General features: G+C 70.2%; 56 protein-coding genes and 1 pseudogene (1 of these 57 cut by a window edge). 29 read left to right on the top strand and 28 right to left on the bottom strand.

What is annotated here, in order from left to right; all coding sequences use genetic code 11:
• The 7 genes and pseudogenes from BUB97_RS25505 to BUB97_RS14330 form a co-directional block, all read left to right on the top strand.
• A pseudogene (locus BUB97_RS25505) lies at positions 1-534 on the top strand (ABC transporter ATP-binding protein) (its annotated part extends 444 nt beyond the left edge of the window); the annotation flags it as partial.
• A gap of 73 nt (positions 535-607) precedes the next feature.
• Positions 608-1444: an ABC transporter permease gene (locus tag BUB97_RS14355; RefSeq protein ID WP_073135893.1), complete on the top strand. Its 837-nt coding sequence runs from the start codon at positions 608-610 to the stop codon at positions 1442-1444.
• The gene (locus BUB97_RS14350) at positions 1444-2229 is read left to right on the top strand and encodes an ABC transporter permease subunit (protein WP_073136007.1); all 786 of its coding nucleotides are present in this window, start codon (positions 1444-1446) and stop codon (positions 2227-2229) included. The genes BUB97_RS14355 and BUB97_RS14350 overlap by 1 nt, the downstream gene beginning before the upstream one ends.
• Before the next feature lie 78 nt (positions 2230-2307).
• On the top strand, positions 2308-3510 hold the full coding sequence (locus tag BUB97_RS14345) for a pyridoxal phosphate-dependent aminotransferase (RefSeq protein WP_073135891.1): 1203 nt from the start codon (positions 2308-2310) through the stop codon (positions 3508-3510).
• Positions 3511-3575: 65 nt separating this feature from the next.
• Positions 3576-3983 (top strand): GNAT family N-acetyltransferase, encoded by a 408-nt coding sequence (locus BUB97_RS14340; protein ID WP_175562637.1) that lies wholly within the window; start codon positions 3576-3578, stop codon positions 3981-3983.
• A gap of 41 nt (positions 3984-4024) precedes the next feature.
• Entirely contained in the window at positions 4025-5227 is a 1203-nt protein-coding gene (locus BUB97_RS14335; RefSeq protein WP_073135887.1) for a pyridoxal phosphate-dependent aminotransferase, read from the top strand.
• A complete protein-coding gene (locus tag BUB97_RS14330) occupies positions 5224-6222 on the top strand; it encodes a GNAT family N-acetyltransferase (protein ID WP_073135885.1) in 999 nt (332 codons plus the stop codon). The genes BUB97_RS14335 and BUB97_RS14330 overlap by 4 nt, the downstream gene beginning before the upstream one ends.
• Here BUB97_RS14330 and BUB97_RS14325 read toward each other — a convergent pair.
• The 7 genes from BUB97_RS14325 to BUB97_RS14295 form a co-directional block, all read right to left on the bottom strand.
• Positions 6219-6605, bottom strand: coding sequence for a VOC family protein (locus BUB97_RS14325; RefSeq protein ID WP_073135884.1), 387 nt, complete (start codon positions 6603-6605; stop codon positions 6219-6221). The genes BUB97_RS14330 and BUB97_RS14325 overlap by 4 nt on opposite strands.
• A 179-nt stretch (positions 6606-6784) precedes the next feature.
• Positions 6785-7846, bottom strand: coding sequence for an ABC transporter ATP-binding protein (locus BUB97_RS14320; protein WP_175562636.1), 1062 nt, complete (start codon positions 7844-7846; stop codon positions 6785-6787).
• Positions 7843-8853, bottom strand: coding sequence for an ABC transporter ATP-binding protein (locus BUB97_RS14315; RefSeq protein WP_086062200.1), 1011 nt, complete (start codon positions 8851-8853; stop codon positions 7843-7845). Before BUB97_RS14315 ends, BUB97_RS14320 begins: the two co-directional genes overlap by 4 nt.
• A 1-nt stretch (position 8854) precedes the next feature.
• Positions 8855-9778 (bottom strand): ABC transporter permease, encoded by a 924-nt coding sequence (locus BUB97_RS14310; protein ID WP_073135882.1) that lies wholly within the window; start codon positions 9776-9778, stop codon positions 8855-8857.
• The gene (locus BUB97_RS14305; RefSeq protein WP_073135881.1) at positions 9778-10749 is read right to left on the bottom strand and encodes an ABC transporter permease; all 972 of its coding nucleotides are present in this window, start codon (positions 10747-10749) and stop codon (positions 9778-9780) included. Before BUB97_RS14305 ends, BUB97_RS14310 begins: the two co-directional genes overlap by 1 nt.
• 37 nt (positions 10750-10786) lie before the next feature.
• On the bottom strand, positions 10787-12364 hold the full coding sequence (locus BUB97_RS14300) for an ABC transporter substrate-binding protein (protein ID WP_073135880.1): 1578 nt from the start codon (positions 12362-12364) through the stop codon (positions 10787-10789).
• Positions 12365-12455: 91 nt separating this feature from the next.
• Entirely contained in the window at positions 12456-14033 is a 1578-nt protein-coding gene (locus BUB97_RS14295) for an ABC transporter substrate-binding protein (protein ID WP_073135879.1), read from the bottom strand.
• Between the two features lie 107 nt (positions 14034-14140).
• Here BUB97_RS14295 and BUB97_RS14290 point away from each other — a divergent pair, with 107 nt between their 5' ends.
• Positions 14141-15763 (top strand): ABC transporter substrate-binding protein, encoded by a 1623-nt coding sequence (locus BUB97_RS14290; RefSeq protein ID WP_338141783.1) that lies wholly within the window; start codon positions 14141-14143, stop codon positions 15761-15763.
• 86 nt (positions 15764-15849) lie between these two features.
• Here the strand turns inward: BUB97_RS14290 and BUB97_RS14285 are convergent, their stop codons facing one another.
• The 4 genes from BUB97_RS14285 to BUB97_RS14270 form a co-directional block, all read right to left on the bottom strand.
• Positions 15850-16314, bottom strand: coding sequence for an Lrp/AsnC family transcriptional regulator (locus BUB97_RS14285; RefSeq protein WP_073135877.1), 465 nt, complete (start codon positions 16312-16314; stop codon positions 15850-15852).
• Between the two features lie 187 nt (positions 16315-16501).
• Positions 16502-17071, bottom strand: a complete 570-nt coding sequence (locus BUB97_RS14280; RefSeq protein ID WP_073135875.1) for a DedA family protein — start codon at positions 17069-17071, stop codon at positions 16502-16504.
• A gap of 152 nt (positions 17072-17223) precedes the next feature.
• The gene (locus BUB97_RS14275; RefSeq protein ID WP_073135873.1) at positions 17224-18354 is read right to left on the bottom strand and encodes a type III PLP-dependent enzyme; all 1131 of its coding nucleotides are present in this window, start codon (positions 18352-18354) and stop codon (positions 17224-17226) included.
• Between the two features lie 335 nt (positions 18355-18689).
• Positions 18690-19343, bottom strand: a complete 654-nt coding sequence (locus tag BUB97_RS14270) for a TetR/AcrR family transcriptional regulator (RefSeq protein WP_073135872.1) — start codon at positions 19341-19343, stop codon at positions 18690-18692.
• 131 nt (positions 19344-19474) lie between these two features.
• Between BUB97_RS14270 and BUB97_RS14265 the strand changes: the two genes are divergently transcribed.
• From BUB97_RS14265 to BUB97_RS14250, 4 genes are all read left to right on the top strand, one after another.
• Positions 19475-20623, top strand: coding sequence for an HlyD family secretion protein (locus BUB97_RS14265; RefSeq protein WP_073135871.1), 1149 nt, complete (start codon positions 19475-19477; stop codon positions 20621-20623).
• Positions 20624-20670: 47 nt separating this feature from the next.
• A complete protein-coding gene (locus BUB97_RS14260) occupies positions 20671-22263 on the top strand; it encodes a DHA2 family efflux MFS transporter permease subunit (RefSeq protein WP_073135869.1) in 1593 nt (530 codons plus the stop codon).
• Between the two features lie 70 nt (positions 22264-22333).
• Complete coding sequence (locus BUB97_RS14255; protein ID WP_073135868.1) at positions 22334-23617, top strand: leucine-rich repeat-containing protein kinase family protein; 1284 nt, start codon at positions 22334-22336, stop codon at positions 23615-23617.
• A gap of 84 nt (positions 23618-23701) precedes the next feature.
• Positions 23702-24097, top strand: a complete 396-nt coding sequence (locus BUB97_RS14250; protein WP_073135867.1) for a hypothetical protein — start codon at positions 23702-23704, stop codon at positions 24095-24097.
• Positions 24098-24421: 324 nt separating this feature from the next.
• Here BUB97_RS14250 and BUB97_RS14245 read toward each other — a convergent pair whose 3' ends face one another.
• Positions 24422-25216, bottom strand: coding sequence for a thiazole synthase (locus BUB97_RS14245; RefSeq protein ID WP_073135866.1), 795 nt, complete (start codon positions 25214-25216; stop codon positions 24422-24424).
• Between the two features lie 4 nt (positions 25217-25220).
• Complete coding sequence (gene thiS / locus BUB97_RS14240; RefSeq protein ID WP_086062209.1) at positions 25221-25433, bottom strand: sulfur carrier protein ThiS; 213 nt, start codon at positions 25431-25433, stop codon at positions 25221-25223.
• A gap of 170 nt (positions 25434-25603) precedes the next feature.
• Between thiS and aroQ the strand changes: the two genes are divergently transcribed.
• From aroQ to aat, 4 genes are all read left to right on the top strand, one after another.
• Positions 25604-26059 (top strand): type II 3-dehydroquinate dehydratase, encoded by a 456-nt coding sequence (gene aroQ, locus BUB97_RS14235; RefSeq protein WP_073135864.1) that lies wholly within the window; start codon positions 25604-25606, stop codon positions 26057-26059.
• A complete protein-coding gene (accB, locus tag BUB97_RS14230; protein ID WP_073135863.1) occupies positions 26056-26532 on the top strand; it encodes an acetyl-CoA carboxylase biotin carboxyl carrier protein in 477 nt (158 codons plus the stop codon). The genes aroQ and accB overlap by 4 nt, the downstream gene beginning before the upstream one ends.
• A gap of 7 nt (positions 26533-26539) precedes the next feature.
• Positions 26540-27898: an acetyl-CoA carboxylase biotin carboxylase subunit gene (gene accC / locus BUB97_RS14225; protein ID WP_073135862.1), complete on the top strand. Its 1359-nt coding sequence runs from the start codon at positions 26540-26542 to the stop codon at positions 27896-27898.
• A gap of 367 nt (positions 27899-28265) precedes the next feature.
• The gene (gene aat / locus BUB97_RS14220) at positions 28266-28934 is read left to right on the top strand and encodes a leucyl/phenylalanyl-tRNA--protein transferase (protein WP_073135861.1); all 669 of its coding nucleotides are present in this window, start codon (positions 28266-28268) and stop codon (positions 28932-28934) included.
• Here the strand turns inward: aat and BUB97_RS14215 are convergent.
• The 6 genes from BUB97_RS14215 to BUB97_RS14190 all read right to left on the bottom strand — a co-directional run bounded on the left by BUB97_RS14215 (position 28820) and on the right by BUB97_RS14190 (position 32943).
• Complete coding sequence (locus tag BUB97_RS14215; protein ID WP_245818308.1) at positions 28820-30352, bottom strand: alpha,alpha-trehalose-phosphate synthase (UDP-forming); 1533 nt, start codon at positions 30350-30352, stop codon at positions 28820-28822. The genes aat and BUB97_RS14215 overlap by 115 nt on opposite strands.
• A 233-nt stretch (positions 30353-30585) precedes the next feature.
• On the bottom strand, positions 30586-31341 hold the full coding sequence (gene otsB / locus BUB97_RS14210; protein ID WP_073135857.1) for a trehalose-phosphatase: 756 nt from the start codon (positions 31339-31341) through the stop codon (positions 30586-30588).
• Positions 31342-31396: 55 nt separating this feature from the next.
• A complete protein-coding gene (locus tag BUB97_RS14205; protein WP_073135855.1) occupies positions 31397-31810 on the bottom strand; it encodes a DUF2155 domain-containing protein in 414 nt (137 codons plus the stop codon).
• A complete protein-coding gene (locus BUB97_RS14200; protein WP_073135853.1) occupies positions 31807-32034 on the bottom strand; it encodes a hypothetical protein in 228 nt (75 codons plus the stop codon). The genes BUB97_RS14205 and BUB97_RS14200 overlap by 4 nt, the downstream gene beginning before the upstream one ends.
• The gene (mlaD, locus tag BUB97_RS14195) at positions 32031-32561 is read right to left on the bottom strand and encodes an outer membrane lipid asymmetry maintenance protein MlaD (RefSeq protein ID WP_073135851.1); all 531 of its coding nucleotides are present in this window, start codon (positions 32559-32561) and stop codon (positions 32031-32033) included. The genes BUB97_RS14200 and mlaD overlap by 4 nt, the downstream gene beginning before the upstream one ends.
• A 28-nt stretch (positions 32562-32589) precedes the next feature.
• Positions 32590-32943, bottom strand: coding sequence for an NADH:ubiquinone oxidoreductase subunit NDUFA12 (locus BUB97_RS14190; protein ID WP_073135849.1), 354 nt, complete (start codon positions 32941-32943; stop codon positions 32590-32592).
• A gap of 200 nt (positions 32944-33143) precedes the next feature.
• Here BUB97_RS14190 and BUB97_RS14185 point away from each other — a divergent pair, with 200 nt between their 5' ends.
• The 12 genes from BUB97_RS14185 (at position 33144) to BUB97_RS14130 (ending at position 46923) form a co-directional block, all read left to right on the top strand.
• Positions 33144-34673, top strand: coding sequence for a TSCPD domain-containing protein (locus tag BUB97_RS14185; protein ID WP_139281348.1), 1530 nt, complete (start codon positions 33144-33146; stop codon positions 34671-34673).
• Between the two features lie 3 nt (positions 34674-34676).
• Positions 34677-35153, top strand: coding sequence for a RidA family protein (locus BUB97_RS14180; protein ID WP_073135845.1), 477 nt, complete (start codon positions 34677-34679; stop codon positions 35151-35153).
• Complete coding sequence (locus BUB97_RS14175; protein WP_073135843.1) at positions 35150-35524, top strand: nuclear transport factor 2 family protein; 375 nt, start codon at positions 35150-35152, stop codon at positions 35522-35524. The genes BUB97_RS14180 and BUB97_RS14175 overlap by 4 nt, the downstream gene beginning before the upstream one ends.
• A 45-nt stretch (positions 35525-35569) precedes the next feature.
• A complete protein-coding gene (locus tag BUB97_RS14170) occupies positions 35570-36727 on the top strand; it encodes a GNAT family N-acetyltransferase (protein ID WP_073135841.1) in 1158 nt (385 codons plus the stop codon).
• 7 nt (positions 36728-36734) lie between these two features.
• Positions 36735-37610 (top strand): DMT family transporter, encoded by an 876-nt coding sequence (locus BUB97_RS14165; RefSeq protein WP_073135839.1) that lies wholly within the window; start codon positions 36735-36737, stop codon positions 37608-37610.
• 20 nt (positions 37611-37630) lie between these two features.
• A complete protein-coding gene (locus BUB97_RS14160) occupies positions 37631-39616 on the top strand; it encodes a DUF2075 domain-containing protein (RefSeq protein WP_245818307.1) in 1986 nt (661 codons plus the stop codon).
• 200 nt (positions 39617-39816) lie between these two features.
• Positions 39817-40659 (top strand): endonuclease/exonuclease/phosphatase family protein, encoded by an 843-nt coding sequence (locus tag BUB97_RS14155; protein WP_073135837.1) that lies wholly within the window; start codon positions 39817-39819, stop codon positions 40657-40659.
• Positions 40660-40705: 46 nt separating this feature from the next.
• Positions 40706-41590, top strand: coding sequence for a PPK2 family polyphosphate kinase (locus tag BUB97_RS14150; RefSeq protein ID WP_073135836.1), 885 nt, complete (start codon positions 40706-40708; stop codon positions 41588-41590).
• 185 nt (positions 41591-41775) lie between these two features.
• Positions 41776-42525 carry a gluconate 2-dehydrogenase subunit 3 family protein gene (locus tag BUB97_RS14145; protein WP_073135995.1) on the top strand — a complete coding sequence of 250 codons (750 nt, stop codon included), beginning with the start codon at positions 41776-41778 and terminating at the stop codon, positions 42523-42525.
• On the top strand, positions 42525-44291 hold the full coding sequence (locus BUB97_RS14140) for a GMC family oxidoreductase (RefSeq protein WP_086062198.1): 1767 nt from the start codon (positions 42525-42527) through the stop codon (positions 44289-44291). The genes BUB97_RS14145 and BUB97_RS14140 overlap by 1 nt, the downstream gene beginning before the upstream one ends.
• On the top strand, positions 44291-45544 hold the full coding sequence (locus BUB97_RS14135) for a c-type cytochrome (protein WP_073135832.1): 1254 nt from the start codon (positions 44291-44293) through the stop codon (positions 45542-45544). Before BUB97_RS14140 ends, BUB97_RS14135 begins: the two co-directional genes overlap by 1 nt.
• Before the next feature lie 59 nt (positions 45545-45603).
• Entirely contained in the window at positions 45604-46923 is a 1320-nt protein-coding gene (locus BUB97_RS14130) for an alpha/beta hydrolase (RefSeq protein WP_073135830.1), read from the top strand.
• Between the two features lie 82 nt (positions 46924-47005).
• Here the strand turns inward: BUB97_RS14130 and clpA are convergent, their stop codons facing one another.
• The 4 genes from clpA to BUB97_RS25870 all read right to left on the bottom strand — a co-directional run bounded on the left by clpA (position 47006) and on the right by BUB97_RS25870 (position 51101).
• The gene (gene clpA, locus BUB97_RS14125; protein WP_073135828.1) at positions 47006-49396 is read right to left on the bottom strand and encodes an ATP-dependent Clp protease ATP-binding subunit ClpA; all 2391 of its coding nucleotides are present in this window, start codon (positions 49394-49396) and stop codon (positions 47006-47008) included.
• A gap of 192 nt (positions 49397-49588) precedes the next feature.
• Positions 49589-49981, bottom strand: a complete 393-nt coding sequence (clpS, locus tag BUB97_RS14120) for an ATP-dependent Clp protease adapter ClpS (protein WP_245818306.1) — start codon at positions 49979-49981, stop codon at positions 49589-49591.
• Positions 49982-50314: 333 nt separating this feature from the next.
• Entirely contained in the window at positions 50315-50845 is a 531-nt protein-coding gene (locus tag BUB97_RS14115) for a phasin family protein (RefSeq protein WP_073135824.1), read from the bottom strand.
• Positions 50835-51101 (bottom strand): hypothetical protein, encoded by a 267-nt coding sequence (locus tag BUB97_RS25870; RefSeq protein WP_139281347.1) that lies wholly within the window; start codon positions 51099-51101, stop codon positions 50835-50837. Before BUB97_RS25870 ends, BUB97_RS14115 begins: the two co-directional genes overlap by 11 nt.
• A gap of 63 nt (positions 51102-51164) precedes the next feature.
• Here BUB97_RS25870 and BUB97_RS14110 point away from each other — a divergent pair, with 63 nt between their 5' ends.
• Positions 51165-52412, top strand: coding sequence for a D-alanyl-D-alanine carboxypeptidase family protein (locus BUB97_RS14110; protein WP_073135823.1), 1248 nt, complete (start codon positions 51165-51167; stop codon positions 52410-52412).
• A gap of 58 nt (positions 52413-52470) precedes the next feature.
• On the opposite strand, the gene BUB97_RS14105 is transcribed toward BUB97_RS14110, so the two are convergent.
• The 5 genes from BUB97_RS14105 to BUB97_RS14085 all read right to left on the bottom strand — a co-directional run.
• Positions 52471-53577 carry a DSD1 family PLP-dependent enzyme gene (locus BUB97_RS14105; RefSeq protein WP_073135821.1) on the bottom strand — a complete coding sequence of 369 codons (1107 nt, stop codon included), beginning with the start codon at positions 53575-53577 and terminating at the stop codon, positions 52471-52473.
• Positions 53578-53639: 62 nt separating this feature from the next.
• Complete coding sequence (locus BUB97_RS14100; protein WP_073135819.1) at positions 53640-54236, bottom strand: histidine phosphatase family protein; 597 nt, start codon at positions 54234-54236, stop codon at positions 53640-53642.
• A gap of 48 nt (positions 54237-54284) precedes the next feature.
• Complete coding sequence (locus tag BUB97_RS26240; protein WP_277614033.1) at positions 54285-54611, bottom strand: gamma-glutamylcyclotransferase family protein; 327 nt, start codon at positions 54609-54611, stop codon at positions 54285-54287.
• Positions 54611-56023 carry a phosphoglucomutase/phosphomannomutase PgmG gene (pgmG, locus tag BUB97_RS14090; protein WP_073135815.1) on the bottom strand — a complete coding sequence of 471 codons (1413 nt, stop codon included), beginning with the start codon at positions 56021-56023 and terminating at the stop codon, positions 54611-54613. Before pgmG ends, BUB97_RS26240 begins: the two co-directional genes overlap by 1 nt.
• Positions 56024-56059: 36 nt before the next feature.
• On the bottom strand, positions 56060-56407 hold a 348-nt coding region (locus BUB97_RS14085; protein ID WP_245818305.1), incomplete at its 5' end, for a UDP binding domain-containing protein.

Genomic DNA, 56407 nt, shown 5'->3' with positions numbered 1-56407 from the left:
GCCCTGGTGAAGCGCCCCCGCCTCCTGCTGCTGGACGAACCCCTCGGCGCGCTCGATGCGAACCTGCGGGAGCGCACGGGCTTCGAGCTGCGGGCCATCCAGCGCGAGAGCGGTGCCGCCTTCGTCATGGTCACGCATGACCAGGCCGAGGCCCTCGCCCTGGCCGACCGCATCGCCGTGATGGATCGCGGCCGCCTCATCCAGGTGGCCCCGCCGCGTGAGATCTATGACCGCCCCGCCACGCGCTTCGTCGCGGAGTTCCTGGGCGCGGCCAATGTGCTCACCGGCACGCGCACCGGGGATGGCGCGCTCGAAAGCCCGGATGCCGGTTGCACCCTGCGCGCCGCGGCCGCCCTGCCGCCGGGCGTCATCGCCGTCGCCCTCCGGCCCGAGCGCATCCGCATCGGCCCCGCGCTCGGCGACAACACCGCGGCCGGCACGGTGGAGGAAGCCGCCTTCCGCGGGGAGAGCAGCCTCATCCTCGTCCGGCTTGCCGGCGGCGCCCTCCTCCGCGTCTCCCATGCCGAGGAGGACGGTGCCCCGCCGCCGCGCGGCAGCGCCGTGCGCGTGAGCTGGGACGCGGACTCGGTCGTGCCGTTGCGCAGGGATGAGGATCGCGCTCCGCCTCCTCCCCGGCCTCTGGCTCGCGCTGCTCGTCGCGGCGCCGCTGGTCCTGGTCGGCATCATGGCCCTGTCCTGGCAGGCCGAAGGCGTGCCCCCCTACGCGCCGCCCTGGGCGGGGGAGGGGATCAACCCCGAGAACCTGCGCCTCCTGACCGAGGACCCGCATTACCGGGACGCCCTGGCCCAGTCCCTGGTGACGGCCGGCGGCACGGCGCTTCTCTGCCTGCTGCTCGCCGCCCCCATGGGCATCGCCATCGCCCGCGCGGGCCGCTGGCGGGAGGCCCTGCTGGGCGCCGTCCTGCTGCCTTTCTGGACCGGCTTCCTCATCCGCATCGGCGCCTGGATCGGCCTGCTGCGCGACGAGGGCTGGATCAACACCCTCCTCCGCGGCCTGGGCCTGACCGACCATCCCCTCCCACTCCTCTACTCCGACGGCGCCATGCTCCTTGGCATGGTCCACGCCTATCTTCCCTTCGCGGTCCTGCCGGTCTTCGCGGCCGCCACCCGGCTGGACCCCGTGCTGGAGCAGGCCGCCGCCGATCTCGGCGCCACGCCGGGCCGGGCCTTCCTCACCGTCACCCTGCCACAGCTCCTGCCCTCCCTCGCGGCGGCCTTCCTCCTCGTCTTCATCCCGGCGGCCGGAGAATATGTCATCCCCGAGCTGCTCGGCCCGCCCGATGCCACGCTGGTCGGCCGCGTGCTCTTCCAGGAGTTCTTCCAGAACCGCGACTGGCCCGTGGCCGCGGCCCTGGCCGTGGCGCTGCTGGCCCTGCTGATCCTGCCCATCATCCTCTTCCAGCGCCTGGGGCAGGATCCGTGATGCCCCGCTGGGTCCGCGCCGCCCTCTGGGCCGGCCTCGCCTTCCTCTGGCTGCCCGTGGCGCTGCTCGTCGCCTATGCCTTCTCCGGCGATTCCGTGCCCTTCCGCTGGGGGGGATTCTCCCTGCGCTGGTTCCTGGCCCTGGCCGCCAACGACCGGCTGCTGGAAGCCGCCTGGCTCTCGCTCCGCGTCGCCGCCGGCGCGGCCAGCCTTGCCGTGCTGCTCGGCGGCGCCACGGGCTGGGTGCTGGCCCGGCATGGGCCCTTCGCCGGCCGCGCCGTGCTCGGCGCCCTGGCCGGCGCCCCCCTCGTCCTGCCGGAGGTGGTGACCGGCCTCTCCCTCCTCCTGTTCTTCGTCGCCCTCGAATCCGCCTTCGGCTGGCCCGCCGGGCGCGGCGCGCTGACGGTGCTGCTGGCCCATGCCACCCTCGGCAGCGCCTATGTGGCCGTGGTCGTCCAGTCCCGCCTGGCGTCCCGCGACCGGGATCTGGAGGAGGCCGCCCTCGATCTCGGGGCCACCCCGGCCACGGCCTTCCTCACCATCACCCTGCCCCTGATGGCGCCCTCCCTGGTCGCCGGCTGGCTCCTCGCCTTTACCCTGTCGCTGGACGACGTGGTCCTGGCTTCCTTCACCTCCGGCCCGGCGGGCACCACCCTGCCGGTGGCGCTCTTCTCCATGCTGCGCCTGGGCATGACGCCGGAGGTGAACGCCCTGGCCACCCTCATGCTCGGCGCCGCGGCCCTCACGCTGGCTGCGGTGGGCCTCTTGTTGCGCCGGCGGGCCTGAAATGCGCATTCCGGCGGTTCCGCCGCGCGCCGAGCGGGGCTAGGGTCCCGCCGCCTTTAACCACGAAGTCCTGGAACGATGTCCCTCACCGCCGAGCGCCTGAACAAGATCTCTCCCTCCCAGACCATCGCCATCTCCACCAAGGCGCGTGAGATGAAGGCGGCGGGGCGGGACATCATCAGCCTCTCCGCCGGCGAGCCGGACTTTCCCACCCCGCGCAACATCAAGGACGCCGCGATCAAGGCGATCCAGGAGGGGCAGACCCTCTACACCGACGTCGCCGGCACGCCCGCGCTGCGCAAGGCCGCCGCCGCCAAGTTCGCGCGCGACAACCACCTGGACTACAAGCCGGAGGAGATCATCGTCTCCACCGGCGGCAAGCAGGTGATCTTCAACGCGATGGTCGCCACCCTGGACAAGGGTGACGAGGTCATCATCCCCGCCCCCTGCTGGGTTTCCTACCCCGACATCGTCTCCCTGGCCGACGGCACGCCGGTGACCATCCCGGCCGGCCCGAACCAGGGCTTCAAGATCACGGCCGAACAGCTCGAGGCCGCCATCACGCCCAAGACCAAGTGGCTGATGCTCAACAACCCGTGCAACCCCACGGGCGCCGCCTATACGGCGGAGGAGCTGAAGGCGCTGACCGACGTGCTGCTGCGCCACCCGCATGTCTGGATCTTCACCGACGACATCTATGAGAAGCTCGTCTATGACGGCTTCAAGTTCGCCACCATCGTCGAGGTGGAGCCGAAGCTGCGCGACCGCACGGTCACGATGAACGGCTGCTCCAAGGCGTATGCCATGACCGGCTGGCGCATCGGCTTCGCCGGCGCCCCCGTGGCGCTGACCAAGGCGATGGACAAGCTGCAGAGCCAGTCCACCTCCAACACCTCCTCCATCTCCCAGGCCGCCGCCGTCGAGGCGCTGAACGGTCCGCAGGACGACGTGGAGAGCATGCGCCAGGCCTTCGAGCGCCGGCGCGACCTCGTTGTCTCCATGCTGAACCAGGCGCCGGGCATCCACTGCAACACGCCGGAAGGCGCCTTCTACGTCTTCCCCTCCGTCACGGGCTGCCTCGGCAAGACCACCAAGGGTGGCAAGCTGCTGAACACGGACGAGGATTTCGTCCTCGCCCTACTGGAGGAAGAGGGCGTGGCCACCGTGCACGGCTCCGCCTTTCTCTTCCCGGGCTACATGCGCATCTCCTACGCGGCGTCCGATGAGTCGCTGAAGGAGGCCTGCACGCGTATCCAGCGCTTCTGCCAGGGCCTGCACTGACCTTCGCCTTCCGTCCCGCGGCGGAAGGGGATTTCGAGACCCTGCTCGACCTCTCGATGCGCGTCATGCGCGCGCATCTGGAGCGGCTGGGGCGCTTCGACCCCGCGCGGCGCCGTGCCCGGATGCGGGCGGGGTTCGATCCGGCCGCCTTCCGCCTGATCGAGACAGAGGGCCGCATGGCCGGCTGCGTGGCCGTGCTGGACCGTCCGGGCCACCGGGAGATCCACTCCTTCTATCTCGAACCCCGGGCCCAGGGACGCGGCCTTGGCCGCATGGTGCTCGACGCCATCCTGGCCGAGCGCCCGCAGCTTCCCACCCGGATCGAGGTGCTGAGGCAGAGCCCCGCCACCCGCTTCTATGAACGCGCGGGCTTCCGCCTGACCGGCGAGTCCGAGTTCGACCTGCATTTCGAGCATGCGGGAACGAGCGTTGCGCAAGGCGCCGGGGTTGGCGAGGTGGCGCCAGGGGCCTAGTTTCCGCCCTCCTTTCTTTCCTCACCACTGGAATCCGCCGAATGCCCGCCCTGGCCCAGAGGCTGCAGGAGATCGTCATCTCCGGCTCCACCCGCATGTCCATCCGCGCGCGGGAACTGCGGGAGGCCGGCCACAAGGTCATCAGCCTGACCGTCGGCGAGCCCGATTTCGCTACCCCGCCCCATGCGATCGAGGCCGCCCACCAGGCTGCCCTCGCCGGCAAGACCAAGTATCCCCCCAATGACGGCTGGCCCGAGCTGAAGGCCGCCGTGCAGCGCAAGTTCCGGCGCGAGAACGGGCTCGACTACGCGCTGGACGAGATCATCGTCGCCAATGGCGGCAAGCAGATCATCCTCGACGGCATCCTGGCCACCGTGGATCCGGGCGACGAGATCGTCATTCCCACGCCCTTCTGGTCGGCCTATGCCGATATCGGCAAGCTAGCCGGCGGCGTGCCCGTGCTCGTGCCCTGCCCGCAGAACAACGGCTTCAAGCTGCGCCCCGAGGACCTGGACGCGGCCATCACCCCCCGGACGAAGTGGGTGACGCTGAACTTCCCCAACAACCCCTCCGGCGCCGCGCTCACGCGCGACGAGGTGGCGGCGCTCGCCGCGGTGCTGATGCGCCACCCCCATGTCTGGGTGCTCTCGGACGAGATGTACGAGCATATCAGCTATGTGGACACGGGCTTCCACAGCATCGCGGCGGTGGAGCCCGGGCTGCGCGACCGCACCCTCACCGTCTCGGGCGCCTCCAAGACCTATGCGATGACGGGCTGGCGCGTCGGCTTCGGCGGCGGCCCCCGCGCCCTGGTCAAGGCGATGACCAACATGCAGAGCCAGACGACCAATGGCATCGCCACTGTCGCCCAGGCCGCCACCATCGCCGCCCTTGATGGCCCGCAGGAGCTGGTGGAGGAGCGCCGGCGCATCTACCGCGAACGCCGGGACATCGTGGTGGAGATGCTGAACCAGGCCCCCGGCCTGCAGTGCCACAAGCCCGAGGGCGCCTTCTACGTCTATCCCAGCGTCGCCGGCTGCCTCGGCAAGACGACCGCGGGCGGCCGCCGGCTGGAAACGGACGAAGACGTGGCCATGGCGCTGCTGGAGGAGAACCACGTCGCCACCGTCTCCGGCGCCGCCTATTCCATGAGCCCCTATATCCGCCTGTCCTACGCGACGGATACCGAGACCCTGCGCGAGGCCTGCGCCCGCATCCAGGACTTCTGCCGGGGTCTGAAATGAGCATCGCCATCCGCCCCGGCCGCGACGCCGATGCGGAAGGCTTCATCCGGCTGATCGGCGACGCCTGGGCCGAGTATCCCAATTGCGTTCTCGACGTGGATGCGGAGGTGCCGGAGCTGCGCGCCCTGGCCACGCATTTCGAGAAGGTCGGCGGCGCCCTCTGGGCGGCCGAGCAGGGCGGCGAGATCGTCGGCATGGTCGCCACGCGCCCGCTGCGCGACGATGACGAGGCCTGGGAAATCGGCCGCATGTACGTCGCGAAGGCTGCCCGTGGCACCGGCCTGGCCCATGCCCTGCTCGACGGAGCCGAGCGCCATGCGGTGGAGCATGGCGCCCAGCGCATGATCCTCTGGACCGACACGCGGTTCGAGGCCGCTCACCGCTTCTACGAGAAGCGCGGCTATGTGCGCGCCGGCTCCATCCGCATCCTCGACGACATCTCGAAGTCACTCGAATTCCGCTACGCCAAGCCCGCCACGGGCGTGGTGGTGGAGGCGCTGGACGCCGCGGCGGCCGCCAGCGCCGAGCGGCGCCTCGCCGAGATCATGGTCGCGTGCGTGAATGTCGGCGCCTCGGTCTCCTACCTGCCGCCACTCTCGCCCGAGGTGGCGCGCGCCTACTGGCGCGGCGTTTCCGCCGACGTGGCGACCGGGAGAATGGTGCTGCTGGCCGCTTGGTGCGACGGCCAGCTCGCCGGCACGGTCCATCTCGCCCTCGCCGCCCAGCCCAATGCCGCCCACCGGGCGGAGGTCTCGAAACTGCTGGTGGACCCAGCCTTCCGCCGCCGCGGCATCGGCCGCGCCCTCATGCTCCGCGCCGAACAGGCCGCCCGCGGCATCGGCCGCAGCCTCCTCGTGCTCGACACGCGGGCGGGGGACGATGGCGAGCGCCTCTACCGCCGGCTCGGCTGGAACGAGGCCGGCACGATCCCCGGCTACGCGATGGAAGCCGGGGGCAAGCTGGCGGATACCGTCTTCTTCTGGAAGCGGCCCTAGGCCGCGCTACGCTCCAGCAACTCCACCCGCACATTCTCCGGGCCTTCGATGAAGGCGATGCGCGTGGTGGGATTGGGGTTGTTCGGCTCCATCACGATCCGAACGTCCTTGCCGCGCAGCTCCTCGACCAGGGCGTCGATGCCCTTCACCGCCAGGGCCAGGTGCTCGATGCCGAGGAAGGGCGCGGGCGGCACGGAAGGGGTGCCCGCCGGCACGCGGTCGATGAACAGGTTCAGCCCGCCGAGATCGAGGATGACGCGAAGGCTGTTCGGGCCCTCCACCCGGCGGACCCGCTTCGCCTCCAGATGATCCTCGAACCACTGCCCCGTCACATCCGGATCGGGGCTACGGAGATGGACATGGTCGAAGGCAAAACGGGTCACGGATGCTTCCTCTGCGTCGCGGCCATCCCCGGCCGAGGGGCCGGGGATGGGATTCGCGCGCGCAGCCTAGCGCAGGACGTTCACCCCGCCACCTGCCCCGACATAGGGGCCCCGGGCCCCGTCACGCTGCTCGCAGGCCGCGAGGCCGAGCAGCGCGAGCACCACCAGCGCGGCCCGCATCACACGGGCATCCCGCCATGGTTCGGCAGGTCGTTCAGGTGGCAGCGGCTCTTATGCCCCGGCGCCACCTCCTTCAGCGCCGGCACCTCGGCGCGGCAACGGTCGAAGGCGTGCGGGCAGCGCGGATGGAAGTGGCAACCCGAGGGCGGGTTGAGCGGGGAGGGGATCTCCCCCTTCACCGTCGCGAAGGCCTTCTTCCGCGCCTCGATCCGCGGCACCGCCGCGAGGAGAGACTGGGTGTAGGGGTGGTTCGCGCGTGAGAAGACCACCTCCGTCGGCGCCTCCTCCACCACCCGGCCGAGATACATGATCACGACCCGGTCGCTGAGATGCTCCACCACGCCCAGGTCATGGGAGATGAAGAGGTAGGTGAGATCCAGCTCCTGCCGGAGCTTCATGAAGAGGTTCAGGATCTGTGCCTGGATCGAGACGTCCAGCGCCGCCACGGATTCGTCGCAGACCAGGAATTCCGGCTGCACCGCCAGCGCGCGGGCAATGCCGATGCGCTGCCGCTGCCCGCCCGAGAACTGGTGCGGGTAGCGCGCCTTGAACACCGGATCGAGCCCGGCGCGGCGCATCTGCTCATCCACATAGCGCCCGAATTCGGAGCGCGTGGTCAGCCCATGCACCAGCGGCGCCTCGCCGATGATCTCCGCCACCTTCAGCCGCGGATTCAACGAGGACATGGGGTCCTGGAAGATCATCTGCGCCTGCAGCATCGCCGCCCGCGCATCCTTGCCGCCCAGCCCCGTGCGGTCCTTGCCCTTCCACAGGATGGTGCCATCGGAAGGCGGCAGGATCCCCGCCACCATGCGGCCCAGCGTGGACTTGCCGCAGCCGGATTCGCCCACCAACCCGACCACCTCGCCCTTGCGGATGGTCAGATCCACCTTGTCCACGGCATGCACCACCTCCTCGCGGATGGGGGCCCCGAGCTTGGCGAGGATCTTGCCGGCGAAGTCCAGCCGCTTGGCGAAGCGGCGGGACACCCCCACCACCTCGATCATCTTCTCGCCCTCGGCCCGCACCGGGGCCGGGGCAGCCTGCATCGTCTCGCTCATGCGGCCACTCCCGCTTCCTCGAGATGGGGCCGGAAGCAGCGCGCCTCATGGGCGGGCAGGATCTCGGCCATGGGCGGGTCCTGGCGGCATACATCCGCCGCCCGGGGGCAACGGTTCTGGAACGGGCAGCCCGGAGGCAGGCTGAGCAGGGAGGGCGTCATGCCCGGAATCTGCCGCAGCGGCTCGCCCCGCTTGTTGCGGCTGGGCACCGAGCCCAGCAGCCCATTGGTATAGGGATGAAGCGGATGATCCAGCACATCCGCAACCGACCCGTATTCGGCGATGCGGCCCGCATACATGACCGCGATGTCGTCCGCGAGGCCCGCGACGACCGAGAGGTCATGCGTGATCCAGATGATCGAGGTGCCGGTGGTCGCCGCCAGCTTCTGCACCTCGGCCAGGATCTGGCCCTGGATGGTCACGTCCAGCGCGGTGGTCGGCTCGTCCGCCACGATCAGGTCCGGCTCGTGCAGCAGCGCGATGGCGATCGCCACGCGCTGCCGCATGCCGCCGGAGAACTGGTGCGGATAGGCCTTCAGCCGCTCGTCGGGGGAGGGGATGCCCACCATGCCCAGCGTGTCGCGGGCGCGCTGGCGGGCCGCCTCATGGCTGATCTTACGATGCGCCTGCATCGTCTCGATCATCTGCGTGTCGATGCGCAGGACCGGGTTCAGCGTCATCATCGGGTCCTGGAAGATCATGGCGACCCGGTTGCCCCGGATCTGCCGCATCTCTTCCTCGGACGCCTTCACCAGGTCCTGGCCGCCGAACAGGATCTGCCCGCCGGTGATCCGGCCGGGCTCGTCCACCAGGCGCATGATGGAGAAGCCGGTCACGGTCTTGCCGGAACCGGACTCTCCCACCAGCCCCAGCACCTTGCCGCGGCCGACATTGAAGGAGACGTCGTTGACGGCCTTCACCTCGCCGGCGCGGGTGAAGAAGCTCGTCTGCAGGTTGCGCACCTGCAGGGTCGGGGGCGCCGCCGAAGCGGGGATGCTCGGTTCCACGTTACTTCTTCAGTCGCGGGTTGAGGACGTCGCGCAGATGGTCGCCCACCAGGTTGATCGAGACGATCGTGATCAGCAGCGCGATGCCGGGATAGAAGGAAATCCAGTACTTGCCCGAGAGCATGTACTCGTAGCCATTGGCGATCAGCAGGCCGAGGGACGGCTCCGTGATCGGCACGCCGAGGCCGAGAAAGGACAGGGTCGCCTCCAGCGCGATGGCGCGGGCGATCTGGATGGTCGCCACCACGATCAGTGGCGGCATGCAGTTCGGCAGCAGGTGGCGGAAGATGATCCGACGCGTCGGCAGCGCCAGGCACTGCGCCGCCTCGATATACTCTCGCCGCCGTTCCACCAGCGCCGTGCCGCGGACGGTGCGGGCGTAATAGGCCCATTCCACCACGATCAGCGCGATGACGACGTTGGTGATGCCCTTGCCCAGGAAGGCAAGGATCATCAGGGCCGAGAGGATGGTCGGGAAGGAGAGCTGGAGATCGACCAGCCGCATGATGATCGTATCGGTCCGCCCGCCGGCATAGGCCGCGAGCATGCCGAGGGAAGCGCCGACGATCGCCGCGACAATCGCCGAGCCGGCACCCACCACGAGGCTGATCCGCAGCCCGTACATGATGCCCGAGAGCATGTCGCGCCCCTGGTCATCCGTGCCGAGCCAATAGGTGAAGCCGGCACCGCCCACGGTGCCCGGCTCCATCCGCCCGTCCATAATGTCCAGCTGGGCGAGGTCATAGGGGTTCTGCGGCGCGATCCAGGGCGCGAAGACCGCGATCAGCACGATGCAGAGGAAGACGATCAGCGCGCCCAGCGCGATGTTGCTCTCCGCGAATTCAGAGATGAAGCGCTGCAGCGGCGTCTCGACGCGCGGCGCCTTCGCGGGGATGGGGGCGGGGGCCGCCGTGGTGGCGCTCATCACTTGCTCTCCAGCCGCACGCGGGGATCGAGCACAGAATAGAGCAGATCCACGACCAGGTTGATGATGATGAACATCAGGACGATGCTCATCAGATACGCAACGATCACGGGCCGGTCGAGCACGTTGATGCTGTCGATGATCAGCTTGCCCATGCCCGGCCAGGCGAACACGCTCTCCGTCACCACGGAGAAGGCGATGGTCGAGCCCAGCTCCAGCCCCGTCACGGTCACAACGGGGATCAGGATGTTCTTGAACACATGCACCCCGATCACCCGGCGGGGCGAAAGCCCCTTGGCCCGGGCGAACTTCACGAAGTCCATCAGCATGGTCTCGCGCACGCCCGCACGGGTCAGGCGGATGACGAGGCTGATCTTGAACAGCGCCAGGTTCAGCGCCGGCATGGCCATATGCGCCAGCCCGTCCATGGTCAGGAACGACCAGCGAAGGCCGAGGATCTCGACCGTTTCACCGCGCCCCGTGGAGGGGAGCCAGCCCAGCTGCACGGCGAACACCATGATGAGCATCAGCCCGACCCAGAAGGTGGGCAGGGAGAAGCCGAGGATGGAGCCCGCCATGATGGCCTTGGCGCCCACCCCGTCCGGCCGCAGCCCGGCATAGAGGCCGAGCGGCAGGCCGACGAGGATCGCCAGGAACATGGCCGCGAAGGCCAGTTCCAGCGTCGCCGGCGCCCGCTGGCCGATCAGCTTCAGCGCCGGCTCGTTGAAGACGAAGGACCGACCGAGATCCCCCCGCAGCGCGTTGCCGAGGAAGGAGAGATACTGCTGCCACAGAGGCTTATCGAGCCCCAGCGCCGCGATCGCGCGCGCGCGTTCCATCTGGTCCGCATCCGGCGAGATCAGGATCTCGACCGGGTCGCCGATGGCATAGACGCCGATGAAGACGATGACCGACATGGCCAACATCACCAGCGCCGCCTGGATCAGGCGGCGCAGAAGATAAACGCTCATCTCTCAAACCCCTGGGGCATGGCAGCGGCCATCCCCGTCATGGCTGGGCCGGGCGCACATCCTGCGCCCGGGTCGCTTCATCGATACGCGCGTCATGCGCCAGGCCGCGCCGCATCGCCCAGATATTCGTCTGGATGTGGATCGGGATGACCGCCACATCCTCCAGCGCCGTCCGCAGCGCATCGCCTACCAGGCCCTGGCGCTTCGGCTCGTCCAGCTCCGTCAGGGAGGCCAGCAGCAGCCGGTCCACCTCCGGGTTGGAATAGCGGCCGCGGTTGGAGGCGCCCCAGCCCCGCTCGGCATTCACCGTCGCCAGGATGTTGCGGAGCGGGTGGGAACCGTCCGGATTGGAGCCCCACCCGATCAGATGAGAGGAGAACTCCGCCTTGCCCGCCCGGCCGACGAAGACCGCCCAGGTCTGCCCCTCCACGGCCGTGCGCACCCCGATACGGGTCCACATCTGCCCCACGGCCTGGATGATCCGCCCATCATTGATGTAGCGGTCATTCGGCCCGTTCAGCTGGATCCGGAAGCCGTTGGGGTAGCCCGCCTCGGCCAGCAGCCGCTTCGCGCCCTCGGGATCATAGGCAGGGGCCTCGATGCCCTGGACATGGCCGGTCACCCCCGGCGGCAGGAACTGGCCGGCGGGCGTCGCCGCCCCTTCCATCAGCCGCTCGGTCACCGTCCCGCGGTCGATCGCCATGGAGAGCGCCCGACGCACCCGCACATCCTTCAGCGGGTTCCGCCCCAGCGGCCGCCCGTCATTGTCGGTGACGAAAGGCGAGTTCTCGTTCGCGGCCCGGAGATGGTCCAGGCCCAGGAAGATCAGCCGCGTCCCCACCACCTCGCTCAGCGCGATCCGGGAGTCCCGCCGCAGATTCGCCAGGTCGGTCGTCGGCACCTGGTCGATGAAGTCCACATCGCCCGCCAGCAGCGCCGCCGTGCGGGAGGCGTCATTGGTGATCATGCGGTAGTTCACGCGCTGGAAGGCCGGCTTGGGGCCCCAATAGGCGTCGTTCCGCGCGAACTCGATCCGGTCGCCATTCCGGTGCGACACCACGCGGAAGGGACCCGTTCCCACCGCGGCCCGGACGGCGTTGAAATCCTCGGTGGTCGCGTTCTCATGCGTCTCCTTGTCCAGGATGCGCACATTGGTCATGTCGAGCGGCAGCAACGGATAGGGCTGGTGCGTGTGGAACCGGATGGTCAGCGGGTCCACGATCTCCACCCGCGCGATCGGCCGCGAATAGATGCCGAAGGAGGTCGGGCTGTTCGGCACGTTCGGCAGGCGGGCGATGGTGAAGGCCACATCCTCGGCCGTGAAGGCATTGCCGTTGTGGAAGCGCACATCCGGCCGCAGCTTGAACTCCCAGGTGGTCGGGGCAATGGCCCGCCACTCCGTCGCCAGCCCCGGAATCTGCTGAGACTTGCCGTCCGTGTTGACCAGCCGGTCGAAGGTCATGTCGGCGACGGCGTTGTTGGGCGAGAGCTGGTGGTAATGCGGGTCCAGCGAGGTGATGGGCGCGCCCACCGCCATCGTCAGGCTCTGCGCCTGAACCTGACCGGCGACAATCGCAGCAACGGCCGCCGTGGCAGCCAGCACCAGCTTCCTCATCAGCCCACTCCCGCCTCGTTTCGAATGATCTCGTCCCGAAAGACGGGGCCCGGCTTCCCGGGCCCCGGATGCGAAAGACCCGCGGCCGCCACTACGGCGCCGGCCGGATGTCCTGCGCCCGCGTCAGCTCGTCGGCGCGCGCCTCATGCTGCAGCCCGCGGCGCATCGCCCAGATATTCTTCTGGATGTGGATGGGAATGATCCCGACATCATCCATGGCGAGGGTCGTCGCCTCCCGCAGCAGCGCCTCGCGCCGGGCGTCGTCCAGCGTGCGCAGCGCCTCATCCAGCTTCGCGTCCATCGCCGGATTGCTATAGCGCCCACGGTTGGAGCCGCCCCAGCCACGCTGCGTGTTGTAGGTCGCCAGCAGCGACCGCAGCGGGCTGGTCGGCTCGCCGGAGGAGGTGCCCCAGCCCACCAGCATGGCGGAGAGCTCCTGCCGGCCCGCGCGCGCCACGAAGGTCGCCCAGGGCTGCCCCTCCACGGCCGTGCGCACCCCGATGCGCGTCCACATCTGCCCGATCGCCTGGATGATCCGGGCATCGTTCATGTAGCGGTCGTTCGGCCCGTGCAGCGTGATGCGGAAGCCCTGCGGATACCCCGCCTCGGCCAGAAGCCGCTTGGCCGCATCCGCATCCGCCCGCCCCACGCGACGGTCCGGCAGGGCACCGAAGGCGGTCGGCGGCAGCAGCTGGGTGGAGGGGAGGGAGGCCCCCTCCATCACCCGGTCCGTGATCGCCTGCCGGTCGATCGCCATGGACAGGGCGCGCCGCACGCGCACGTCGCGTAGCGGGTTGCGCTCCAGCGGCTTGCCGTCATTGTCGGTGGTGAAGGGCGAGGAGGTCTCGCGCGAATGGTCCAGCGCCAGGAAGATGAGCCGCAGCCCGTCCGCCTCGCTCAGCTGCACCCGCTGGTCGCCGCGCAGCTTCGCGATGTCGCTGGTCGGCACCTGGTCGATGAAATCCACATCGCCCGAGAGCAGCGCCGCCGTGCGCGCCGCGTCATTGGTGATCATGCGGTAGTTCACGCGCTGCCAGTGCGGCCGGTCGCCGAAATAGGCGTCGTTGCGCGCATACTCGATCCGCTCGCCCTGGCGGTGGCTCGTCACCCGGAAGGGACCCGTGCCGATCGCCAGCTTGCCGGAGTTGAACTCCTCGGTCAGCGGGTTGGCATGGGTCTCGCTGTCCAGCATCTGGATCTGCGCGAGGTCCACCGGCAGGAGCGGGTAGGCGCCATTGGTGTGGAAGCGGACCGTCAGCGGGTCCACCACCTCAACCCGCTGGATCGCGCGGGTGTAGATGCCATAGGAGGAGGGGCTGTTCGGGACCGTCGGCACGCGGGCGATGGTGAAGGCCACGTCCTCGGCCGTGAAGTCGTTCCCGTTATGGAACTTGATCCCGGGGCGGAGCTTGAACTCCCAGACGTTCTCGGCCACCGGCTGCCAGCTCAGGGCCAGACGGGACTGGACCCGCGCCTGGGAGTCGAAGGCGGTCAGGCTGTCGAACAGCATGTCCGCCACGGCGTAGTTGGGCGAAAGCGCGTGGTAATGCGGGTCGAGCGAGGTGACCGGCGCCCCCACGGCGAGATTCAGGGTCTGCGCCCCGACGGCGCCCGGCGCCAGCAATGCCGAAAAGGCGGCCGCAACGGCCGCCGACTTCATCTTCTTCATTCAGTCCCCCGGATGTTCCGATGGCGCCGTCCCAACCGCCTTCTAGCAGTCCGAACCTCCTCCCGCTAGGTTGCGCGAAGTTGAGATTACAAAAGGGAGAGCTTCAAGTGACAGCGTCCATCACCCGCCGCCTCTTCGTGTCGGCCCCGGCCGCCATGGCGGCGATCACCGGCGGCCTCGCCCCTGCCGTCGCCGAGGCCCAGACCACCCCCGCGCCGGCCGGGCGCCCGCTGACCATCGGAATCGGCGGCTCCGTCACCTCGCTCGATCCGCACTTCTACAACGCGTCTCCGAACAACAGCCTGTCGATGCACATCTTCGACCGGCTGGTGGAGCGCGACGCCCAGACCCGCCTTATCCCCGGCCTCGCCCTGAGCTGGACGCCGGTCGCCGAAACGGTGTGGGAGTTCAAGCTTCGCCCGGGCGTGAAGTGGCATGACGGCCGCGACTTCACCGCCGAGGACGTCGCCTTCACCATCGAGCGCGCGCCCAATGTCCCGAACTCGCCGGGCGGCTTCGGCGGCTTCGTCCGCACCATCCGCCGCACCGAGGTGGTGGACCCCCTGACGGTCCGCTTCCACACCGCCGCCGCCTCTCCCCTGCTGCCGACCGACCTCGCCTCGGTCGCCGTGGTCTCCAAGCATGCCGGCCAGGGCGCCAGCACCGAGGACTACAACTCGGGCAAGGCCGCCATCGGCACCGGCCCCTACAAGCTCGCCTCCTACGCCCCCGGCGACCGGACCGAGCTGGTCCGCAACGACGCCTGGTTCGGCCCCAAGCAGCCCTGGTCCCGCGTCTCCTACCGCTTCATCGGCAATGACAGCGCCCGCACCGCCGCCCTGCTGGCCGGCGACGTGGACCTAATCGACCAAGTTCCCACCAGCGACCTCGCCCGCCTGCGCCGCGACAACCGCGTGACGCTGGCCGAGATCCAGGGCGTGCGCGTGATCTACCTGGTCCCCGACCGCTCGCGCGAAGGCAACGTCCCGTTCGTGACCGACAATGCCGGCCAGCCCCTGCCGAAGAACCCCTTCAACGACCTGCGCGTCCGCCGTGCCCTCTCGCTGGCCATCAACCGCGAGGCGCTGTGCCGCCAGGTGATGGAGGGCACGGCCGCGCCGACCGGCCAGTGGCTGCCCCCGGGCACCTACTCCTACAACCCCGAGGTGAAGCCCGATCCCTTCAATCCGGATCAGGCGAAGGCCCTTCTGGCCGAGGCCGGCTATCCTCAGGGCTTCAAGCTCACGCTGCATGGCCCGAACGACCGCTACCCCAACGACGCCCGCACCATTCAGGCCGTCGCCCAGATGTGGCAGCGCATCGGCGTGCAGACCCAGGTGGATGCCCTGCCCTGGACCACCTTCTCGGTCCGCAACAACCGGCAGGAATTCGCCATCCGCCTGGTCGGTTGGGGCAGCGTGACGGGCGAGGCCTCCTACACCCTCGTCAACATCACCGCGACTTATGACCCGGCGAAGCGCCTCGGGGCCAACAACAACGGCCGCTACTCCAACCCGGAGCTGGACGCGCTGACCGAGCGCGCCACCTCCACCCTCGACAATGCCGAGCGGGAGAGGCTGCTGCAGCAGGGCGTGAAGATGGCCATGGACGACCTGGCCTTCATCCCGCTCTTCCAGTTGGTGAACATCTGGGCGCTGAAGCGCGGGCTCGCCTACGACGCGCGCGCCGACGAGCGCACGGTCGCCCAGGGCGCCACGCCGGCGGCCTGACCGGGCCGGCGCCCCGGAAAACCGGGGCGCCGCCTGCCTCCGTAGGCCGACAGTAGGGCGGGGCGGCTCCGGCCGCCCCGCCCTTTCTATTCCTCGTCGGCCTCTGCCACGGGAAGGATCATCGTTTCCTTCGCCGAGGAAAGGGCCACCACAACCTCCGTCCGCTCCACGCCGGATTGCCCGCGGATCTCGTCCGCCACAAAGCGTTCCAGCGCAGCCAGGTCCGGCAGGCGCAGCTTGAGCATGTAGTCCCAGGGGCCGCTCACGGCGTGGCATTCCAGCACCGCCCCCGCCCGGCGCATTGCCTTGCGGAAGGCGCCGTCATCGCGCCCGGGGCGAAGCCCGACCATGACGAAGGCCAGCAGGGCGCATCCCACCGCTGCCGGGTCCAGGGCCGCGTGCCAGCCCCGGATGGTGCCACGCTCCTCCAGCCGCTTCACGCGTTCCGCCGTGGCGGAGACGGAGAGGCCAGCGACCTTGGACAGCTCCGAGAGTCCCGCGGCGCCGTCCTGCTGCACGGCGATCAGGATGTTACGGTCGATCTCGTCCATGGCCGCAGCCTAGAGCGGATTGACGAAGGCTGGAATCGGCCAGGAGCACGAATCCGTTCGGTCCGTCAGCTTAGTGGCCGGAAAGATCGGCGGAGTTGGATATCCCGGAGGGAGCCGGGGAGGGGAGGCGCCGCCCAAGGGCGGCGCCGATCCCAGCGGGCGCTGCAGCCCGCGGGGCCCGGACAGGCTAGAGAACCGGCACCGTCCGGGCCTGACGACGGCGACGATAGAAGCGGCGGAAGAGAAGGACCGCCAGGACCAGCAGCGCCCCGCCCGCAATGGCATGGAAAAGCCGCTCCGGCCCGATCAGCGCGCCCAGATACCAGCCGGCGGCGACGAAGCTGCCGGCCCAGACCCCGGCCGCGATGAAGTTCAGGGCCGCGAAGCGCAGCCGCCCCATGCCCGCCAGCCCGCAGGCCGCGGCCGCCACGTTGCGGATGCCATAGAGGAACCGGAAGGTGAGGACGAAAAGCGTGCCGTATTGCAGCAGCATGGCGGTCGCGCTCGCCATCTTCGCCTCGGCCTTCGGGTAGCGCTTCATGATGCGCGGCCCATAGCGCCGCCCCAGCGTGAACCAGGTCTGGTCCCCAAGGAAGGAGCCGATCCAGACCGAGCCCATGAGGATCCAGGGATCGACCGCCCCCGTCATCGCGCCGATCGCCGAGGCGGCCAGCACGAAGGTCTCGCCTTCGAAGAAGGCCCAGAGCGCGGCCAGCAGATAGGCTGCCGCCCCCCAATCAGCCCAGAACTCCGCCACGCCAGCCCCCGGTCTTTTGTCGCATTATTACCCACGCGTCATCAGTACGGAAGCAGAATCCATACTGAGTCGCGTTGGGAAGACCGATTCTATCGGGCGTGGGATGAAGGCGCCGATAAGAGAAAGGGGCGCCTTGCGGCGCCCCTTTTGAGTCAGATGTAGTGCTCGGCCAGCGGCTTGAAGCCGTTGAAGGCCTGGCTGGCATAGGTGGTCACATAGGCCCCCGTCGCCAGGATCTCGATCCGGTCGCCGGACTGGAGCTTGGCTGGCAGCCGGTAGTTCGACTTCTCATAAAGGGTGTCGGTGCTGTCGCAGGTCGGCCCCGCGATCGTCACTGGCCCCTCCTCCGTGCCGTCGTGAGGGGTGCGGAAGGCATACTTAATCGCCTCCCCCTCCGTCTCCGCCAGCCCGCCGAAGCGCCCGATGTCCAGGTATACCCAGCGCACCGGATCGTCCTTCGCCTTGCGCGAGACGAGCACCACCTCGGCCGAGACCACCGCCGCATCGCCCGCGATGAAGCGCCCGGGCTCCACTACGATGTCCGGCAGGGCATTGCCGAAGTGCTTCGCCATGGCGCCCATGATGGCATCGCCGAAGGCGTCGATCTCCGGCACCTCCGAGCGGTAGCGCACGGGATAGCCGCCGCCCAGGTTCACCATGCGCACCTTCACCCCCGCCTCCTTGAGGTCGGTGAAGAGCATGGCGACCTTCGCGATCGCCGCCTCATAGGCCGCCGTGTTGGTCTGCTGGCTGCCGACATGGAAGGAGAGGCCGAAGGGGTCCAGCCCCATCTCGCCCGCCTTCACCATCAGCTCGCGCGCCATCTCGACCTCGCAGCCGAACTTGCGCGACAGCGGCCACTCGGCGCCGTCATTGCCCACGAGGATGCGGCAATAGACGCGGCTGCCCGGCGCGGAGCGCGCCAGCTTCTCCAGCTCACCCTCGGAGTCGAAGGCGAACATCCGCACGCCGCGCTCATAGGCGGCACGGATGGCGCTCTCCTTCTTCACGGTGTTGCCGTAGGAAATACGCTCCGCCGCCGCGCCGGCATCCAGCGCCGCCGACACCTCCTCCCAGGAGGCCGCGTCGAAGCTGGAGCCGAGGCCCACCAGCCGCTCCAGGATCTGGGGCGCCGGATTCGCCTTCACGGCGTAGTAGATACGGGCCAGCGGCAGGGCGGATTGCAGGCGCCTGTAGTTCTGCTCGACGCGATCAACGTCAAGCACAAGGCACGGCGTCGCCGGCTGCACATCGGCCAGGAACTGCGCGATCTTCGGGGTCATCGCACCACCCTCCCCATACGAGGCGGCAAGGCGTCCGCTTCAGGCGGAGCGACCCTGCTCAGGTTGACGAACGGTCGAACGAACCAGCGACCAAAGTGAGAGCCCGGCGGATTGCGCCCCCGGGGGTTGCCAGAACGCTTGACGTCGTTGCGTAACCTTGCGGGCCAGAGGCACGTGCGTACTGCGTCTGGGGGGGCAGATAGCCCCCTCGCCCCCGGGGTGCAAGACCCATCTGGACCCAGGGGCCCGATTTTTTTCGTGAGTTCAGGAAAGGGCCGGAAAGCTCCCGGAGGAACGCAAGGCAGACCCGCCGAAACAGGGGCCGAACAGCCCGCCTACCGGCCGGTTTCCGGCGCGGAAAGCGTCGCCGGCGCCCCGTAGGCGCGCAGGAACACCTCCACCGCCTGGTCCACCACGGCATCGATCGCCGCGTTCTCCGGCGGGGGGCCACCCAGCACCGTCCGCAGGTACAACTCGCCCCGCAGCAGCCCCAGCAGATGGTCGGCCGCCACAGCCGGATCGGCATCGGCCCGCAACCGCCCCTGGCGCTGCTCCTCCATCATTCGGCGTATCAGCCAGGCGCGCCCACGCGCCGGCCCGGCTTCGTAGAAGGCCCGTGCCAAGTCGGGGAAGCGGGTGCATTCAGCAATTACCGTCCTGTGGATCGCCATGCTGTCCGGGTGCAGCAGGAACCGCATCCAGAGTCGCCCCAACTCCCGCAGCGCGCCGTGGGCGGAAGGCGCATGGGAGGCGAGCTCCTCCGCCTGGGCCGCGATGGCGGCGCAGCGATCCCCGACGATGGCCGCGAACAGGGCGTCCTTGCCGGAGAAATGCGCATAGACCGTCGCCTTGGAGACGCCCGCCTCGCGGGCCACCGCATCCATGGAGACGCTGGCATAGCCCACCCCCATGAACAGGCGCGCACCCGCGGAAAGGATGGCGGCGCGCTTGGGCGAGAGGTCTGCGGCAGGGGCGAGGGCAAGGGACAAGATCGTGCGAAACTCCGGAGAGAGAGGGGGGAGGGGTGCCAGCACATTTGATACTGAACCGTCCAGTTTTCCATCGACAACTCGCGGTACCTTGCCCATCTAGCGACTGAACTGAACGGTTCAGTCGAATCATGAACGCCCGGACCTCCGCCATTCCCGAATCCGAGACGCGCACCAGCGCAGCCCCCGCCCAGCCCCGCCGCTCCCGCTTCCGCCGGGTCCTGCCCCTCATCGCCCTCCTGGTCCTGGCCGGCGGCGCCGCGGGGGGCACCTGGTACTGGCAGGTCGGCCGCTTCATGGAATCCACCGACAACGCCCATGTCGGCGGCGACATCGCCGTCCTCTCCTCCCGGATCGAGGGCGACGTCGTCCGCATCCTCGTGGCCGACAACCAGCCGGTGGAGGCGGGGCAGCCGCTGATCGAGCTGGACCGCCAGGATTGGCAGGCCCGCCGCGACCAGGCGGCCGCGGCACTGGCCGAGGCCGAGGCGAATATCGGCACCCTTGCGGCCCAGATCGGCCAGGCCCGCGCCCAGGTCGCCTCCGCCGAGGCCCAGATCGCGGAAGCCGAGGCCGAGCGCGTGCGCGCGGTGGCGGATGCTGGCCGCGCCGGCACCCTGGCCCAGGGCGGCTACGGCACGCGTGAGGCGGTGGATCGCACCGTGGCGAACCGCCGCAAGGCCGAAGCCGCCCTCACCGCGGCCCAGGCCGGGCTCGAATCGGCCCGCGGCGCCATCCCGGTCCTGGAAGCCCAGTCCCGCTCCGCCTCCGCGCGCCGCGACGCCGCCCGGGCCGCGCTGGCGCTGGCCGAATCCGACCTGGACCACACGGTGATCCGCGCCCCCTATGCCGGCATCGCCGGCAACCGCGCGGCCCAGCTCGGCCAGCACGTGCGCGCCGGCCAGAACCTCATCGCTGTCTCCCCCACGGCGGACCGGCTCTATGTCACCGCGAACTTCAAGGAGACGCAGCTCCGCCGCATCCGCGAGGGCCAGCCGGTGGAGCTGTCGGTCGATGCCGGCGGCACCCTGCACGGCGTGGTCCAGAGCCTCGCCCCCGCCACCGGCGCCCAGTTCTCCCTGCTGCCGCCGGAGAACGCGACCGGCAACTTCACCAAGATCGTCCAGCGCGTGCCGGTCCGCATCGCCGTCGATCCCGGCCAGGCCGTCGCCCATCTCCGCCCCGGCCTGTCAGTCGAGGCCGAGGTGGATACGCGCGACGATCCCCACGGCCCCCGCAGCCTGTTCGGCGCCGCCGCCGCGATGATCCGCGGCCGCTGAGGCCCGCCCCAGGTCCACCTAAGGCCCCACCCAAGGTCCGGTCCCCGATGTCCGCCACTACCGCCGGCCCCGCCGCGCCCGCCGCCCCCCAGGCCGGGATCGGCGGCGTCTCGACGAAGCACTTCCTCGGCTTCATTACGATGGTGCTCGGCATGTTCATGGCGATCCTGGACATCCAGATCGTCTCGGCCAGCATCAGCGACATCCAGGCCGGCCTCGCCGCCAGCCCGGACGAGGCCTCCTGGGTGCAGACCTCCTACCTGATCGCGGAGATCGTCATGATCCCGCTCTCGGGCTTCCTCTCGCGCCTGCTCTCCACCCGCGTTCTCTTCACCATCTCCGCGGCCGGCTTCACCGTCTTCTCGCTGCTCTGCGCCACCGCCAGCTCGCTGCCGGTGATGATCCTGGCGCGCGCCATGCAGGGCTTCCTCGGTGGCGCGATGATCCCGACCGTCTTCGCCACGGCCTACATCCTCTTCAAGGGGCCGCGCAGCGCGGGCGTGTCCGTCCTCATCGGCCTTACTGCCACCCTCGCTCCCACCATCGGCCCGACGCTCGGCGGCTACCTCACGGAAAGCCTCTCCTGGCACTGGCTCTTCCTCATCAACGTCCCCATCGGAATCTTCATCGCGATCGTCGTCTGGAGCACGATGGACATCGATCAGGGCGACCCGCGCCTCTTCCGCCGCTTCGACTGGTGGGGCCTCATCGCCATGGCCGTCTTCCTCGGCAGCCTGGAATACGTGATGGAGGAAGGCCCGAACTGGGACTGGCTCGACGACCCCACCATCGCGACCTTCGCCGTGATCTGCGCGCTCGGCGCCGTCGCCTTCTTCTGGCGCGCCTTCACACGGCAGGAGCCGATTGTGGAGCTGCGCGCCTTCGGCAACGCCAACTTCGCCTTCGGCAGCGTCTTCGCCTTCCTCATCGGCATCGGCCTCTACGGCGCGGTCTATCTCGTGCCGCTCTTCCTCGGGCGCATCCGCGGCTACAACTCGCTCCAGATCGGCGAGACCATGTTCGTCACCGGCCTCGCCATGTTCCTCGCCGCACCCGTGGTCGGCCGGCTCACGCGCGTGCTCGATCTCCGCATCCTGCTCGCCTTCGGCCTCGCCACCACCGCTTTGGCCATGTGGATGACCTCGCGCCTGACCGCGCAATCCTCCTTCGCCGAGCTCTGGCTCCCGCTCTCCCTGCGCGGCATCGGCACCATGTTCGCCATGGTGCCGGTGAACCAGGTCGCGCTCGGCACATTGCCCGCCTCCAAGATCAAGAACGCCGCCGGCCTGTTCAACCTCATGCGCAATCTCGGCGGCGCCGTCGGTCTCGCCATGATCAACACCCTGGTGGTCGACCGCTCGGCCGCCCACCGCCTGCACCTGGCGGAGGCGACCAACTGGGCGCGCCCCGGTGTCAGCCAGACGATCGACAGCATGGCCTCCGCACTCTCCGGCCGCCTCGGCGAGGCCGCCGACCACGCCGCCCTGGCCCGTGTCTCCGCCATGATCACGCGGGAAGCGCTGATCCTCGCCTATAACGACGTGCTGGTGGTCATCGGCGCCCTCTTCGCCCTCGCGGTGCCGCTGGTGATCTTCGTGCGGGCACCCCGGCCGGGGGGAGGGGGCGGGGCGGCGCATTGACCCCGCGGGGCTTGCGCGCCGCGCCCCCCGCCTCCTATCCGCCGCCCATGACCCGCCCCGGCCCCCAGGCGTGACCGCCGCCATCCTCCAGGCCCTGCGCCGTGGGGAGCTGACGGGCGCCCGCGCCCTGGACCTCTCCGGCCTGGGCCTCAAGGAACTTCCGCCTGAAATCCTTGGCCTGGCCGATACGCTGGAGGTGCTGGATCTCGGCCGCAACGCCCTGGCCACGCTGCCTCCCGGCTTCGCCCGGCTGCGCCGCCTCCGCATCCTTTTCTGCTCCGGCACCCCCTTCGAGCATCTGCCGCCCGTGCTGGGCGACCTGCCCGCCCTGGCCCAGATCGGCTTCCGCGGTTGTGGCCTCCGCGAAATCCCGCCCGAATCCCTGCCGCCCGCCCTCCGCTGGCTCACCCTGACCGACAACCGGATCGGGGAACTGCCCCCGACCCTCGGCCAGCGCCCCGCCCTGCAGAAGCTCATGCTGGCCGGAAACCGGCTGCGAAGCCTGCCGGCGAGCCTGGAAGAGGCCCCGGCGCTCGAACTCCTCCGCCTCTCGGCGAACCGGTTCGAGGAGCTGCCCCCCTGGCTGCCGGACCTCCCGCGCCTCGCCTGGCTTGCCTGGGCCGGCAATCCGCTGGACCGGGCCCCGGCGCCCCCGGCCCCTGCAATTCCCTGGGCCTGCCTCGAATCCGGCGTGATGCTGGGGGAGGGGGCCTCGGGCCGTGTCCACCGGGCGCTGTGGAAGGGCCGCCCCGTGGCCCTCAAGCTCTTCAAGGGCGCCATGACGAGCGACGGCCTGCCCGAGCGCGAGATGGCCGCCTGCCTCGCCGCCGGGGAGCATCCCAACCTGACCGGCGCACTGGGCCGCCTGACCGGCCATCCCGAGGGGCTGGAAGGGCTGGCCATGCCCCTGCTGCCGGAGGGCTGGCGAGTGCTCGCCGCCCCGCCCGGCCCGGAGAGCTGCACCCGCGACGTCTACGATCCCGCGCTGCGCCTGGAGCCCGGAACCGTCCTGCGCCTGGCCCATGGAATCGCCGCGGCCGCGGCGCATCTCCACGGCCGCGGCCTGCTCCATGGCGATCTCTACGCCCACAACACCCTGTGGGACGGGGAGCGGGGCCATGCCGTCCTGAGCGACTTCGGCGCCGCCTCCTTCCTGCCGGAAGGCACGGCCGGCCGCGCGCTTCAGCGCGTCGAGACCCGTGCCTGGGGCATCCTCCTCGACGAGCTGCTCGAGCATTGCCGCGAGCCGCCCGCCGACCTGCAGGCCCTGCACGATGCCTGCACGGCGCCGGACCCCGCCTCCCGCCCCCTCATGGCCGAGGTGGCGGCGGCGCTTCGCCCACACGCCGCCTGAGCCGCCCGGGCGATTTCCTGCACAGCCATTCGCCGCGCCCTGCGTTTCGACAGGACCGCAAGGCTCTGCAGGAAGGCTCGCCCCATGCATGTCATACGCCTGGCCCGATTTCTCGGCTGGTTCAGCATCGGCCTCGGGCTGATGGAGATCTTCGGAGGCCGCACCCTCGCGCGGAAGCTGGGCATGTCCGGCCGCGCGAAGCTCATCCGCGGCTATGGCGTGCGGGAGGTGGCGAATGGCGTCGCCATCCTGGCCAGCCCGACCTCCGCACCCCTCCTCTGGGCCCGCGTCGGAGGCGACGCGCTCGACATCGCCACCCTCCTCGGCACCCCGTCCTTCGGCCGGCGCGAAAGGGCCAACGTGAAGCTCGCCCTCGCCGCGGTCGCCGGCGTCACGCTCCTGGACATCCTCTGCGCCACCCGCCTCAGCACGGACAGCGACGAGGAGCTGGAATACGTGCCGCCCTATTGGCAGGACTGAGGAATTGTAACTCGCGCGGCGGGAGGGCTTTCCGTTGAGGGCTCCGCCCTCAACCCGCCAAGGGCCTGAGACCCTTGGAACCCCGTTTGACTGCCGTGGATACCCCGGATCAAAGGGGTCTCTGGCTGAAGGTGCTGTCCCTGCCGTTGCAGTCGCCTCGGGGCATCGACCCGAGGCGCACCGTCAGCCCCGTGATTCCAAACTTCTAGAAAAAGATGATGGTGAGGGGTCCGGGGAGAGGAAGAATTCCTTCTTCCTCTCCCCGGGACGAACCAACACCCCAAAACGAGATCCCCACCCCCGCAGGCGGAGCTGACCCGTTCGCTACCGGATCAGCCCCGCCATCGGGCTGGAAGCATCGGCGGCATAGTTCCGCGGCATCCGCCCGGCGAGATGGGCGTGCCGCCCGGCCTCGACCCCTGCCTTCATGGCGCGCGCCATCCGCACGGGGTCCTTGGCATGGGCGATGGCGGAGTTCAGCAGCACCGCGTCGCAGCCCAGTTCCATCGCCTGGGCCGCCTCGCTCGCGGTGCCGATCCCGGCATCCACCAGCACCGGAACCCCCGCGTTCTCGATGATGGAGCGGAGCATGAAGGGGTTAGAGAGGCCGAGGCCTGAGCCGATCGGCGCGCCCAGCGGCATCACCGCCACGCAGCCCATCTCCTCCAGCCGCTTCGCCGCCAGCGGGTCGTCGGCGCAGTAGACCATCACCTGGAAGCCGTCCTTGATGAGGGCTTCCGCCGCCTCGAAGGTCGCGGGCATGTCCGGGTAGAGGAACGGGGGCGGGCCCAGCACCTCCAGCTTCACCAGGTTCCAGCCCCCGGCCTCGCGGGCCAGGCGCAGCGTGCGCACGGCGTCCTTGGCCGTGTGGCACCCCGCCGTGTTGGGGAGATAGGTGTAGCGGTCCGGCGGCACGAAATCCTGCAGCATCGGTGCTGCCGGGTCCGAAAGGTTCACCCGCCGCACCGCCACCGTCACCATCTCGGCGCCCGAGGCCTCGATCGCGGCGGCCGTCTCCTCCAGGCTCTTGTACCGCCCGGTCCCGACCACGAGGCGGGAGCGGAAGCTGCGTCCCGCCACCTCCCAGGAGTCGTCGCCCATTGTCGTCACGCCGTCCATGGCCTCAGCCTCCCCCGATGAAATGCACGATCTCCAGCTGGTCACCCGGCTGGAGCAGCGTCGTGGCGTAGGCGGAGCGCGGGACGATCTCCTCGTTCCGCTCCACCGCCACTTTGCGCGTGTCGAGACCCGCCCCGGCCAGGAAATCCGAGAGGGGGAGGGGGGCGGGAAGGCTCCTGGCCTCGCCGTTCACGGTGATGTCGATGGGTCCGGGCATGGCCTGCCGGATGTGGCACGCCCGAACCCCGGCTTGAAGGGGCGCCTCGGTGAACCCTGCCATGACGGCCCGGCCGCCCGGCGAGGCCTGGCGTTTGCCTGCGGGCTTGCATGCATGCTAGCCCGCCCCGCCAGAACCCCGGACTCTCGGGGAGGACCGGAACCAGAGCCTTGGAACCCCCGCTGATCGTCGTCCTGAACGGCCCCAACCTCAACATGCTGGGCACGCGCGAGCCGGAGAAATACGGCACCGCGACGCTCGACGACGTCGAGGCCCTCTGCGCCGAGGCGGCGGAGGAGCTGGGACTGGCCATCGACTTCCGCCAGACCAACCTGGAAGGCGAGCTGATCTCCTGGATCCAGGAGGCCCGCGGCAACGCGGCTGGCATCATCATCAACCCCGCAGGCTACTCCCACACCTCCATCGCCCTAATGGATGCGCTGCTGGCGGTGGACCTGCCGGTGGTCGAGGTCCATATCACCAACATCCACCGGCGGGAGGCCTTCCGGCATCTCTCCTACGTCTCCCGCGCGGCGGTGGGCGTGATCTGCGGGCTGGGCGTCGGGGGCTATGCCCTGGCGCTGCGCGCGATCGCCGGCATCATCGGTCAGGACGACACGGCATGAGCGGCCTTTCCTTCGACCCGGACGCGATCCGCGCCCTGGCCAAGATCCTTCGCGAAACCGATCTCACCGAGATCGAGCTGGTTGAGAACGAGAGCCGCATCCGCGTGGCCCGCACCGCGCCGGTCCAGCAGGTGGTGCATGCGGCGGCGCCCGCACCCATGGCCGCGGCGCCCGCCGCCGCCCCGGCCGCCGCCGCGCCCGCGGCCGCGCCGATGAGCGACGAGGTCACCGCCGCCACCCCGGGCGTCGTCGCCTCGCCCATGGTCGGCGTCGCCTACCTTTCGCCGGAACCCGGCGCCGCGCCCTTCGTGAATCTCGGCTCCAAGGTCGCCCAGGGCCAGACGGTCCTGCTGATCGAGGCGATGAAGACCTTCAACCAGATCAAGGCCCCCAAGGCCGGCACCGTCACCCGCATCCTGGTCGAGAGCGGCATGCCGGTCGAGTTCGGCGAGCCCCTGCTGGTCATCGAGTAGTCCGCGCGTGCCCGCCTTCAACAAGATCCTGATCGCCAACCGGGGCGAGATCGCGCTCCGCATCCACCGCGCCTGCCAGGAAATGGGCATCCGCACGGTGGCGGTGCATTCCACGGCCGACGACACGGCGATGCATGTGCGCCTCGCCGACGAATCCGTCTGCATCGGCCCGCCGCTCGCGCGCGATTCCTACCTGAACGTCGCGGCCATCCTCTCCGCCGCCACCATCACCGGCGCGGAAGCCATCCATCCCGGCTACGGCTTCCTCTCCGAGAACGCCCGCTTCGCCGAGATGGTGGAGGCCCATGGCCTGGCCTTCATCGGCCCGACGGCCGAGCACATCCGCATCATGGGCGACAAGATCGCCGCCAAGGACGCGATGCGCCGCCTCGGCGTGCCGCTTGTCCCCGGCTCGCCCGGCGCGTTGGCCACGCTGGATGAGGCGCGCGAGATCGCAGCGGGGATCAAGTACCCCGTCCTCATCAAGGCCGCCGCCGGCGGCGGCGGGCGCGGCATGAAGGTCGCGCATAACGAGGATGAGCTGGAGGAGGCCTGGCGCGTCGCCCGCACGGAGGCGAAAGCCGCCTTCGGTGACGACAGCGTCTACATGGAGAAGTATCTCGATCGCCCCCGGCATATCGAGATGCAGGTCATGGCCGACACCCACGGGAACGTGGTGCATTTCGGCGAGCGCGACTGCTCCCTCCAGCGCCGCCACCAGAAGCTGGTGGAGGAGGCGGGAAGCCCCGTCCTCACCGCCGCCGCGCGCGACGCGCTGGGCGAGACGGTGACCCAGGCGCTGAAGCAGCTGGGCTACCGCGGCGCCGGCACGCTCGAATTCCTCTACCAGGACGAGCAGTTCGCCTTCATCGAGATGAACACCCGCCTGCAGGTAGAGCACCCGGTGACGGAACTCGTCTGCAACGTGGATCTGGTGAAGGAACAGATCCGCGTCGCCGCGGGCGAGCCGCTCGGCTATGAGCAGAAGGACATCCGCTTCAGCGGCCATGCGATTGAATGCCGCATCACGGCCGAGGATCCCGTGACCTTCGCCCCCAGCCCGGGCCGCGTCACCGCCTACCACGCCCCCGGCGGCCTGGGCGTGCGCGTGGATAGCGCGCTCTATGCCGGCTATGCCGTGCCGCCGCATTACGACAGCCTCGTCGCCAAGCTCATCGTGCACGGCCACACCCGGGCTGAAGCGATCGCCCGCTGCCGCCGCGCGCTGACGGAAATGGTGGTGGACGGCATCCGCACGACCATCCCGCTGCACCAGATCATCATGGACGATCCGGAGTTCCAGGACGGCGACTACACCATCCACTGGCTCGAGCGCTTCGTCGCGCGCCACACGCCGGGCGGCTGATACCGCCTCGCCCAGTTCTGATCTGACGGTCTGTCCCGGGGAGAGGAAGAAGGAATTCTTCATCTCCCCGGACCCCTCACCATCATCTTCTTTTAGAAGTTTGGAGTCGCCGGACTGGCGGTGCGCCTCGGGTCATGGACCCGAGGCGACTGCGGCGGCAGGAAAACCGCCCGCATCCAGAAACCCCACCGGTCCGGGGCATCCACGGCAGTCAGATGGGGTTCCAAGGGCCTCAGGCCCTTGGCGGGTGAAGGGCGGAGCCCTTCTCCAAGGCAGGCTGCCTCATGGCGCCCCGCCGGGAATGCACCTATCCTCGGGCCATGCGGCACCGCCCGGACCAGCCTCCGTTTGCGCCCCGGCTCACCCGATGAGCCGCCGCGCTCTGGCGATCACCCCCGATCTCGTCCTCCGGGCCTATCGCGCCGGCCTGTTCCCGATGGCCGAGGGCCGGGGCTCCGGGCGGCTTTACTGGCTGGACCCGAAGATGCGCGGGATCATCCCACTCGACGGCTTCCACCTTCCGCGCCGCCTCCGCCGAACGGTGCTGTCCGGCCGTTTTGACGTGACGGGGGATACGGATTTCCCCGGCGTCCTCGCCGGATGCGCCGCGCCGGCACCGGGGCGTGAGGACAGCTGGATCAACGGCGAGATCGAGGAGCTGTTCAACGCGCTGCACCGCATGGGCCACGCCCATTCCATCGAGGTGCGGGAGGGGGGCGCGCTGGTCGGTGGCCTCTACGGCATCCGCATCGGCGCGGCCTTCTTCGGGGAGAGCATGTTCGCCCGCGCGGACGACGCCTCGAAGGTGGCGCTCGTCCATCTCGTCGCCCGGCTCCGGCGCGGCGGCTTCACCCTGCTGGACACGCAGTTCCTGAACGATCACCTCGCCCGCTTCGGGGCGCAGGAGATCCCCCAGGCCGACTACCGCGCGCGCCTGGTCCAGGCGATCGGCAGCGAGGCCACCTGGCTCCCCTCCCTCTCACCCGAAGCCCTGTCGGAAGAGGTGGAGGCGCTGCGCGAGATCACCCGCGGCTGAAACACCGAGAGGGCGGCGGCGCGCGAGGGTGCCGCCTCGGCGCCGTCCTTCCCCTCCAGCACGGCGAGAAAGCTCTTCGCCCAGCTCTCCACGCTGTTCTCGCGCAGGCGCCGGAAGATCGCCGCATGGCGGTCCCGCCGCTCGTCCAGCGGCATGGTCAGCGCGGTGTTCATCGCTTCCGCCATGCCCACCGCATCAAGCGGATTCACCAGCAGGGCCTCGGGCATGCTCTCCGCAGCGCCGGCGAAGCGCGAGAGCACCAGCACGCCCGGATTCTCCGGGTCCTGCGCCGCGACATATTCCTTCGCCACAAGGTTCATCCCGTCCCGCAGCGGCGTCACCAGCCCCACCTGCGCCATGCGGTAGTAGCCGGCCAGCGTGCCGCGCGGCAGCGCGCGCCCGACGTAACGCACCGGCGTCCAGTCCGCATCCGAGTAGTCGCCGTTGATGCGGCCCGCGAGCGTCTCGATCTCGCGCTTGAGGTCCTTGTAGCTCTCGACATCCTCGCGGGAGCGCGCGGCCACCTGCAAGTAGGTCACGCGGCCCCGATGCTCGGGGAAGCGCTCCAGCAGCGCGCCGAAGGCCCGCAGCCGCTCGGGCAGGCCCTTGGTATAGTCCAGCCGCTCGGCACCGATCACCAGAGACCGCCCGACGAGGCTCGTGGCGAAGCGCTGCGACTCCGCCGACTTGACGCTCTCGGCCGCCAGATCGGCGAATTCCTGCGTGGCGATGGCGATGGGAAAGCTGCGCAGCAGCGTGCGGCGCCCGCGGAAGCGCACCTCTCCGCCCGCGCGCAGCTTCATGCCCGTCCCCTGGGCCATGCAATCCATCAGCCCCGTCAGGTCCCGATGCGTCTGCACGCCGACGAGGTCATAGGCCAGCAGGTCGCGGATCAGCTCCTCCGAGCCCGGCATGGCCGAGAACACGGCCCAGGGCGGGAAGGGGATGTGATGGAAATAGCCAATCCGGTGCTTCGAGCCGCGCGCGCGCAACTCGGCCCCCAGCGGGATCATTTGGTAGTCATGCACCCAGATCGTATCGTCTGGGCGCAGCAGCGGCATCAGCTTGTCGGCATAGCGCCGGTTGACGATGCGGTAGCACTCCGCCTGGTCCCGGTCATAGCTGAGCAGGCCGAGGCGGAAGTGGAACATCGGCCAGAGGGCCGAATTGGCGTAGCCGGCATAGAAGCCGTCATAGGCTTGCTGGGAGAGGTCGATCACCGCGTAGTCCACGCCGGCGCGGCGCGCATGGCGCACCACATCCGCCGGCTCCTCCGCCGCCGTCCCGCTCCAGCCGAACCACAGCCCGCCGCGGCCGCTGAAGGCATCCTTCAGCGCGACCGCGAGCCCTCCGGCCGCGGGGGGCTCCCCACGCTTCGGAACAGGCACCCGGTTAGAGACGATGACAAGGCGACCCACGCTCTCTCCTCCCCCACGGCCATCGAGGCGCTGCGAAGCGCCGGCCGGCCGATCAAACATGGAGGCGAGTGCGACGCACTAACCTCCGATAGCGGGCGAGGTGACGAACGAACCCGGGGCGCAGTCCCCGCGCGAGGGAATCACCGCCGGTTTCCTGGCACCTCCTCAATTCCGCCACAATTAGGGAACCGCCGGGGGAGGGGCAAGGTTTCGCTCCTCCTCCCTCGGCCCGCTCAGCCCGGCCCGTTCCCCGAAACGGCGGTCGCCACGCGCCCCAGCCAGGCGCGCACCAGGGCCGGCCGGCCCGCGAAGTCGTCCGGGACCCGCAGCCCGTAGCCACCATACTCGGCGCAAGCCGCCATCCCGTCCTCATCCGTGATGTCGTCGCCGATGAAGATGGGGCGGCGGCCGGTGAAGGGCGGAATCGCCATCAGCCGCCGCACCGCGCCCCCCTTGTCCGCCCCCACCGGGCGCAACTCCGCCGCGGCATGGGCGGGCACCACGCGGAAGCCCCGGTCGCCCTCGCGCATCAACTCGGCCAGCAGCGCAAGCGCCTCTGGCTCCGCCTCCGGACGCTGGCGGAAATGCAGCACGAGGCCATGCGTCTTGTGCTCGGCCAGTGTCCCCGGCCGTGCCGCGGCCCATTCATCGGCCGCGCGGCGCCACTCCGGCGGCGGGACGGGCAGCGGGATGGCCCCGGGCAGGGCCGGATCGAGCACCGCCCCGTGCTCCGCGCCGATCGGCAGGTCGGGCACCCCCGCATAGCCGCGCGCCACGGCCAGGCCGCGCCCGGTCACCACGGCCACGGCCCCGCCCAGCGCTCCCCGAAGGCGGGAGAGGAGGTCCGGCAGCTCCTTCGGCACCACCACCGCATCCGGCCGGGCGGCGATCTCCAGCAGCGTGCCGTCGAGGTCGAGGAAAAAGGCGGCATCCGGGCCGGGAAGGGCAGGCCCGGAAACGGCGACTCCGGATTCCGTGGTTTCGGTCATCGCGCCTCCAGCCCCCTGGGCCCGTCTTCCATCGCCCCAGGCCGCGCCGTCACGCCTAGCGGCAGTCGAGAATCCGGAGATCGTACACCGGATGTTCGAGCATATGGGCAGCGGGCGCATTGGCCAGCATCCAGCCGCGAAAGGCAGGCGGCGCGCTCGGCTCCGCCAAGCTGTCCCGCACCTCGATGAAGGCGGCCGCATCCGGCACCTCGTCGGGCGGCCGGGCATTGCAGGCGCGCACCGTGATGGTCAGCGTCCCGAAGCGCACCGGCTGGTCCACGGTCGCATCCAGCACGGTGATCCGCGCCGTCACCTTGTCCAGCGCCTGGAGCTGGGCAGAGCGCTTGCGCACCCAGGCGGCCTCGGCCGGTGGCCCCTGGTCCGAGCCCTGGCTCGTCCCCGGGTTCGTCACCTGACCCAGGGCCGGCCCCGCGAGGGCCAGCAGCATCAGGAAGGCCACGCGCCTCATGCGGCGCGCTTCGGGCTGGGAAGGGCGGCGACGAGGTCGGTCAGCACGCGCCGCATGGCGGCCTCGTCCACTCCCATCAGCACCGCATCCTCGAAGGCGTCGCGCAGCACCTGCGCGACCTCGGCATGGTTCTCGGCCAGCATCTTCAGCTTCTCCCGGCAGGAGACCGGCTGCCCGTCCGCGCCGAGCCAGTGCTCCGGCGCGACCAGGGCGTCACCGCTCACCGCGCCCTGCCGGGCGACGCCGCGCCCGGTCCGTTGCCGCCGTTCCCGCCGGCGCCCTCGCCCTGCCTGTTCCCCGCCAGTTCGGTGACGGAGAAAATGAAGCGGCCCAGCAGGCCCTCCAGGCTCACGGCGGACTGGGTAATCTTCACCTCGCCGCCATTCGTCAGGTTCCGCTCGCTGCCGCCCGGCACCAGCGCGACATACTTCCCGCCCAGCAGCCCCTCCGAGGTGATCTCGGCCGAGCTGTCATCGGGCAGGCGAAGCCCGGAATCCACGTTCAGCGTCAGCACGGCCAGGAAGGTCTGGGGGTCGATCCGCTGGGCCGTCACGCTGCCCACCTTCACCCCCGCGATCCGGACATCCGCCCCGGCCGCCAGCCCGTCGATCCGGTCGAAGCGAGCGGTCAGCACCAGTCCACTCCCACCGCCGCTGCGGCCGGAGTTCGTGACGGCATAGGCCAGGAAGATGACGGCTGCGAGCAGCACCACCGCCCCGGCCGCGATCTCGGCGATCCCGCGTCCCTTCACGCGCCAGCTCCCGGGAGTGGGATGCGCATCAGGAGCCCGGCGTCCAGGCCTCGTAGTCGCCCGCCGTCGGCATGCGCTGCCCGCCGGCATAGTCATGCCCCTTAGGGCGATAGGCGCGGGGCGTGCCGGTCAGGTTGCGCTGGTGCTCCTTCATCCAGGGCAGGCGCTTCGAGTCCAGCGGGGCCGCCGTGCTGTGGTGCAGCCAGCCATGCCATTCCGGTGGCACGCTGCTCGCCTCGGGCTCACCGGCATAGATCACCCAGCGGCGCTTGCGGCCGTAGTTCAGGTAGTCGCCCCGGCTCTCATAATAGACGTTGCCGGAGGAATCGGTGCCGATTCTGCGGCCGGTGAGGCCGGAGAGCCAGCGCTGCATGGCGGACATGGAGGGGCTCCTGCCAATGCGGGCGGAAAGGGGAGGCGGAGCATATGGCACGCCGCGCGCCGCCGCGAAAGCCGCCCCTCCCACCTCAGGGCTGCCCACCAGCCCCTATTCGCCCCAGACACCCGATATTGTGTCCGCGACTCGGCCGACCCACGACATGGCGCCTTCACCCCCGCCGCAGGCCGGCTTATGGTCGGCCCATGACGCGCAGCGACGGCCCGATCCGGAACACCGTGTGGGAGAGAGTGGCCCTTCGCCGTGCCCGCGCGGCCGCCGATCCGGATGCCGATCCGCGCCTCGTCGCCCTCCCGGCCTCCTGGGAGGACGAGGCGGCCGAGGCGCTCGCGGCACTCGCCCCGGGCGAGGGGCCTGTCGCCCTGCCGCGCCTGGCCGAGGCGTGGATCCGCCGCACCGCCGCGCGCGGCCGCAAGCTCGGCATCCTCTCCACCCCCGAATCGGCCGAGGGCTTCGCCGCCGGGCTGCGCGCCCTGCTGCTGGCCCGCCGCGGCGCCCCGGGGGCTGGCACCTGGGCCAATGACCAGAAGTCCGAGCCGCGCTTCGTCCTGAACCTGCCTGCCTTCCTGGACGAGGAGGGCTTCGACAGCACGGGCTACGCCGCTGCGGTCCGCCTGGGTGTGACGACGCTCGAGATCCTGGGCAATGCCAAGGCCAACCGCTTGCGTCTGGGCTTCGCCGATCTCGCCGGCCTCCTCGCCGGGCTCGGCCTGGATTACGAATCCACCGAGGCCCATGCCGTCGCCGCGGCCATCGCCGCCCTGACCCGCGGCACCGCGGAGGCCGCCTCGGGCGACCTCGCCGAGGATCTCGGCGCGCGAGAGCCCGTTTCCCTCCTCTGGCCGCAACCGCCGGCCTCCACCCCCGTGCCCGGCCTGGCCGAGGCCGCGCGTGCCGCGCTCGATGCCGCCGCCGGCGCCCCCGGCCTGCGCCACGCCGCCATCCTCGTCCTCTCGCCCCCCGATGCGGTGGAGGGCCTGCTCGGCGCCGAGACCGGCGGCCTGGCCCCCGCCGCCGCCCCGACCCGCCTCATGGCGACGCAGGACGGTGGCGTTGCGGAGGTGCCAACCCGCGCGGCTCTCCGCGCCGGGGAAGAGGCCGCACGCCTCCTCGCCCCGCGCGGCCCGGAGGCCCGGGGGGCGATGGAAGCCGTGCTCCGCCCTTGGCTCCACGCCGCGCCGGCCGCCCTCGGGGCCACGGCCCAGGCCCCGCGCCCGGCGCCCAAGCCCCGCCCCGCCCAGGGGCATGCCGCGCATGGCCGCGGGGCCGTGTGGAAGGTGACCATCGGCGGCCACCGCGTGACGCTGCGCACCATGGAGGGCGCCGCCGGGCTGGAGGAGATCTCCCTCACCCTCGCGAAGGACGGCGCCGCCTTCCGGGCCATGGTGGACGCACTCTGCCATTCGGTCACGGTCGGCCTCGCGGCCGGGGTGGCGCTGGACGAATACGTGCAGTCCTTCGCCTATACCCGCTTCGGCCCCGCCGGGACGGTGGAAGGGGACCCTGCCATCCACCGCGCCTCCTCCGTGCTCGACTGGGCCTTCCGCCGCTTGGCGCTGGACCATCTCGGCGGCCGCATCCTGCCGGACCCGACCGAGGAGGAGTGCGGCGCCGACCACCTCGGCACCGCCGCGCAGCAGCTGCCGCTCCTGCCCGACCTCCCCTCCACCCCCGCACCCGCCACCCGGCGCCGCGCCCTCCGGCTGGTGGGCTAGGCCATGGCCCAGGCACAGCAGGGGCGCATCGCCGCTCGCCTGAAGGAGCTCGGCGTGGAGCTGCCCGAGGCGGCGAAGCCCATCGCCAACTACGTCCCGGCCGTCATCACCGGGGACCTCCTCTTCGTCTCCGGCCAGGTTCCGATGCGAGGCGGCAAGATCGCCTATACCGGCAAGCTTGGCGCCGGGGTGCAGGTGGAGATCGGCCAGCAGGCCGCGCAGCTCTGCTTCATCAACGTCCTCGCCCAGGCCCAGGCCATGCTCGGCAGCCTGGACCGGGTGGCGCGCGTCGTGCGGCTCGGCGGCTTCATCGCCGCCGTGCCGGAATTCACCCAACACGCTCAGGTGATGAACGGCGCCTCCGACATGGCGGTGGCCGTGTTCGACGATGCCGGACGCCACGCGCGCACGACCATCGGGGTCCCCTCCCTGCCCGGCGATGCCGCGGTGGAGGTCGAGGCCGTGTTCGAGATCGCGTGACCGCGGAAGAGGCCCTGATCCGCCGCTGGATGGAAGGCGGCGACCACTCCCTCCTCGCGGAGGACGTCTCCTGGCGCGTCTCCCCCGGCTATCCCGTGCCGCGCACGGAATGGCGCGGCCGGGCGGAGGTGGAGGCGCGCTTCTTCCCGCATCTGCGGCGCCATTTCCCGCATTGGCGGATCATGGTCGAAGCCTTCGTGCCGCTCGCCGACGGCCGCCTGCTCGCCTCCGGCGCCTATGAGGCGCGCGATGCCGCGGGCCGCGAGGGCCGCGTGCCCTTCCTGCATGTCTGGACAGTGCGGGGCGGCCTGATCGCGGGCGTGGAAGCCGTCGCCGATTTCGGCGCCTTCACGCGCATGGTGCAGGGCTGACCAACAACGCTTGCACCGCGCGCCATCCGGCGCACATGGGCCAGCATGCCCTCTGAGCTCACCCTCTCGCTGCATCCCGGCATCGCCGACATCCCGGCCGAGGAATGGGATGCCTGCGACGAGACCGCGAACCCCTTCACCTCCCATGCCTTCCTCCTCTCCCTGGAGGAATCCGGCTGTACCGGCCCGCGCACGGGCTGGCTGCCGCAGCACCTCGCCCTGCGCGATTCTTCCGGCGCGCTGGTCGCGGTCGCGCCTGCCTATGTGAAGGGCCATTCCTACGGCGAATACGTGTTCGACCACGCCTGGGCCCGGGCCTTCGAGAATGCGGGCGGAGAGTACTACCCGAAGTTCCAGGTGGCCGTGCCCTTCTCCCCCGTTCCCGGCCCAAGGCTGATGCTGCGCCCCGGCACGGGCGTGCCGCATGCCGCGCTCGGCCAGGCCCTGGCCCAGGCGACCGAGGCGCTGAAGCTCTCCTCCTGCCACGTCACCTTCTGCACGCGCGAGGAATGGGAGGCGCTGGGCGATTCCGGCTGGCTGCAGCGCACCGGCATGCAGTTCCACTGGACCAATGAGGGCTATGCGAGCTTCGACGACTTCCTCGCCGCGCTCTCCTCCCGCAAGCGCAAGGCGATCCGCCGCGAACGCCGCGACGCGCAGTCGGCGGGCCTCACCATCCGCACCCTGCGGGGCGGCGAGATCACGCCCGAGATCTGGCGCCGCTTCCACAAGTTCTATCGCAGCACCACCGACCGCAAATGGGGCAGCGCCTACCTCACCGCCCGCTTCTGGCCGCTGATGGGCGAGCGCATGGGCGACCGGGTTGTGCTGATGATCGCGGAGCGCGACGGCGTGCCCGTGGCCGGCGCGCTGAACCTCATGGGCGCCGACGCCCTTTACGGCCGCAACTGGGGCAGCCTGGTGGAGGCGCCCTTCCTGCACTTCGAGCTCTGCTACTACCAGGCACTCGACTTCGCCATCGCCCATGGCCTGCGTCGCGTGGAAGCCGGCGCGCAGGGCGAGCACAAGATCCAGCGCGGATACCGCCCCGTGCCCACCTATTCCGCGCATCTCATCGCCCATCCCGGCCTGCGGCGCGCGGTCGCGGACTCGCTGCGTCACGAGCGTGCGGCCATCGAGGCGGAAATGGCCGAGCTCGGCTCCCTCTCTCCCTATCGCCGCGACGGGGCCGCCGAATGCTGAACAGGGCGTGCTGACCGCCTATGCCCAGCTCGCCGGCTCGATGATCCTGACCGGCGCGAATGTCGCCGTCGCCAAGACGCTGGCCGGGGCGCTGCCCATTCCCCTCATCCTCGGCCTGCGCTGCCTCATCGCCTGCGCCGTGCTGCTGCCCCTTGCCCTCTGGCGCGATGGCATGGTGCGGCCGCGCCGCGGGGTGCTCGGCAACCTGCTCCTCCAGGCGGTCGCGGGCACGCTGCTCTATAATGCCGCCCTGCTCGCGGGCCTGCGCTTCACCACGGCGCTGGAAGGCGGGCTCGTCCTCGCCACCATGCCCGCCGTCGTGGCCCTGGGCAGCGCCTGGTGGCTGCGGGAACGCGTGACGCCGCGGGGCTGGGCGGCGGTGGCGCTGGCCGGCATCGGCATGGGCGCCATCGTCCTCGCCCGCGGCGGCGAAGGGGAGGGGGGCAGCCCGCTCGGGAACGCCCTCATCTTCCTCGGCGTCTGCGGGGAAGCCGCCTATGTCCTTCTCGCCAAGCGGGCGGCCGGGGCGCTGCCCCTGCTCACCGCCAGCCTCTGGATGCAGGGCTTCTCCGCCGCGCTCCTCCTCCCGGCCTGGCTGCCGGAGGCCGGCGCCGCCGCGCGGCTGGCCGACCCCACCCTCCTGGCGCTGCTGGTCTTCCACGGGCTGACGGCCAGCCTGCTCTCTCTGCTGCTCTGGTATGGCGGGCTGCGCCGCGCCCCGGCCAGAATCGCGGGCGTCTTCACCGTCTTCCTTCCGGCGACCGCCGCGCTGGCAGCCATCCTCTTCCTGGGCGAGGCCCCGACCGCGACCCACGCCCTGGGCTTCGTCCTGCTCTTGGCCAGCATGCTGCTGGCCACCTGGCCCGAGAGGAGGGTGCGCTGAGACCCTGGCTGACGCTGACTGTGCCGGAGCTCCTCGCCCTCTCACCCGAGGACGTCTCGGCCCGGCTGGCCTACGCCCAGGCTGCCCGCCATGCCACGCTGGAACTCACGCAGCGCGCGGCCTGGGTCTCCACCGCCCGCCTCCTCCAGTCCGCCCTCGCGGACCCCCGGGCCGTGGGTTGGACGGTGATGCTGGAATACGACCTCCTCCGGCTGGAGAAGCGCGCCGACTGCGTGATCCTGACCGACCGCGCCGTCCTGGTGCTGGAGGTGAAGGATGGCGCCACCGCCTACAGCCTGGCCGACCGCCGGCAGGCGGAGGACTATGCGCTGGACCTGCGCGACTTCCATGAGGGCTGCCGGACCCTGCCCATCGTGCCCGTGCTGGTGGCGACCCACGCGCCGCCCACGGGTTTCGAGCCGCCGCTGCTCTGGCATGGCGTGCCGCCCCATCCGTTCCTGGCGAACAACCGGACGCTGGGCGATGTCCTCCTGTCCATCGAGGCCTCCATCGGCCCGCCCGCGGCGCCGCTGGACCATGCCGTCTGGCTCGCCGCGCCCTATCGCCCTGTTCCCAATGTCCTCGAAGCCGCCGCGATGCTGTTCGACCGGCATCGCAGCGCCGAGATGGTCTCCGCCCGCGCCGACGCCGCCAACCTGACCCGCACCACCGAGGCGGTGCGCCAGGCGATCGAGGCGGCGCGAACGGCGGGCGAGCATCGGGTTATCTTCGTCACCGGCATTCCGGGCGCGGGAAAGACGCTGTGCGGCCTGCACATCGTCTTCGGGGCGCTTCGGGATGACGGAGCCGCCTTCCTCACGGGCAATACGCCGCTGGTGGAGGTGCTGCGCGAAAGCCTCGTGCGCCAGGCCGCGCCCGAGGGCGGCCGACGCCGTACCCAGTCACGCGGGCAGGCCGTGACCGCGCTGCAGAATGTCCACCGCTTCCTGGAACACTATGTGGAGCGCCCGGCGGAACGGCCCGAGGCGCGCGTCATCGTTTTCGACGAGGCCCAGCGGGCCTGGGACCGCGCCCAGGCCACCAAACCCTCCCAGAGGCGCGGCGCGAGCCGGCTGCGGGACAGTGAGCCCGCCCATACGCTGGAGATCATGGGGCGCCACGCCGACTGGTCCGTGATCGTCGCCCTGATCGGCAACGGTCAGGAGATCAACACGGGCGAGGGCGGGCTGGCCGAGTGGGGACGCGTCATTGCCGCCACTCCGGGTTGGCGAGCCGTGGCGCCGCACCGAACCCTGTCTGCGCCACTGGCACCGCAGCGCCTCGCGGACGGGCCGCAACCCTGGTTGACGCTGGATGATGCGCTGGACCTCACCGTCCCGATGCGGTCTGTGCGGGATCCGCAGGGGGCGCCCTGGGTCGATGCGGTTCTCTCGGGCGACGTGGCGGGCGCGGCGCGCCTCGCGCGGGAGAGCGGCGGCGTGCCCTACTTCCTCACGCGGGACCTTGCGGCAATGCGCGCCGGCCTGCGCCAACTCTCGCGCGGCCTGCGCCGCTCGGGTCTCGTCGCCTCCTCGGGCGCGCGGCGACTGCGGGCGGAGGGGCTGGGCGTGCAGGCCGCCGATATGCCGCACTGGTTCCTCGACCGCTGGCCCGATATCCGCGCCTCGGACGCGCTGGAAACCTACGCCACCGAATATGACTGCCAGGGGCTGGAGCTGGACCAGGTGGGGCTGGCCTGGGGCGGCGACATGCTCCGGAGCCCCTCGGCCTGGCAGATGCGAAGCCTCTCCGGCGCGCGTTGGCAGGCCGTGCGGAACGAAACGGAGCACGCCTTCATCCTCAATACCTACCGCGTGCTGCTGACCCGTGCGCGATACGAAACGGTGATTTGGGTGCCCGCCGGCAGCCCCGCCTCGGACGGCCCTTGGCACGACCCGACGCGCCACGCAGCGGAGATGGATGGGGTCGCGGACTATCTTCTCGCCTGCGGGGCGCGGCTGCTGGAGCTAGCCCCATCCGACGAACCGCAGCCGACCCTGGTCTAACCGCCGATTGCGAGTGACCGCCCGGCCAGGCCCTGCGCAGGATGCGGGCATGATCCGCCTGATGCGCCTCTCCCTCCTGGCCCTTCCCCTCCTCCTCGGCGCTTGCACCGCCTGTTCCCTGAACGGAGGGTGGGAGCGCAGCATGAATCCCTTCTGCGTCGAGGATTGAGCGCGGGCCTCGCCAGGGGCACATCCCCACCATGCTGCGCCTCCTCCTCGCCCTTCTCCTTCTCGCATCCCCGACCGGCGCGGCGGAGCTGAAGCTCGCCACATGGAACATCGCCTGGCTCACCACCCGGAGCGCCGGAGATTCCGACCTGCCGCGGGATGTCACCATCCGCGAGCGCGACGACCTCGCGCGCCTGCGCGGCTATGCCAGCCGCCTCGCGGCCGATGTCATCGCCCTGCAGGAGGTGGATGGGCCCGAAGCCGCGGCCCTGGTGCTGGATCCGGCCCAGTGGCGCTTCTTCTTCCCGGATGAGAGGGATGTGCAGCGCGCCGGCATCGCCGTCCGCCGCACCCTCCCGGCCCGGCAGAACCCCGACCTGGCCGCGCTCGACCTCCGCGCCGGCGCCCGCTTCTCTCTCCGCCGCGGCGTGGCCGTGACGGTCGGGGAGGGGCCCTCGGCGCTTCGGGTCCTCTCCCTGCACCTGAATGCCGGCTGTCGGGAACCGGATGACCGCGGCCGCGAATGCGACAGCCTCACCCGCCAGGCCGCGATCCTGGCGGACTGGATCGGGGAGCGGCAGGCCGCCGGGGAGGCCTTCGCCATCGCCGGAGACTTCAACCGCCGCTTCGACCGCGACCCGGCCATCCTGCCCCTGCTCGAAGCCACGGCGCCACTCACCCGCGCGACCGCCGGCCGCTCCAACCCGTGCTGGGGCGGCCGTCCCTTCATCGACCACATCCTGCTCGGCGGCCCCGCGCGGGGATGGATGCGGCCGGGCAGCCTGCGGGTGATGGTCTATGCGGAGCGCGAACCCGAATGGCGCCGCCGCCTCTCCGACCATTGCCCCGTGAGCGTGACGCTCGATATCCCTTGACCGCGCCGCGCGTTGCTGCCGGACCAGCACCTGTACGGAAGCCTCCATGCCCATCCAGCCCGACCTCCGCGGCGCCGCCACTGCCTGCCGCGTGACCGATGGCGCGCTCTTTTCCCTGGCCGACCGCCGCAGCGATGAGGCTGGCGGCCTCGGCCTCTCCAAGAAGGAGGGCGAGGAGGCGCTGGCGGGGGTCGTCGCCCGCATCTCGGCCCAGCAGGAGCGGCTCTATGCGGATGCGCGCTGGTCCGTGCTCTGCATCCTCCAGGGCATGGATGCCAGCGGGAAGGATGGCGCGATCAAGCATGTCTTCTCCGGCGTGAACCCGCAGGGCGTGCATGTGGAATCCTTCTCGGCGCCGAGCACGCTCGAGCGCTCGCACGGCTATCTCTGGCGTCACGACGTGGCGCTGCCGCGCCGTGGCCGGGTCGGCGTGCACAACCGCTCCTGGTACGAGGAGGTGCTGGTGCCCCGCGTGCAGCCCTCCGTGCTCCAGGCCGCGCCGCTGCCCGCCAACCTCACCGGGCCGCAGATCTGGGCGGAACGGCTGGAGGATATCGCGGCGCACGAGCGCTATCTCTCGCGGCAGGGCATGCTGATCCTGAAATTCTACCTCCATCTCGGGGAGGAGGAGCAGCGCGAGCGGCTGCTCGCCCGCATCGACGACCCCGCGAAGAACTGGAAGTTCCAGGCCGGCGACCTCGCCGATCGCGCACGCCGCGGCGACTACGTGCTCGCCTATGACGAGGCGATCCGCGCGACCGCCGCGCCGCATGCGCCCTGGTTCATTATCCCCGCCGACCGCAAATGGCTCGCGCGCCTTCTCATCGCCGAAGCCGTGGCGGGCGCCATGGAGTCGCTCGACCTGCAATTCCCCAGCCTCGATAGCAGCGGAAAGGCCAGGCTCCTGCATGCGCGCGACGCGCTGAGCTGAGCAGCACGCATTCGTGAATCGGCCGGAAGCGCTTGGCGTGCCTCGCGTTTCCCGGCCGCGTGATACCCCCATGGCGCGGAATTAACACATCGCAATGCGGAGGCCCTTTCGCGCGCCGCAACCTTGTCGCACGTCACGGCTTGCAGCCGTGAAAGCGGATGAATGTCCGCAGCGAGGGGTTCCAGATGTCCGACGCGCGTCTCTCCCGACGAACCCTCCTCACCGCCACCACCGCCCTGATGGGCCTCGTCGCCGCGGCCGCTTCCGCCCGCACCATCCAGGGCCTCCCCTGGACAGGCAACGAGGTCTATCCGCCCCCCGAGGTGCGCCCTGGGCCGTGGCTCTTCTTCACGCCGGATGAAGCCTCCGCAATCGAGGCCATTGTCGATCGTCTGATCCCGCAGGACGAGCTGGGGCCGGGCGGGAAGGAAGCCGGCTGCGCCGTCTTCATCGACCGGCAGCTTGCCGGCCCCTATGGCCGCGCCGAGGGAGTCTACATGCAGGGGCCCTTCCCCGAGAGGCCGCTCCCCACCCAGGGATTCCAATCGCCACTCACCCCGGCCCAGGCCTATCGCAAAGGTCTCGCGGGGCTGGCTGCGCATGTCTCGCGCAACTTCGGCGGCCGCGGCATCCCCCAGCTTTCCGGCGAGGAGCTGGACCGCCTTCTCACCTCCCTCGAGAAGCGCGAGGTCAACACGCCCGAGTTCAACGGCAGCGAGATCTTCGACCTGATCTTTAACAACACGATGGAGGGTTTCTTCGCGGACCCGATCTATGGCGGGAACCGCGACATGGCTGGTTGGAAGCTCATCGGCTTCCCCGGCACGCGCTACGACTTCCGCGATGTGCTGGAGCGGCCGAACACCCGCTACACCCTGCCGCCCGTCAGCCTCATCGGAAGACCCGACTGGAACCGCGCGGGAGGGCGCGGGTGATGCGCCGCCTTCCTCGCAAGGACGCCGTCATCGTCGGGCTCGGCTGGACCGGCGCGATCATGGGCCACGAACTCTGCCAGGCCGGGCTCCAGGTGGTCGCGCTGGAGCGCGGGCCGTGGCGCGACACGGCGTCCGACTTCAACATCGGCACCGCGCCCGACGAGCTGCGCTACGGCATCCGCCACGACCTCTTCGTGCGCACCGCGCAGGACACTGTCACCGCGCGCAACCGCATGGACCAGGAGGCACTGCCCATCCGGCGCTGGGGTAGCTTCCTGCCCGGCAACGGCGTCGGCGGCGCGGGCGTGCACTGGAACGGCCACACCTGGCGCTTCCTGCCCAGCGACTTCAACATCCGCAGCCACTACCTCGAGCGCTATGGCGAGGGGATCTTCCCCGAGAACCACAGCATCCAGGACTGGGGCATCACCTACGACGAGCTCGAGCCCTATTATGACCGGTTCGAGTATCTCGCCGGCATTTCCGGCGAGGCCGGCAATGTCAAGGGCCAGATCCTGCCCGGCGGGAACCCCTTCGAGGGCTGGCGCAGTCGCCCCTATCCGACGCCGCCGCTGAAGATGCAGCACGCGCAGAACCTGTTCCAGCGCGCGACGACCGAGCTGGGCTTCAAGCCCTTCCCGCTGCCCTCGGCCAATATGTCGCAGGCCTACACCAACCCGCTTGGCGTCACCCTCGCGCCCTGCACCTATTGCGGGTTCTGCGAACGCTTCGGCTGCGCGAACTACTCGAAGTCCTCGCCGCAAACCACCGTCCTGCCCGTGCTGATGCGCCATCCCGGCTTCGAGGCGCGCACGGAATGCGAGGTGGTCCGCGTGCTCAAGAGCCCGGATGGCCGCACCGCCACGGGCGTGGTCTATGTGGACGCCCAGGGCGAGGAATGGGAGCAGCCGGCGGACCTCGTGATCCTCGCCGCCTACCAGCTCTGGAACGTCCGGCTGATGCTCTATTCCGGCATCGGGCGCCCCTATGACCCGAACACGAATGAGGGCGTGATCGGCAAGAACTACGCCTATCAGGCCAATTCTTCGGTGAACGGCTACTTCGACAACCAGCTGTTCAATTCCTGGGCCGGCGCGGGCTCGCTGGGCATGACCTGCGACGAGTACAACGGCGACAATTTCGACCATACCGGCCTGAACTTCGTGGGCGGTGCCAACATCAATTGCAGCACCTTCCACGCGCGCCCGATCTCCGCGCGCCCCGTGCCCCCGGGCACGCCGCGCTGGGGCAGCGCCTGGAAGAAGGCCACGCGGGACAACTACCTGACCACGACGAATGTCGGCAGCCAGGGCAGCAACATGTCCTATCGCGACTGCTACCTGGACCTCGACCCCACCTATAAGGACCGGCTGGGCCGCCCACTTCTGCGCATGACCTTCGACTTCAAGGCGAATGAGGAGCGCATGTCGGCCTATGTGACGGACAAGATGGTGCCGATCATGCGCGCGATGGGCGCGAAGCAGATCGTCGCCACGCCCAAGCGGGGCCCTTGGAACGTCGTGCCCTACCAGACCACGCACAACACGGGCGGCGCGATCATGGGCGACAATCCCCGGACCTCCGCGGTGAACAAGTTCCAGCAGGTATGGGACATGCCGAACGTCTTCGTGCTTGGCGCATCCGCCTTCCCGCAGAATGCCGGATACAACCCCACGGGCACGGTCGGGGCACTGGCCTATTATGCGGCGGACGCCATCACCCAGCAGTACCTGAAGAACCCCGGACAGCCGCTGGTGCAAGCCTGATGCGCGCGCGTCTCCTCGCCGCCGCCACGGGCCTCGCGGCCCTGATCGGCATCACCCCGCTGAACGCGGCGCCCGACAACTTCGCGGCCGTCGAGCGCGGCCGCTACCTCGTCGTGCTCGGCGACTGCGTGGCCTGCCACATGAACCCGAATGGCGAGAAGAGGGGCGCCCAGGGCTTCGTCGGAGGTCGCCCGATCGAGACCCCCTTCGGCCTGATCACCACGCCCAACATCACGCCGGACCGCGAGACCGGCATCGGCACCTGGTCCGCCGACGAGTTCTACCGCACGATGCACGAGGGCATCCGCCCCAACGGTGCCCGCCTCTATCCTGCCTTCCCCTACACCTACTTCACGCGCATGAGCCGCGACGACACCGACGCCATCTTCGCCTATCTCAACACGCTCGAGCCGGTGCGGAACGCGGTGGACCGCAACACGCTGCCCTTCCCCTTCAACATCCGCGCCTCGATGCTCGCCTGGAACGCACTGTTCTTCCGGCCCGAGGAGTTCCGCGCCGATCCCAACCGCTCCGCCGAATGGAACCGGGGCGCCTATATCGTGGAAGGGCCGGGTCATTGCGGCGCCTGCCACACGCCGAAGAACATGCTGGGCGGCGACCGCTCGGGCGATCGCTTTGCCGGCGGCCCCCTTCAGGGCTGGTTCGCCACCAACCTGACGGGCGACCAGCGCACCGGATTGGGCAACTGGAGCGTCGAGGAGATCGTCGAGTATCTCAGGACCGGCCGCAACGCCCGTAGCGCCGCCTCCGGCCCGATGGCGGAGGTGGTGGAATACTCCACCGGACTCATGACCGACCCCGACCTGCGCGCCATCGCCGTCTATCTGAAGGAGCCGCCGGCCCAGGCCCCGGCGCCGCCCGCCCGCACCCCGATCGCCGCTGAGGATGACCGGATGAAGATCGGCGAGGCGCTGTATGTCGACCGCTGCATGGCCTGCCACACCCGGACCGGCCAGGGCGTACCGAACATGTTCCCCCGTCTGGCCGGCAGCCAGGTGGTGCAGCAGGAGGGCAGCGAGACGGTGCTTCGCGTAGTGCTCCAGGGCGTGCGCGCCGCCTACACGCCGCATGCGCCTACCTCACCGGCCATGCCGGCCTTCGGCTGGCGCCTGAACGACGAGCAGGCCGCGGCCGTCACCACCTATGTCCGCAACGCCTGGGGCAATGCCGCCCCCGCCGTCACGCCCGCGGATGCCCGCCGCATGCGGGAGCTGCTGCGCGACCGGCCCTGAACGGGACGGGGGGCAACAGCGGGGGCAACAAGCCGCCCAGGCCCGGCGTTGTCCCCCGGATGATCCCGCGCCGCCTTCTGCTCTCCCTGCCGCTGGTGGCCACCGCCTGCTCTCCATTTGACCTTGCGAACGGGCTGACACCCGCCGGCGGCACTCGCGTATCCGCCGGGCTGCCCTACGGGGCCGGGGACCGGGCGCGCTACGACCTCTACACCCCCGAAGGCGCCGCACCGGACGCGCCGCTTCTCATCTTCTTCTATGGCGGCGGCTGGCGCGCCGGCGAACGGGCCGACTATGCCTTCGCCGCGCGCTCGCTCGCCTCGCTCGGCGTGCTGGTCGCGGTGCCGGACTATCGCCTGTTCCCGGAGGTGCGCTGGCCGGCCTTCGTCGAGGATGGCGCCGCCGCCGTGAGGGCCATTCGCGCCGGAGAGGGAAAGGGGCGCTTCGTCTTCCTCATCGGCCATTCGGCCGGAGCCTTCATCGCCCTTGCCCTCGCGACCGATCCTCGGTGGCTGGGCGATGGGCGGGCTACCCTGGCCGGCGCCATCGGCCTGGCCGGGCCCTACGCGTTCGGGCCTGAGGACGACCCGCGCGGCATCTTCACGTCAGCCCCGGAGGGTCATGCCCGCGTGGCGCCGGCTGACCCGCTGGCGATCCGGGGAGCGCCACCTCTCCTGCTGCTACAGGGGGAGGCCGACCACACCGTCCGGCCCGCCCAGGCCACGCGCTTCGCGAGCCTTGCCAGCGCGCAGGGCGTGTCCGTCACTACCCGGCTCTATCCCGGGCTCGGCCATGTGGGGATCGGCGCGGCCCTGGCGCCGCCTCTGCGCGCCCTGGGCTTGGAAGGCGCGCCGGTGCTCGACGACATCCGGCGCTGGCTGGAGACGCGGCGCGCCGCGCACTCAACCGGTCTCGATCCGGAGGGCCTTCTTGTCCGTCCAGCCGATCTCGGGCCGGGCAGTCAAACGGCCCTTCGCACCCTTTCCGGTCACGACCTCGAAGGGGTCCTCGCCCGGATTCGCGCGCATCCAGGCATCGATCGCCTCCAGCGCCGCGAAGGTGGTTTCGCCATTCACTCCATAAACCGTGCCGTTGCGCTCGAACCAGGCGACTGGCTTCCCGGGCACGCCCATCGCGCCATCCAGCCGCTCCCAATACGGATTGGCCTCGCGGCGTGGGAAGGCGAAACGGTCGAGGAAGGTCCGGAAATCCGGGAGGACGATGGGGCGGCCATCCCTGGCTTCCCCGCCATCCCCGTCCGCATCAATCCCCATCGGATCGATGCTGCCGCCGCGTCCGCCGAGACGACGGCGCGCAAGAGTAAGGACGGCGGCCAGGACCAGCATGCCGATAATAATCAGACCAAGGGGCCCCAGTAAGGCTCCGAGACGTCCCCCCATTCGCCGACCTCTACGCCAAGTTCATGAACGCGTTGCTATAGAGCCCCGGAGGGGCGGCGGGTCAACCCGCCGCCTCCGGCTCGCGCTCGGCCTCGCCGTCGCCATCGGAACCACCCTCGCTGCCACCCTGGCCCTCCTCGGGCTTGGGCAGCGCCGGTGGCGGCGCCTCGGCGATGTCGAAGGTCAGGGCGTCGTCCTTCAGCCCCACCTTCACCGCGCCACCCTTCACCAGCTTGCCGAAGAGCAGCTCCTCGGCCAGCGGCTTCTTGATGTACTCCTGGATCACGCGGGCCAGCGGCCGCGCGCCATAGAGGCGGTCATAGCCCTTCTCCGCCAGCCACTCCTTGGCGGCCGAGGACAGCTCGATCGTCACGTTCCGGTCCGCGAGCTGGGCCTCCAGCTGCATCACGAACTTCTCGACGACGTTGCCCACGATCTCCGGGGACAGATTGGCGAAGGGCACCACCGCATCCAGGCGGTTGCGGAACTCGGGCGTGAACATCCGGTTGATCGCCTCGGTGTCCTCACCCACCCGCTGCACGGCACCGAAGCCGATGGCGGGCTTGGCCATGTCCGCCGCGCCGGCATTGGTGGTCATGATGAGGATGACGTTGCGGAAGTCGACCGTCTTGCCGTTGTGGTCCGTCAGCTTCCCGTGGTCCATCACCTGCAGCAGGATGTTGTAGAGATCCTGGTGCGCCTTCTCGATCTCATCGAGCAGGAGCACGGCATGCGGGTGCTGGTCGATGCTGTCGGTCAGCAGGCCACCCTGGTCGAAGCCCACATAGCCCGGGGGCGCGCCGATCAGCCGGCTGATGCTGTGCCGCTCCATGTACTCGGACATGTCGAAGCGGATCAGCTCGATGCCGAGCGTCTTGGCGAGCTGCTTGGCCACCTCCGTCTTGCCGACGCCCGTGGGGCCGGAGAAGAGATAGTTGCCGATCGGCTTCTCCGGGTCGCGCAGCCCGGCCCGGGCCAGCTTGATCGCGGCCGAAAGGGCCTCGATCGCCTTGTCCTGGCCGAACACCATCGACTTCAGGTCGCGCTCCAGGCTCTTGAGCGTCTCCTTGTCGTCGGTGGACACGGACTTGGGTGGGATCCGCGCGATCTTGGCGACGATGTTTTCCACGTCCTGGAGGGTCACGGTCTTGCGCCGCTTGCCCTCCGGCAGAAGCATGCGGGAGGCGCCGACCTCGTCGATCACGTCGATCGCCTTGTCCGGCAGCTTCCGGTCATGGATGTACTTGGCCGAGAGCTCCACCGCGGCGCGGATCGCCTCCGGCGTGTACTTGACCTTGTGGTGCTTCTCGTAATTCGTCTTCAGCCCGGTGAGGATCTTCACCGCATCCTCGACGCTCGGCTCGTTGACGTCGATCTTCTGGAAGCGCCGGACGAGCGCCCGGTCCTTCTCGAAGTGCTGCCGGTACTCCTTGTAGGTGGTGGAGCCGATGCAGCGCAGCGTGCCCTGGGCAAGCGCCGGCTTCAGCAGGTTCGACGCATCCATCGCACCGCCCGAGGTCGCACCGGCGCCAATCACCGTGTGGATCTCGTCGATGAAGAGGATGGCGCCGGGCTGCTGCTCCAGCTCGTTCACCACGGCCTTCAGCCGCTCCTCGAAGTCACCGCGATAGCGCGTGCCGGCCAGCAGGCTGCCCATGTCCAGCGCGTAGATCGTGGACTTGAGCAGGACCTCGGGCACGTCCTCCTCGATGATCCGCTTGGCCAGGCCCTCGGCGATGGCAGTCTTGCCCACGCCCGGGTCGCCCACATAGAGCGGGTTGTTCTTGGTGCGGCGGCAGAGGATCTGGATTGTGCGCTCGATCTCCTCGGCGCGCCCGATCAGCGGGTCGATCTTGCCCTGGCCAGCCTTCTTGTTGAGGTTGACGCAGTAGTTCGACAGCGCGTCGCCGCCGCGCTTGGCGCCGCCCTCGCGGCGCTCCTCATTGCCGCGGCCCTCATCCTGGCCCTCGCCATCCTTGCCCGCATTGCCCTGCACGGGGCGGGTCTGGCTGCGGCCCGGGGCCTTGGCGATGCCGTGGGAGATGAAATTCACCGCGTCCAGCCGGGTCATGTCCTGCAGCTGCAGGAAGTAGACCGCATGGCTCTCGCGCTCGCTGAACAGGGCCACCAGCACATTGGCGCCGGTCACCTCATCGCGCCCGGACGACTGGACGTGGATCGCCGCGCGCTGGACCACCCGCTGGAAGCCGGCGGTCGGCTTCGGGTCGCCCCCGCGGTCGGTCACCAGCCCGGCCAGGTCCTTGTCCAGGAACTCGGCCAGGTCACGCTTCAGCTTGTCCACATCCACGCCGCAGGCGCGGAGAACGGTCGTCGCATCCGTGTCTTCGGCCAGGCTGAGCAGCAGGTGCTCGAGCGTGGCGTATTCGTGCCGGCGCTCGCTGGCCAGGCCAAGGGCGCGGTGGAGCGTCTGTTCAAGGTTACGGGACAGCATAATCGACGCTCCCCTATCTCATCGGCCGCCGGGATCTCCCGGCAGGGCGTCCCCCTGGACGCCAAGCTTGGGGCGGCCGCAACTCGGTAGTCTGAAGTCTATATTGTGACCCATTCCCCGAACGCCGAGGGGATAGGTCGGTTACGCGGTGTTTCAGCCTAAGGTCCGGAAGCTCGCCGGCCTCTTGCCGAATCAGTCCTTCTCGATCGTGCACTGCAGAGGGTGCTGGTTCTGGCGCGCCAGGTCCATGACCTGGGTTACCTTGGTCTCCGCAACCTCATAGGTGAAGACCCCGCAGACGCCGACGCCGCGGCGGTGGACATGCAGCATGATGCGGGTCGCCTCGTCCCGGTTCTTCTGGAAGAAGCGCTCCAGCACATGCACGACGAACTCCATCGGCGTGTAGTCGTCGTTCAGCATCAGGACCTTGTACATGGTCGGCTTGCGCGTCCGAGGACGCGCCTTGACCACGACGCCCGTCGCCGGGCCGCCCCCATCGGTTCCGTTGCCGCCGTCTCCCGGCGGCCCCGCCGGGCGGGAGGGCCCCTTATCCTTGTCGGGATCCTCGGGGGTGTTGCCCGTCATGCCGCCCGGGCGCCTGTCCTGCTCTGTCATCGCCCCGCCATGGTCTCACGGATGGCCGGCTTGCCAAGGGCTGGCCGTCTCCGCCGCGCTTCAATTGTGGTGGAAGGATATCGGATCGCATCGCACGAGGTGAAGTCTCTCGCCACGCGCGGATATGGGGCGCCCGAGCACGCCTTGCCAGAGGGCAGGGGCGGGCGAAGCGGATGCCGGAACGCCAAGGGCCCCGCCCACCGGCCCGGAAGGGCAGGCGGGCAGGGCCCAGGGAGTGGTCCGGAGAGCAATCCGGGAAGCGGTCCGGCCGCCAGGGTCATCCCCCGGAGGCCGTTTCCGGCATTAGGCCGCGATCGGCTTGGTCGCGCGCTCGATCGCCAGGGACACGCGCTGGGTCACGGGGGTGGCGACCTGCTCGGCCAGCTTCAGCGAGGCCTCCTGCAGCTTCGCCGTCTCGGACATCATGCGGTCAACCGTGCCGCGCGCATAGCTGGCCTGGATCTCGGCCACTTCCTTGAGGCTCTTCACGCCAGCCATGGCGCGGGCGCCCTCGAGCGCGTGGTCGGTCAGGGACTGGGCGAAGGCGAAGGCCTGGCGGCCCAGGTCCTGCGTGCCCATCATCCAGGTCTGCGCCACCTGGGCCAGGGTCTCGGCGTTCCCGCGGGAGAACTCGGCGAAGTCCTGCGCAGCCTTGAAGCTGCCCTCGGCAGCCTTGGTCGCCTGCTCCATGCCGCGCTCCATGGCGGTGCGGAGCTGGGCGGTGCCGGCATCGGCGAAGCCGGTGGTCTTGGCGGCGACGGTCTCGGCGGTGGTGGCCGCGGTGCTCACGGTCTCGGCCGCGAGGCGGGCAACCTTGGGGGATTCATTGGCCATGGGGGGCATCTCCTGGAAGTCCGATGAGGCAGGCCATGATTGTCACCATGGCATTGCTGCGCTGCAACATGGAGGTTGTAGCGATCGCAACGAAGCCCGGTCCACAAGTTTTTTGCAGCGCAGCATGAAAAATCTTCCATCCGCGCGAAACTTTCGGCCCCACCCCCAAAAATGCTGCAATAACTGAATCGTAGGGAAATTCCCTGCAACTTGCGATGGACAGGCGCAGCCAAGGCCCCTTATCGTCGGCCTGCATGGCTGGGGGGCTGTGCGCAACGGCATTTCCGCGGGGGCGGAGCCGGCTAGAGGGGGATGCTACATGGCGAATGCTTTGGCGGCCTGGTGCGGCCGGCGGCGCGAGGGCGTGCGGGCGCTGGCCAAGCGGGCTGGCTGGGCGGCCGCCCTGGTGCCCGCCCTGCTGGCAGCCCATCCCGCCGCTGCCCAGATCGGCAGCGACCGCTACGCCTCCTTCGTCATGGATGGCCGGACCGGCCAGTCGCTGGGCGGCGCCAATGCCGATGCCCCGCGCTACCCGGCCTCGCTGACCAAGATGATGACCCTCTACATGCTGTTTGAGGCGATGCGCGAAGGCCGCGTCACCATGAACAGCCGCATCTACATCAGCGAGGAGGCGAACAGCCGCCAGCCCTCCAAGCTCGGCGTTCCGCCCGGCATGACCATCCCGGTCGAGGTCGCGATCTACGCGCTGACGATGAAGTCGGCCAATGACGTGGCGGTCGCGGTCGGCGAGGCCCTGGCCGGCAGCGAGGAGCGCTTCGCCCAGGTGATGACGCAGAAGGCGCGTCAGCTCGGCATGACCAACACCACCTTCCGCAACGCCTCCGGCCTGCCCGACTGGGACCAGACGACGACGGCGCGCGACATGGCGACGCTCGGCCGCCGCCTCTTCCTCGATTTCCCGGAGCGCTGGCACTACTTCGGCAACTCCACCATCCGCGCCGGCAACTACGCCTTCCGCAGCCACAACCGCATGATCGGCGAGTATGAAGGCGTGGACGGGGTGAAGACCGGCTTCATCAACGCCTCTGGCTTCAACAACGTCGTCTCCGCCCAGCGCCAGGGCCAGCGCGTCTTCGTCTCCGTCTTCGGAGGCTCCTCTTGGGTGGAGCGGGACCGCCATGCGGCCCTGCTGCTCGATGACGGCTTCGCCCGGTTGGGCGTGCAGCCCCCGGCCCGCGTGCCGGATGCGGCGATGGCCATGGCGCGGGCGCCCTCTGTGCTCGGCCGCGCCCGTGCCGCGACGATCGAGGCGGCGGCGCCGGCCCGCTCCAACATCCGCCAGGTCTCGCTGCGCGTGGCCCGGCCGGCGGCGGCGCGTCCCCAGGCGGCCGCGGCGCGCGGCCGTGCCGCGGCGGCCCCTGTGGCGCGCGTCGGCACCCGGGCCGGCGCGGCCCGCGCCGCCAGCACGCGCCGCGTGATGGAGCAGGGCGATGGCGGGCGGATGGTCCGCGTCTCGGCCCCCCGCGGCACGACATCCCGCGTGGCGGCGCCGCGCCGCGCGCCCGTTGCCGCCACCGCGCCGCGCGGGAAGCAGGCCCGGCGCTAGGCCGCGCCTCCATCGGATCACTCTGGAAAGGGACCGGCTCGCCGGTCCCTTTTTTCGTTCAGGCCATCCCGCCGCGGGCGGAAACAGGCCAGAGGCATTCCACCCGGCCCTTCCGGACGCCGACATACCAGTCGTAGCGGTCCACCGTCGGGTCGCAATGGCCCGGCACCAGTCGCAGCCTCTCCCCCAGCTTCGGCTGCGCGCCGCCCTCCACCACGAGCGAGCCGTGCTCGTCCGAGGCGCCGACATAGCGGATGCCCGGCCGGTCCCAGACCAGCGGAAGGCCGGAATCCACCGCCACGGCCTTGTGCCCGGCATCCAGCACCGCCATCCCGTCGCGCGGGGCCGACATCACCTGCGACAGAACGAACAGGCTCTGCCGGAAGGCGGGCGGCTGCCCGTTGGCCGCGTAGTCGGCATCCATGAAGGCGTAGGAGCCGGCTTGGATCTCGGTCCAGAGCCCCGCCTCCAGCTCCAGCTCATAGGTGCCGGTCCCTGCGCCGCCGACGATGGGGCAGGGCAACCCGCGCTGGGTCAGCTGCTCGATCGTTCGCCGCACCCCCTCCGCGGCGAAGGAAATGGCAGCGCGCCGCTCCTCGATGCTGCGCTTGTGCTGCGCGCTGCCGTGATAGGCCTGGAGCCCGCCGAAGGTTAGATGCGGCGAGGCGGCGATCCGCTCGGCCAGCGCCACCGCCTCCGGCCCGGGCGGGACGCCGCAGCGGCCCGCGCCGACATCGATCTCGACCAGCACCTCCATCCGCGTCCCGGCCGCCTCGGCCACCGCGGAGATCGTGTCTATCCCCGCCGCGTCGTCGGCGCAGACCGCGACCTTGGCGATGCCGGAAAGGGCCGCCAGCCGCCGCAGCTTCCGCGCATCCACCACCTGGTTGGAGACGAGGATGTCGGGCACCCCGCCCCAGGCCAGCGCCTCCGCCTCGGCCACCTTCTGCACGCATTGCCCGACCGCGCCGCGCCGGATCTGCTGAAGGGCGATCACCGCGGACTTATGCGTCTTCGCATGGGCGCGCAGCCTGGCGCCGGTGCCGGCCAGCCGCGCCGCCATGGCGTCCAGATTGGCCTCGAAGGCATCGAGGTCGAGCAGGAGGGCCGGGGTATCGACCTCTTCCTCGCGCATGCCGGGCTCGGCGGGGGGCGGTTGCAGCATCGGCTCACTCCGTGGTCGCGGGGAGTCTACCGGGCCTGGCCCTGGCCGTCAGGGGGCGCCCGTCACCGCGCCGCCTCGATCAGCGCCTCCGCCCGGACGATGCCGAGGAAGCGCCATCGCCCGTCCTCCGGCCGGAACAGGGCGAGGCTGCCCTCCGGGAACTCCGCCTGGGCCAGGGAGCGCCCAAGGATCATCCCCAGGGGGACGATATGCCCGACCAGCACCCGGTTGCCGCCGCGCGCCGGCTGGGCCAGCAGTCGCGAAACCTCCGCCGCGTCCTGCCGCGCATCCCCCCGCGTGTAGTCGTCCGCGATCAGCGCCGGGTGAATCCCGGCCTCCCCGAAGGCCAGCCGGGCGGTGTCCTGCGCCCGGAAGACCTCGCTGGTGAGCACCTCCCGCACGGGAATCCCGAGACGCCGGAAGGCCGCGCCCAGCGCGCGCGCCATCGCCTCACCGGCCCGGCTGAGGTTGCGCTGCCCCGCCCGGTCCTCCAGCCGGCCCGTATCGGCCTGGCTCCGGTCGGTCGTCGCATGGCGCATGTAGAGGTTCAGCCCGCCGGCCCGCAGGAGCGGCAGGGCTTCGTCAGGCCGCAGCAGGGCAGGGGCCTGGGCGGCAGCCGGGGTGGCGGCCATTAGCAGGAGAAGGGAACGGCGGCGCATGGCGCCATCCTGGGGCAGCCCCGCGGCACCGCAAGCGGGGTGGCCGATTCAGGGCCGCGCCATGAACCGCGGCACGATCCAGGCCCGGGCCCGCACGGCGCCGCGCGCCCCGTGCACGCGCACCGGCACCAACCGGTAGCAGGCGCCCTCATAGCGCTTCAGCGCCGCCATGGCGTCCGGCGAAGGGCGGATCAGCATCCCGTCCAGCTCGGCGCCGGGGCAGGGAAGCAGCGTGGGGTAGGGGGTGCCGCGCAGCATCCCCCGCGTGAAGCCCGGCAGACGGGCCGGGCGCATGGCCCTGGGCAGCCGGGGGTCGCCGGACCGGCGCGCGAGGATGCGCCGGTCCAGCAGGGTTCCGTAGAGGAAGACCGGGATCAGTGCCCCGCATTCTCCCCGGAGAAGTCCGGCGCCGCGAGGCCGCTGGCTTCCAGCTGGCGCGCAATGCCCGCCTTCAGACGCTCCAGCCCCTCGGCGCTCTTCGCCTCGGCCCGGGCCACCAGCACCGCCTGGGTGTTGGAGGCACGCAGCAGCCACCAGCCGTCCTCGGTCAGCACGCGCACGCCATCCACGTCCTGCACCTTCGCGCCCTCGGCGGCCAGGCGGTCCTTCACCTCCTGGACGACGACGAACTTGCGCTCCTCGGCGCAGTTGAAGCGCAGCTCCGGGGTGTTGATCACCTTCGGCATCGCGTCCCGCACCTGGGACAGCGTCTCGCTCATGCGCGCGACGATGCCGAGCAGGCGAACGGCGGAGTAAGGGGCATCGTCGAAGCCGTACCACTTGTCCGCGAAGAAGATGTGGCCGGACATCTCACCCGCCAGCGGCGCGCCCGTCTCCGCCATCTTGGACTTGATGAGCGAGTGGCCGGTCTTCCACATCAGCGGCACGCCGCCGGCCTTGGCCACCTCGTCGAACAGCACCTGGCTCGCCTTCACATCGGCGATAATCGTGCCGCCCGGCTTGCTCTTCAGCACGTCGCGCGCAAGCACGACGAGGAGCTGGTCGCCGAAGAGGATGTTGCCCTCATTGTCCACCACGCCGATGCGGTCCGCATCGCCGTCGAAGGCGATGCCGAGATCGGCACCCTGGCGCGCCACCTCGGCGATGATCTGCTCGAGGTTCTTCGCCACCGTCGGGTCGGGATGGTGGGCCGGGAAGTTGCCGTCGATCTCGCCGTTGATGACGACGTGCCTGCCGGGCAGGCGGCCGGCCAGCATCTTCGTGATCTCGGCGCCCGAGCCGTTGCCCGGGTCCCATACCACCGTCAGCTGGCGGTCGCCGCCGTCATAATCCTGCAGCAGGCGGGCGACATAGTCCTCGGCGATGTCGACGGTGCGGGAGGAGCCCTGCTTCTCCTCCACCACGTCGCCCCCGGCCGCCATCTGGCCCAGGGTCTGGATGTCGGCGCCGAAGAAGGGCTTCTTGCCGATCATGGACTTGAAGCCGTTGTAGTCCGGCGGGTTGTGGCTGCCCGTCACCATCACGGCGCCATCCGTGCCGAAGTGATAGGCGGCGAAATAGAGCATCGGCGTCGGCCCGCAGCCGATGCGGATCACCTCCATGCCCGAGGCCATGAGGCCGGCGACCAGCCGCTCCTCCAGCATGGGGGAGGAGAGGCGGCCGTCATAGCCGACGGCTACCTTCGTCCCGCCCTTGCGGGAGACGATGGAGCCGAAGACCCGGCCGATGGCGAAGGCATCCTCGCCCGAGAGGGTTTTCCCGACGACGCCGCGAATGTCGTATTCGCGAAGGCTGGTCGGGTCGAAGCGGTGGCTGAAGCTCGGCATGGGGGGCGTCTCTTGGCGTGGGTGGCGCAGGGCCGCTCAGGGGCGGCCGATGGATTGGTACTGGAATCCGGCCTCACGGAAGGCCTGTGGGTCCCAGGCGTTGCGGAGGTCGAGGACGGTGTTGCCGGCCATGGTGGCTTTGAGCCGCTCGGGCGAGAGGGCACGGAACTCGTTCCACTCGGTCAGCAGCACGAGGGCATCGGCGCCGTCCGCGGCATCGAGCGCGCTTTCGGCGAAATGCGTGGCGGCCGGCATGAGCTGGCGCGCATGGGAGGGCTGGGGGTCGTAGGCGCGGATGATAGCCCCGGCCTGGGCCAGCTTGGGCACGACGACGAGGGAGGGCGCGTCGCGCATGTCGTCCGTCTCGGGCTTGAAGGTCAGGCC

The organism is Muricoccus roseus (genome assembly GCF_900141905.1).
Lineage (GTDB): Bacteria > Pseudomonadota > Alphaproteobacteria > Acetobacterales > Acetobacteraceae > Roseomonas > Roseomonas rosea.
The sequence above is the reverse complement of the archived record's forward strand: the minus strand, read 5'-3'. Positions and strand labels throughout refer to the sequence as shown.

Excerpts from the sequence above, each read along its gene's own strand:
- BUB97_RS14355 (WP_073135893.1), top strand. The coding sequence starts at position 608 with ATGAGGATCGCGCTCCGCCTCCTCCCCGGCCTCTGGCTCGCGCTGCTC.
- BUB97_RS14350 (WP_073136007.1), top strand. The coding sequence starts at position 1,444 with ATGCCCCGCTGGGTCCGCGCCGCCCTCTGGGCCGGCCTCGCCTTCCTC.
- BUB97_RS14345 (WP_073135891.1), top strand. The coding sequence starts at position 2,308 with ATGTCCCTCACCGCCGAGCGCCTGAACAAGATCTCTCCCTCCCAGACC.
- BUB97_RS14340 (WP_175562637.1), top strand. The coding sequence starts at position 3,576 with ATGCGCGCGCATCTGGAGCGGCTGGGGCGCTTCGACCCCGCGCGGCGC.
- BUB97_RS14335 (WP_073135887.1), top strand. The coding sequence starts at position 4,025 with ATGCCCGCCCTGGCCCAGAGGCTGCAGGAGATCGTCATCTCCGGCTCC.
- BUB97_RS14330 (WP_073135885.1), top strand. The coding sequence starts at position 5,224 with ATGAGCATCGCCATCCGCCCCGGCCGCGACGCCGATGCGGAAGGCTTC.
- BUB97_RS14320 (WP_175562636.1), bottom strand. The coding sequence starts at position 7,846 with ATGAGCGAGACGATGCAGGCTGCCCCGGCCCCGGTGCGGGCCGAGGGC.
- BUB97_RS14310 (WP_073135882.1), bottom strand. The coding sequence starts at position 9,778 with ATGAGCGCCACCACGGCGGCCCCCGCCCCCATCCCCGCGAAGGCGCCG.
- BUB97_RS14305 (WP_073135881.1), bottom strand. The coding sequence starts at position 10,749 with ATGAGCGTTTATCTTCTGCGCCGCCTGATCCAGGCGGCGCTGGTGATG.
- BUB97_RS14300 (WP_073135880.1), bottom strand. The coding sequence starts at position 12,364 with ATGAGGAAGCTGGTGCTGGCTGCCACGGCGGCCGTTGCTGCGATTGTC.
- BUB97_RS14295 (WP_073135879.1), bottom strand. The coding sequence starts at position 14,033 with ATGAAGAAGATGAAGTCGGCGGCCGTTGCGGCCGCCTTTTCGGCATTG.
- BUB97_RS14285 (WP_073135877.1), bottom strand. The coding sequence starts at position 16,314 with ATGGACGAGATCGACCGTAACATCCTGATCGCCGTGCAGCAGGACGGC.
- BUB97_RS14275 (WP_073135873.1), bottom strand. The coding sequence starts at position 18,354 with ATGACCCCGAAGATCGCGCAGTTCCTGGCCGATGTGCAGCCGGCGACG.
- BUB97_RS14265 (WP_073135871.1), top strand. The coding sequence starts at position 19,475 with ATGAACGCCCGGACCTCCGCCATTCCCGAATCCGAGACGCGCACCAGC.
- BUB97_RS14260 (WP_073135869.1), top strand. The coding sequence starts at position 20,671 with ATGTCCGCCACTACCGCCGGCCCCGCCGCGCCCGCCGCCCCCCAGGCC.
- BUB97_RS14250 (WP_073135867.1), top strand. The coding sequence starts at position 23,702 with ATGCATGTCATACGCCTGGCCCGATTTCTCGGCTGGTTCAGCATCGGC.
- BUB97_RS14245 (WP_073135866.1), bottom strand. The coding sequence starts at position 25,216 with ATGGACGGCGTGACGACAATGGGCGACGACTCCTGGGAGGTGGCGGGA.
- thiS (WP_086062209.1), bottom strand. The coding sequence starts at position 25,433 with ATGCCCGGACCCATCGACATCACCGTGAACGGCGAGGCCAGGAGCCTT.
- accB (WP_073135863.1), top strand. The coding sequence starts at position 26,056 with ATGAGCGGCCTTTCCTTCGACCCGGACGCGATCCGCGCCCTGGCCAAG.
- aat (WP_073135861.1), top strand. The coding sequence starts at position 28,266 with ATGAGCCGCCGCGCTCTGGCGATCACCCCCGATCTCGTCCTCCGGGCC.
- otsB (WP_073135857.1), bottom strand. The coding sequence starts at position 31,341 with ATGACCGAAACCACGGAATCCGGAGTCGCCGTTTCCGGGCCTGCCCTT.
- BUB97_RS14205 (WP_073135855.1), bottom strand. The coding sequence starts at position 31,810 with ATGAGGCGCGTGGCCTTCCTGATGCTGCTGGCCCTCGCGGGGCCGGCC.
- BUB97_RS14190 (WP_073135849.1), bottom strand. The coding sequence starts at position 32,943 with ATGTCCGCCATGCAGCGCTGGCTCTCCGGCCTCACCGGCCGCAGAATC.
- BUB97_RS14185 (WP_139281348.1), top strand. The coding sequence starts at position 33,144 with ATGACGCGCAGCGACGGCCCGATCCGGAACACCGTGTGGGAGAGAGTG.
- BUB97_RS14180 (WP_073135845.1), top strand. The coding sequence starts at position 34,677 with ATGGCCCAGGCACAGCAGGGGCGCATCGCCGCTCGCCTGAAGGAGCTC.
- BUB97_RS14170 (WP_073135841.1), top strand. The coding sequence starts at position 35,570 with ATGCCCTCTGAGCTCACCCTCTCGCTGCATCCCGGCATCGCCGACATC.
- BUB97_RS14155 (WP_073135837.1), top strand. The coding sequence starts at position 39,817 with ATGCTGCGCCTCCTCCTCGCCCTTCTCCTTCTCGCATCCCCGACCGGC.
- BUB97_RS14150 (WP_073135836.1), top strand. The coding sequence starts at position 40,706 with ATGCCCATCCAGCCCGACCTCCGCGGCGCCGCCACTGCCTGCCGCGTG.
- BUB97_RS14145 (WP_073135995.1), top strand. The coding sequence starts at position 41,776 with ATGTCCGACGCGCGTCTCTCCCGACGAACCCTCCTCACCGCCACCACC.
- BUB97_RS14140 (WP_086062198.1), top strand. The coding sequence starts at position 42,525 with ATGCGCCGCCTTCCTCGCAAGGACGCCGTCATCGTCGGGCTCGGCTGG.
- BUB97_RS14135 (WP_073135832.1), top strand. The coding sequence starts at position 44,291 with ATGCGCGCGCGTCTCCTCGCCGCCGCCACGGGCCTCGCGGCCCTGATC.
- BUB97_RS14130 (WP_073135830.1), top strand. The coding sequence starts at position 45,604 with ATGATCCCGCGCCGCCTTCTGCTCTCCCTGCCGCTGGTGGCCACCGCC.
- clpA (WP_073135828.1), bottom strand. The coding sequence starts at position 49,396 with ATGCTGTCCCGTAACCTTGAACAGACGCTCCACCGCGCCCTTGGCCTG.
- clpS (WP_245818306.1), bottom strand. The coding sequence starts at position 49,981 with ATGACGGGCAACACCCCCGAGGATCCCGACAAGGATAAGGGGCCCTCC.
- BUB97_RS14115 (WP_073135824.1), bottom strand. The coding sequence starts at position 50,845 with ATGGCCAATGAATCCCCCAAGGTTGCCCGCCTCGCGGCCGAGACCGTG.
- BUB97_RS25870 (WP_139281347.1), bottom strand. The coding sequence starts at position 51,101 with ATGCAGGCCGACGATAAGGGGCCTTGGCTGCGCCTGTCCATCGCAAGT.
- BUB97_RS14110 (WP_073135823.1), top strand. The coding sequence starts at position 51,165 with ATGGCGAATGCTTTGGCGGCCTGGTGCGGCCGGCGGCGCGAGGGCGTG.
- BUB97_RS14105 (WP_073135821.1), bottom strand. The coding sequence starts at position 53,577 with ATGCTGCAACCGCCCCCCGCCGAGCCCGGCATGCGCGAGGAAGAGGTC.
- BUB97_RS14100 (WP_073135819.1), bottom strand. The coding sequence starts at position 54,236 with ATGCGCCGCCGTTCCCTTCTCCTGCTAATGGCCGCCACCCCGGCTGCC.
- pgmG (WP_073135815.1), bottom strand. The coding sequence starts at position 56,023 with ATGCCGAGCTTCAGCCACCGCTTCGACCCGACCAGCCTTCGCGAATAC.